The sequence below is a fragment of the Ancylobacter sp. WKF20 genome (assembly GCF_029760895.1).
GTDB lineage: Bacteria > Pseudomonadota > Alphaproteobacteria > Rhizobiales > Xanthobacteraceae > Ancylobacter.
In genome coordinates, this window is the sequence record NZ_CP121679.1 from 2,680,001 (window position 1) to 2,737,098 (window position 57,098).

50 protein-coding genes (2 of these 50 running past the window's edge) are annotated in these 57,098 nt (G+C 66.9%); 31 read left to right on the forward strand and 19 right to left on the reverse strand.

What is annotated here, in order from left to right:
- Nucleotides 1–157, reverse strand: the beginning of a protein-coding gene (locus AncyloWKF20_RS12435; protein ID WP_279314366.1) for a threonine ammonia-lyase. The gene continues 1,061 nt to the left of window position 1, outside the view; 157 of the gene's 1,218 nt are visible here — the first part of the coding sequence; it begins with the start codon at nt 155–157; the stop codon falls past the left edge of the window.
- A 223-nt stretch (nt 158–380) separates the two neighbouring features.
- Between AncyloWKF20_RS12435 and AncyloWKF20_RS12440 the strand changes: the two genes are divergently transcribed.
- Nucleotides 381–1,829, forward strand: a complete 1,449-nt coding sequence (locus AncyloWKF20_RS12440; RefSeq protein ID WP_279314367.1) for a DUF1254 domain-containing protein — start codon at nt 381–383, stop codon at nt 1,827–1,829.
- Between the two features lie 136 nt (nt 1,830–1,965).
- Nucleotides 1,966–3,180 (forward strand): zinc metallochaperone GTPase ZigA, encoded by a 1,215-nt coding sequence (gene zigA / locus AncyloWKF20_RS12445; protein WP_279314368.1) that lies wholly within the window; start codon nt 1,966–1,968, stop codon nt 3,178–3,180.
- A 6-nt stretch (nt 3,181–3,186) separates the two neighbouring features.
- Here zigA and radC read toward each other — a convergent pair whose 3' ends face one another.
- The 3 genes from radC to AncyloWKF20_RS12460 form a co-directional block, all read right to left on the reverse strand.
- Complete coding sequence (gene radC, locus AncyloWKF20_RS12450; protein ID WP_267585122.1) at nt 3,187–3,936, reverse strand: DNA repair protein RadC; 750 nt, start codon at nt 3,934–3,936, stop codon at nt 3,187–3,189.
- Nucleotides 3,937–3,953: 17 nt separating this feature from the next.
- Nucleotides 3,954–4,781: a type I methionyl aminopeptidase gene (map, locus tag AncyloWKF20_RS12455; RefSeq protein ID WP_279314369.1), complete on the reverse strand. Its 828-nt coding sequence runs from the start codon at nt 4,779–4,781 to the stop codon at nt 3,954–3,956.
- A gap of 122 nt (nt 4,782–4,903) precedes the next feature.
- Complete coding sequence (locus tag AncyloWKF20_RS12460; protein WP_279314370.1) at nt 4,904–6,076, reverse strand: GNAT family N-acetyltransferase; 1,173 nt, start codon at nt 6,074–6,076, stop codon at nt 4,904–4,906.
- Between the two features lie 163 nt (nt 6,077–6,239).
- Here AncyloWKF20_RS12460 and AncyloWKF20_RS12465 point away from each other — a divergent pair, with 163 nt between their 5' ends.
- From AncyloWKF20_RS12465 to AncyloWKF20_RS12485, 5 genes are all read left to right on the forward strand, one after another.
- A complete protein-coding gene (locus tag AncyloWKF20_RS12465; protein ID WP_279314371.1) occupies nt 6,240–7,445 on the forward strand; it encodes a pyridoxal phosphate-dependent aminotransferase in 1,206 nt (401 codons plus the stop codon).
- Nucleotides 7,442–8,086: a lysozyme inhibitor LprI family protein gene (locus AncyloWKF20_RS12470; protein WP_279314372.1), complete on the forward strand. Its 645-nt coding sequence runs from the start codon at nt 7,442–7,444 to the stop codon at nt 8,084–8,086. Before AncyloWKF20_RS12465 ends, AncyloWKF20_RS12470 begins: the two co-directional genes overlap by 4 nt.
- A 124-nt stretch (nt 8,087–8,210) precedes the next feature.
- A complete protein-coding gene (locus tag AncyloWKF20_RS12475; protein WP_279314373.1) occupies nt 8,211–8,972 on the forward strand; it encodes an SDR family NAD(P)-dependent oxidoreductase in 762 nt (253 codons plus the stop codon).
- A 96-nt stretch (nt 8,973–9,068) separates the two neighbouring features.
- The gene (locus tag AncyloWKF20_RS12480; protein WP_267585116.1) at nt 9,069–10,007 is read left to right on the forward strand and encodes a sugar kinase; all 939 of its coding nucleotides are present in this window, start codon (nt 9,069–9,071) and stop codon (nt 10,005–10,007) included.
- Nucleotides 10,008–10,197: 190 nt separating this feature from the next.
- Nucleotides 10,198–11,085, forward strand: a complete 888-nt coding sequence (locus AncyloWKF20_RS12485; protein ID WP_279314374.1) for a cation diffusion facilitator family transporter — start codon at nt 10,198–10,200, stop codon at nt 11,083–11,085.
- A gap of 239 nt (nt 11,086–11,324) precedes the next feature.
- On the opposite strand, the gene AncyloWKF20_RS12490 is transcribed toward AncyloWKF20_RS12485, so the two are convergent.
- The gene (locus AncyloWKF20_RS12490) at nt 11,325–12,578 is read right to left on the reverse strand and encodes a lytic murein transglycosylase (RefSeq protein WP_279314375.1); all 1,254 of its coding nucleotides are present in this window, start codon (nt 12,576–12,578) and stop codon (nt 11,325–11,327) included.
- A gap of 135 nt (nt 12,579–12,713) precedes the next feature.
- On the opposite strand from AncyloWKF20_RS12490, the gene AncyloWKF20_RS12495 reads away from it, so the two are divergent.
- Both AncyloWKF20_RS12495 and AncyloWKF20_RS12500 read left to right on the forward strand, forming a co-directional pair.
- Nucleotides 12,714–13,412 carry a DJ-1/PfpI family protein gene (locus AncyloWKF20_RS12495; RefSeq protein ID WP_279314376.1) on the forward strand — a complete coding sequence of 233 codons (699 nt, stop codon included), beginning with the start codon at nt 12,714–12,716 and terminating at the stop codon, nt 13,410–13,412.
- Entirely contained in the window at nt 13,409–13,852 is a 444-nt protein-coding gene (locus AncyloWKF20_RS12500) for an NUDIX hydrolase (protein WP_279314377.1), read from the forward strand. Before AncyloWKF20_RS12495 ends, AncyloWKF20_RS12500 begins: the two co-directional genes overlap by 4 nt.
- Nucleotides 13,853–13,961: 109 nt before the next feature.
- Here the strand turns inward: AncyloWKF20_RS12500 and oxlT (AncyloWKF20_RS12505) are convergent, their stop codons facing one another.
- Together oxlT (AncyloWKF20_RS12505) and oxlT (AncyloWKF20_RS12510) are read right to left on the reverse strand one after the other, a co-directional pair.
- Complete coding sequence (gene oxlT / locus AncyloWKF20_RS12505) at nt 13,962–15,293, reverse strand: oxalate/formate MFS antiporter (RefSeq protein ID WP_279314378.1); 1,332 nt, start codon at nt 15,291–15,293, stop codon at nt 13,962–13,964.
- A gap of 778 nt (nt 15,294–16,071) precedes the next feature.
- Entirely contained in the window at nt 16,072–17,376 is a 1,305-nt protein-coding gene (oxlT, locus tag AncyloWKF20_RS12510; protein ID WP_279314379.1) for an oxalate/formate MFS antiporter, read from the reverse strand.
- 757 nt (nt 17,377–18,133) lie between these two features.
- Here oxlT (AncyloWKF20_RS12510) and AncyloWKF20_RS12515 point away from each other — a divergent pair.
- From AncyloWKF20_RS12515 to frc (AncyloWKF20_RS12535), 5 genes are all read left to right on the forward strand, one after another.
- Nucleotides 18,134–18,835, forward strand: a complete 702-nt coding sequence (locus tag AncyloWKF20_RS12515; protein WP_279314380.1) for a GntR family transcriptional regulator — start codon at nt 18,134–18,136, stop codon at nt 18,833–18,835.
- A 1,122-nt stretch (nt 18,836–19,957) separates the two neighbouring features.
- Nucleotides 19,958–20,683 (forward strand): GntR family transcriptional regulator, encoded by a 726-nt coding sequence (locus AncyloWKF20_RS12520; protein ID WP_267585108.1) that lies wholly within the window; start codon nt 19,958–19,960, stop codon nt 20,681–20,683.
- Nucleotides 20,684–20,755: 72 nt separating this feature from the next.
- A complete protein-coding gene (oxc, locus tag AncyloWKF20_RS12525) occupies nt 20,756–22,495 on the forward strand; it encodes an oxalyl-CoA decarboxylase (protein WP_279314381.1) in 1,740 nt (579 codons plus the stop codon).
- A 108-nt stretch (nt 22,496–22,603) separates the two neighbouring features.
- A complete protein-coding gene (frc, locus tag AncyloWKF20_RS12530; protein WP_279314382.1) occupies nt 22,604–23,881 on the forward strand; it encodes a formyl-CoA transferase in 1,278 nt (425 codons plus the stop codon).
- A gap of 286 nt (nt 23,882–24,167) precedes the next feature.
- Nucleotides 24,168–25,418, forward strand: coding sequence for a formyl-CoA transferase (gene frc / locus AncyloWKF20_RS12535; protein WP_267585105.1), 1,251 nt, complete (start codon nt 24,168–24,170; stop codon nt 25,416–25,418).
- 589 nt (nt 25,419–26,007) lie between these two features.
- Here frc (AncyloWKF20_RS12535) and AncyloWKF20_RS12540 read toward each other — a convergent pair.
- Nucleotides 26,008–26,817 carry an IclR family transcriptional regulator gene (locus AncyloWKF20_RS12540; RefSeq protein ID WP_279314384.1) on the reverse strand — a complete coding sequence of 270 codons (810 nt, stop codon included), beginning with the start codon at nt 26,815–26,817 and terminating at the stop codon, nt 26,008–26,010.
- A 358-nt stretch (nt 26,818–27,175) separates the two neighbouring features.
- On the opposite strand from AncyloWKF20_RS12540, the gene gcl reads away from it, so the two are divergent.
- The 7 genes from gcl to sucD all read left to right on the forward strand — a co-directional run bounded on the left by gcl (nt 27,176) and on the right by sucD (nt 35,167).
- A complete protein-coding gene (gene gcl / locus AncyloWKF20_RS12545) occupies nt 27,176–28,942 on the forward strand; it encodes a glyoxylate carboligase (protein ID WP_279314385.1) in 1,767 nt (588 codons plus the stop codon).
- Between the two features lie 177 nt (nt 28,943–29,119).
- Nucleotides 29,120–29,905, forward strand: a complete 786-nt coding sequence (hyi, locus tag AncyloWKF20_RS12550; RefSeq protein ID WP_279314386.1) for a hydroxypyruvate isomerase — start codon at nt 29,120–29,122, stop codon at nt 29,903–29,905.
- Nucleotides 29,906–29,949: 44 nt separating this feature from the next.
- Nucleotides 29,950–30,840 (forward strand): 2-hydroxy-3-oxopropionate reductase, encoded by an 891-nt coding sequence (gene glxR, locus AncyloWKF20_RS12555; protein WP_279314387.1) that lies wholly within the window; start codon nt 29,950–29,952, stop codon nt 30,838–30,840.
- A gap of 369 nt (nt 30,841–31,209) precedes the next feature.
- On the forward strand, nt 31,210–32,187 hold the full coding sequence (locus AncyloWKF20_RS12560; RefSeq protein ID WP_279314388.1) for a 2-dehydropantoate 2-reductase: 978 nt from the start codon (nt 31,210–31,212) through the stop codon (nt 32,185–32,187).
- Nucleotides 32,188–32,199: 12 nt separating this feature from the next.
- Nucleotides 32,200–32,973, forward strand: coding sequence for a fumarylacetoacetate hydrolase family protein (locus AncyloWKF20_RS12565; RefSeq protein ID WP_279314389.1), 774 nt, complete (start codon nt 32,200–32,202; stop codon nt 32,971–32,973).
- Between the two features lie 98 nt (nt 32,974–33,071).
- A complete protein-coding gene (gene sucC, locus AncyloWKF20_RS12570; protein WP_279314390.1) occupies nt 33,072–34,271 on the forward strand; it encodes an ADP-forming succinate--CoA ligase subunit beta in 1,200 nt (399 codons plus the stop codon).
- On the forward strand, nt 34,271–35,167 hold the full coding sequence (gene sucD, locus AncyloWKF20_RS12575) for a succinate--CoA ligase subunit alpha (RefSeq protein ID WP_279314391.1): 897 nt from the start codon (nt 34,271–34,273) through the stop codon (nt 35,165–35,167). Before sucC ends, sucD begins: the two co-directional genes overlap by 1 nt.
- 122 nt (nt 35,168–35,289) lie before the next feature.
- On the opposite strand, the gene AncyloWKF20_RS12580 is transcribed toward sucD, so the two are convergent.
- From AncyloWKF20_RS12580 to AncyloWKF20_RS12590, 3 genes are all read right to left on the reverse strand, one after another.
- Nucleotides 35,290–35,418 (reverse strand): hypothetical protein, encoded by a 129-nt coding sequence (locus AncyloWKF20_RS12580; RefSeq protein WP_267585097.1) that lies wholly within the window; start codon nt 35,416–35,418, stop codon nt 35,290–35,292.
- 185 nt (nt 35,419–35,603) lie between these two features.
- On the reverse strand, nt 35,604–37,016 hold the full coding sequence (locus AncyloWKF20_RS12585; protein ID WP_279314392.1) for a hypothetical protein: 1,413 nt from the start codon (nt 37,014–37,016) through the stop codon (nt 35,604–35,606).
- Nucleotides 37,017–37,039: 23 nt separating this feature from the next.
- The gene (locus AncyloWKF20_RS12590) at nt 37,040–38,335 is read right to left on the reverse strand and encodes an adenylosuccinate synthase (RefSeq protein WP_279314393.1); all 1,296 of its coding nucleotides are present in this window, start codon (nt 38,333–38,335) and stop codon (nt 37,040–37,042) included.
- 276 nt (nt 38,336–38,611) lie between these two features.
- Here AncyloWKF20_RS12590 and AncyloWKF20_RS12595 point away from each other — a divergent pair, with 276 nt between their 5' ends.
- Nucleotides 38,612–39,490 carry a VOC family protein gene (locus AncyloWKF20_RS12595; RefSeq protein ID WP_279314394.1) on the forward strand — a complete coding sequence of 293 codons (879 nt, stop codon included), beginning with the start codon at nt 38,612–38,614 and terminating at the stop codon, nt 39,488–39,490.
- 118 nt (nt 39,491–39,608) lie between these two features.
- Nucleotides 39,609–40,523, forward strand: a complete 915-nt coding sequence (locus tag AncyloWKF20_RS12600; RefSeq protein ID WP_279314395.1) for a DMT family transporter — start codon at nt 39,609–39,611, stop codon at nt 40,521–40,523.
- On the opposite strand, the gene AncyloWKF20_RS12605 is transcribed toward AncyloWKF20_RS12600, so the two are convergent.
- Nucleotides 40,520–41,362: a GNAT family N-acetyltransferase gene (locus AncyloWKF20_RS12605; RefSeq protein WP_279314396.1), complete on the reverse strand. Its 843-nt coding sequence runs from the start codon at nt 41,360–41,362 to the stop codon at nt 40,520–40,522. The genes AncyloWKF20_RS12600 and AncyloWKF20_RS12605 overlap by 4 nt on opposite strands.
- 35 nt (nt 41,363–41,397) lie before the next feature.
- On the opposite strand from AncyloWKF20_RS12605, the gene AncyloWKF20_RS12610 reads away from it, so the two are divergent.
- Nucleotides 41,398–41,838 (forward strand): ion channel, encoded by a 441-nt coding sequence (locus AncyloWKF20_RS12610; RefSeq protein WP_279314397.1) that lies wholly within the window; start codon nt 41,398–41,400, stop codon nt 41,836–41,838.
- Between the two features lie 6 nt (nt 41,839–41,844).
- On the opposite strand, the gene AncyloWKF20_RS12615 is transcribed toward AncyloWKF20_RS12610, so the two are convergent.
- Entirely contained in the window at nt 41,845–42,201 is a 357-nt protein-coding gene (locus AncyloWKF20_RS12615) for an MliC family protein (RefSeq protein WP_279314398.1), read from the reverse strand.
- Nucleotides 42,202–42,205: 4 nt separating this feature from the next.
- Nucleotides 42,206–43,138 (reverse strand): allantoinase PuuE, encoded by a 933-nt coding sequence (gene puuE, locus AncyloWKF20_RS12620; RefSeq protein WP_279314399.1) that lies wholly within the window; start codon nt 43,136–43,138, stop codon nt 42,206–42,208.
- A gap of 189 nt (nt 43,139–43,327) precedes the next feature.
- Between puuE and eda the strand changes: the two genes are divergently transcribed.
- Entirely contained in the window at nt 43,328–43,975 is a 648-nt protein-coding gene (gene eda / locus AncyloWKF20_RS12625) for a bifunctional 4-hydroxy-2-oxoglutarate aldolase/2-dehydro-3-deoxy-phosphogluconate aldolase (RefSeq protein WP_267585088.1), read from the forward strand.
- A 65-nt stretch (nt 43,976–44,040) separates the two neighbouring features.
- On the opposite strand, the gene serA is transcribed toward eda, so the two are convergent.
- The 4 genes from serA to AncyloWKF20_RS12645 form a co-directional block, all read right to left on the reverse strand.
- Nucleotides 44,041–45,627, reverse strand: coding sequence for a phosphoglycerate dehydrogenase (gene serA / locus AncyloWKF20_RS12630; protein ID WP_267585087.1), 1,587 nt, complete (start codon nt 45,625–45,627; stop codon nt 44,041–44,043).
- 217 nt (nt 45,628–45,844) lie between these two features.
- On the reverse strand, nt 45,845–47,020 hold the full coding sequence (locus tag AncyloWKF20_RS12635) for a phosphoserine transaminase (protein ID WP_279314400.1): 1,176 nt from the start codon (nt 47,018–47,020) through the stop codon (nt 45,845–45,847).
- Between the two features lie 186 nt (nt 47,021–47,206).
- On the reverse strand, nt 47,207–47,863 hold the full coding sequence (locus tag AncyloWKF20_RS12640; protein WP_279314401.1) for a porin family protein: 657 nt from the start codon (nt 47,861–47,863) through the stop codon (nt 47,207–47,209).
- 143 nt (nt 47,864–48,006) lie between these two features.
- Nucleotides 48,007–48,831 (reverse strand): tellurite resistance TerB family protein, encoded by an 825-nt coding sequence (locus AncyloWKF20_RS12645; protein WP_279314402.1) that lies wholly within the window; start codon nt 48,829–48,831, stop codon nt 48,007–48,009.
- A 239-nt stretch (nt 48,832–49,070) separates the two neighbouring features.
- Here AncyloWKF20_RS12645 and AncyloWKF20_RS12650 point away from each other — a divergent pair, with 239 nt between their 5' ends.
- The 6 genes from AncyloWKF20_RS12650 (at nt 49,071) to AncyloWKF20_RS12675 (ending at nt 56,835) form a co-directional block, all read left to right on the forward strand.
- Nucleotides 49,071–50,321 carry a sarcosine oxidase subunit beta family protein gene (locus tag AncyloWKF20_RS12650; protein ID WP_279317961.1) on the forward strand — a complete coding sequence of 417 codons (1,251 nt, stop codon included), beginning with the start codon at nt 49,071–49,073 and terminating at the stop codon, nt 50,319–50,321.
- 11 nt (nt 50,322–50,332) lie between these two features.
- Complete coding sequence (locus tag AncyloWKF20_RS12655; RefSeq protein ID WP_279314403.1) at nt 50,333–50,626, forward strand: sarcosine oxidase subunit delta; 294 nt, start codon at nt 50,333–50,335, stop codon at nt 50,624–50,626.
- Nucleotides 50,623–53,658, forward strand: coding sequence for a sarcosine oxidase subunit alpha (locus tag AncyloWKF20_RS12660; RefSeq protein ID WP_279314404.1), 3,036 nt, complete (start codon nt 50,623–50,625; stop codon nt 53,656–53,658). Before AncyloWKF20_RS12655 ends, AncyloWKF20_RS12660 begins: the two co-directional genes overlap by 4 nt.
- A 28-nt stretch (nt 53,659–53,686) precedes the next feature.
- A complete protein-coding gene (gene soxG, locus AncyloWKF20_RS12665; RefSeq protein WP_279314405.1) occupies nt 53,687–54,244 on the forward strand; it encodes a sarcosine oxidase subunit gamma family protein in 558 nt (185 codons plus the stop codon).
- A gap of 81 nt (nt 54,245–54,325) precedes the next feature.
- Nucleotides 54,326–55,693, forward strand: coding sequence for an L-serine ammonia-lyase (locus AncyloWKF20_RS12670; protein WP_279314406.1), 1,368 nt, complete (start codon nt 54,326–54,328; stop codon nt 55,691–55,693).
- Nucleotides 55,694–55,776: 83 nt separating this feature from the next.
- Nucleotides 55,777–56,835 (forward strand): GlxA family transcriptional regulator, encoded by a 1,059-nt coding sequence (locus tag AncyloWKF20_RS12675; protein ID WP_279314407.1) that lies wholly within the window; start codon nt 55,777–55,779, stop codon nt 56,833–56,835.
- A gap of 8 nt (nt 56,836–56,843) precedes the next feature.
- On the opposite strand, the gene AncyloWKF20_RS12680 is transcribed toward AncyloWKF20_RS12675, so the two are convergent.
- A protein-coding gene (locus AncyloWKF20_RS12680) for an anti-sigma factor (protein ID WP_279314408.1) crosses the window boundary here: on the reverse strand, nt 56,844–57,098 show its 3' portion. Its footprint extends 495 nt past the window's final position; the window shows 255 of its 750 coding nt (coding positions 496–750); its start codon lies beyond the right edge, outside the window; the stop codon is at nt 56,844–56,846.

The following is a 57,098-nucleotide window of genomic DNA, read 5'->3' on the forward strand; positions in this document are numbered from 1 at the left end:
AGGAAGCGGTGAATTGCAAGTTCTCGAATTTGAGCCAGACCTCGGCGCCGAGCTTCTGCGACAGCGTCTCGGAGTGGACGAAGGGCGTCTGCGGCACCGCGCCGGCGATCCGCGCCGCCGCTGCTTCCACATCGCTCAAGGTAACGTCAAAGGGCATGATGGCCTGGGCACCTGTGTTTGGCGCGCAGCCTAGCGGTCTCAGTGCTCCGGTCCTAGTGCCCCAATGCGGGGCAGCCTTGCACCGGCCACCCGTGGCACGCCGACACGGCGCGCCGCCCTCAGATACCGCAGGGCATCTGCTGTAATTCTTCAACAATACGCCGTAATCCTGCGCACGGTAGCTTTCCCTCTCTGTCCGATCCGGCGCCAAGGAGTTCCCCGTGCTCAACCGTCGCGACCTGCTTCGCACCACCGCCGCCACCGCCCTCGTCCCGACGCTTGCCGCGGCCGGCCTTTCCGGCCCAGCTCTGGCCGAGACCGCGCCGGGCGCGACGCAGCCGAGCCTGCGGCAGATCGCGGCCGCCGGCTTCATCTACGGCCTGCCGCTGGTGATGAATTACGGCGTCATGTTCGACTATGTGCTGGACCCCAAGTCCGGTCAGTGGAAGGCGCCGTTCAACACGATCAGCAACGAGGCGCGGGTCTTCACCTATCGCGACACCTCGATTGTCACGCCGAACAGCGACACGCCCTATTCCATGGCGTGGCTGGATCTGCGGGCGGAACCGATGGTGGTCACCGTGCCGCCGGTCGATCCCAAGCGCTATGTCTCCGTGCAGTTCGTCGACGGGAATACTTACAATTACGGTTATGCCGGCAGCCGGACGACGGGCAATGGCGGCGGCACCTACATGGTGGTGGGCCCGCGCTGGTTCGGCCGCACCCCGCCCGGCATTGATGGGGTGTTCCGGTCGTCGACCTTCTTCTCGCTGGTGATCTTCCGCACCCAGCTGTTCGACGCGGGCGATCTGGACAATGTGAAGAAGGTGCAGGCCGGCTATCAGCTGCGCCCGCTCAGCACCTTCCTCGGCACGGGCGAGCCCAAGCCTGCCCAGCATTTCCGCTACCCGGCCTTCTCCAAGGACCGGCTCGACCAGGAATTCTTCGCCTATCTCGACTTCGCCCTGCGCGCCGCCCCGGCCCGGCCGGAGGAACGCTGGATCCGCGAGCAGCTGAAGCGCATCGGCGTCGGGCCGGAGCGTGGCTTCCGCGTGCATGAAATGGCCGAGGCGGATCAGGCAGAGATCGTCGCCGGGCTGAAGGACGGGCAGGCGCGTCTGGAAGAGGCCCTCGCCAAGATCGGCACGGATGTGAATGGCTGGCGCATCGGTTCGGAATTCGGCGATGCCGAGTTCTTCCATGGCGACTGGCTGCTGCGCGCCGCCGCCGCCAAGCTCGGCATTTACGGCAATGACGCCGCCGAGGCGGTCTACCCGGCCGCCCGCACCGACAAGGACGGCCAGCCGCTCGACGGCTCCAAGCACCGCTACACGCTGACCTTCCCGAAGGACGGTCTGCCGCCGGTCAACGCCTTCTGGTCGGTGACCATGTATGACGGCAACACCCAGCTTCTCATCAAGAACCCGATCGACCGCTACCTCATCAATTCGCCGATGCTGCCGTCGCTGAAGACCAATGCGGACGGCTCGGTGACGCTCTACATCCAGAAGGACTCCCCTGGCGCGGACAAGCAGGCCAACTGGCTGCCGGCGCCGGACGGGCCGATCTATCTGGTCATGCGCCTCTACTGGCCGAAGACCGGCAACCCCTCCATCCTGCCGGCCGGCAAGGGCACCTGGCAGCCGCCGGGCATCGTCCGCGTCGCCTGATCCTCAGGCCTATCGACCCGTTCAAACGGCGCCGGAGACGGCGCCGTTCTCGTTGGTGGCGCGCGCGGGGCTTGCCCGACCGGCCCATCCATGAGAAATGATACATTGTATCAGTTACTCTCTGGAGCGCGCATCCATGTCCGACCAACGCCTTCCGGTCACCGTGCTGTCCGGCTTCCTCGGCGCGGGCAAGACCACCCTGCTGAACCATGTTCTCGCCAATCGCGAGGGGATGCGGGTCGCCGTCATCGTCAACGACATGTCCGAAGTGAACATCGACGCCGAGCTGGTGCGCTCGGGCGGGGCGAACCTGTCGCAGACCGAGGAAAAGCTGGTCGAAATGACCAATGGCTGCATCTGCTGCACCCTGCGCGACGATCTTCTCGCCGAGGTACGGCGCCTCGCCGGCGAGGGACGGTTCGATTATCTGCTGATCGAATCCACCGGCATCGCCGAGCCGCTTCCCGTCGCCGCCACCTTCGAGTTCCGCGACGAGGAGGGCTTCTCGCTCTCCGACCTCGCCCGGCTTGACACCATGGTGACGGTGGTCGACGCGGCGAGCCTACTGCGCGATTTCGGCTCGCGCGACTTCCTGCGCGACCGCGGCGAGACGGCGGGCGAGGAGGATCACCGCACGCTGGTCGATCTCATCACCGACCAGATCGAGTTCGCCGACGTCATCGTGCTCAACAAGATCTCGGAAGTCCCCGCCGCCCGCCGGCATGAGGTGCGCGGCGTGGTGAAGGCGCTGAACCCGGATGCGCGGATCATCGAGACCGATTTCGCCCATGTTCCGCTCAAGGATATTCTTGGCACCGGGCGCTTCGACTTCGAGAAGGCCCATGAGCACCCGACCTGGTACAAGGAGCTGAACGGCTTCCGCGACCATGTGCCGGAGAGCGAGGAATACGGCGTCTCCAGCTTCGTCTACCGCGCGCGCCGGCCGTTCCACCCCGAGAAGTTCAACGCCTTCCTCGCCCAGACATGGCCCGGCCTCGTGCGCGCCAAGGGGCTGTTCTGGCTCGCCACCCGCCCGCGCCGCGTCGGTGAGATGTCGCTCGCCGGCGCCATCTGCCGCACCGGCTCCATCGGCCAGTGGTGGGCGGCGATCCCGACCGAGCACTGGCCGACGCAGCCCGACTGGCGCTCCTGGCTGCGCCAGCACTGGACGCCCGGCTATGGCGACCGGCGGCAGGAACTCGTCTTCATCGGGGTCAATCTCGACGAGGGCGCCATCCGCGCGGCGCTGGACGAGTGCCTCGTCGGCCCGCGCTCACCGCGCGATTTCGATGCGACCGCCTTCACCCATTTGCCGGACCCGTTCCCGAGCTGGGAGCGCGTGCCGGCCTGACCAAGGCTAGATCAGCCGCATGCCGCGTAGGCTGGCATGGCCGTCCTTGCCGACAATGATGTGGTCATGCACCTCGATGCCGAGGGGCTTGGCCACATCAATGATCGTCTTGGTCATCTGGATGTCGGCATTGGAGGGGGTCGGGTCGCCGCTCGGGTGGTTGTGGACGAGGATCACCGCGCTCGCCGCCAGTTCCAGCGCGCGCTTAACCACCTCGCGCGGATAGACCGGCGTGTGGTCCACGGTGCCGCGCTGCTGCACCTCGTCGAGAATGAGCTGATTGCGCTTGTCGAGGAACAGGATGCGGAACTGCTCCTTCTCGGCGAAGGCCATCGACGCCCGGCAATGCGCCAGCACCGCGCTCCAGGAGGACAGAACCGGGCGCCCGCGCATGCCCTCGCGCGTGACGCGCTCGACCGAGGCGGCGACGATCTTGAACTCGGTGATGATCGCCTCGCCCACGCCCTTCACCTCGCGCAGGCGCTGGGGCGTCGCGGTGATGACCTCGGCGAAGGAGCCGAAGCGCTCGATCAGCCGCTTGGCGAGCGGCTTCACATCGGCGCGCGGGACGGCGCGGAACAGCACCAGTTCCAGCATCTCGTAATCGGCCAGCGCCTCCGCCCCCGCCTGGCGGAAGCGTTCGCGCAGCCTTTCGCGATGGCCGACGAAATGAGGCGACGTGTCGGAGAGCGCCGAATCCGCGAAGCCGTCACCGGCCGCAGCCGTGAGCGCCTCCTCATCCAGCCGCTTCCCCATCCAGCCCCCCGACCGGCTTACCCGTTGCTGAAAATCGGCTTGTGATACCCCTTGGGCGAGAGCGTGAAGATCTCGCACCCGGTCTGCGTCACCCCCACCGCATGCTCGAACTGCGCCGAGAGCGAGCGGTCGCGCGTCACCGCCGTCCAGCCATCGGACAGCACTTTCACATGCGGTCGGCCGAGATTGATCATCGGCTCGATGGTGAAGATCATGCCCGGCAGCAATTCCGGCCCCTCGCCGCGCCGGCCGACATGCACGATGTTCGGCTCGTCATGGAAGAGCTGGCCGACGCCATGGCCGCAGAAGTCGCGCACCACGCTCATATGCAGCGGCTCGACGAAATCCTGGATCGCCGCGCCGATGTCGCCGACATGATTGCCCGGCCGCACCTCGGCGATGCCGCGCATCATGGCCTCATAGGTCACGTCCAGCAGCCGTTCGGCCCGGCGCGGAATCTCGCCCACCGGGAACATGCGGCTCGAATCGCCGTACCAGCCATCGACGATCAGCGTCACGTCGACATTGACGATGTCGCCCTCGCGCAGAGGCTTGTCGTTGGGAATGCCGTGGCAGACCACGTGATTAATCGAGGTGCAGGTGGACTTGCGGTAGCCGCGATACATCAGCGTCGCCGGCAGCGCGTTGTTGTCCATGGCGAATTCGAAGACGGCGGCGTCGATGGCATCGGTCGAGATGCCCGGCTGCACCATCTCGTGCACGAGGTCGAGCGCCTCGGCGGCCAGTTGGCCGGCCTTGCGCATTCCGGCGAAGCCCTCAGGCCCGTGCAGCTTGATATGGCCGGTCTTGCGCAGCGGCGCGCCCGCGGCCTCCACATAACTCATGATCGAACGTCCAGTCCTGAAGCTTTTCCGAATGTAAGCGATCCGCGCCCGCACGCAAGGAAAGGGCGCGTGAGCGAGGCCCCGTCGGGCTGGGCTCCGCGGCGGCGGGTCGCCTTTGGCGCCTAGCCAAGCACCTTCGCCATATGCACCAGCCGGCGATCGGGGAGCTGCTCCACCCGCTCGATGACGAAGCCCTTGCGCCGATACCACTGAATATTGACCGAGAGCGGCTCGCCGGTATAAAGTCGCGCCGTGGTGCGCCCGAGCGCCCGCGCCCGCGCCTCGCCGGCGGTAAGCAGCGCATTGCCGAGCCCGCTGCCCTGCGCCGTCGGCGCGGTGGCCACGCTGTCGATCAGCAGATCATCCGGCCGGGCGTGCAGGATCAGCACGCCGTCGAGCCCCGCCCGGCCCTCCGCCGCGCCGTCGGCCACCCACACCTCGCGGGTGCGCAGCACGTCCTTATAGTCCCAGAGCAGCGGCACCGGCTCGACGCCGAGCAGGATGCGGTTGCGGGCATAGGCCGCCTGCTGCACCGCTTCGATGGCGGGAAGATCGTCGGTCGTCGCGCGCCTCAGCGTGCGGCCCTCGGCCTCCAGCCGGTCGGCATTGAACACGCCGAGCGCCACGCGCTGGGTGCCGGCCGCGTCGAAATTCTCCGCCGCCAGCCAGCTCTCGAAGCCGATCGCGACCTGCGGCCATTCCTCGGCCAGCATGGAGAACCAGGCCGTGTCACGGTTGCGGCCCTTGACGATCATGTGGTGGCGAAAGAGCCCCTCGAAGCGGAAGCCATAGCGTTCCGCCGCGCGCCGCGAGGGGGCGTTGAGCGCGTTGCACTTCCACTCATAACGGCGATAGCCCAGCGTCTCCAGCGCATGGCGGGCCATCAGATACATCGTCTCGGTGCCGGCCGGGGTCTTCATCAGCGCGGGCGTGTAGAGAATGTGCCCGACCTCGATGGAGCGGTTGGGCGGGTCGATGCGCAGATAGGTCGCGTGGCCGACCGCCCGGCCGCTCGCCTTGTCGACGATGGCGAAGAGCAGCGGATCGTCCTTGGCGGCCGCCGCCGCGTAATAGCTCTCGAAGGCGGCGTAGTCGGGATAGGGCCCGTTGGGCAGATAGGCCCAGATCGCCGCCGATTCCGGCCCGTGCGTCGCCGGGAAAAGCTCGGGCGCGTGGGTCGCCACCTCGAACGGCACGAGGTCGACAAGCGTGCCGGGGATCACCGCGCGCGCCGGGCGCGGGGCCGGCACCGTGTCCACCACTGCGCCCAAAGGCAGGCTCATCTCATCCGCCACGCGCCGACCTCCACCTCTCCCGGGAAGCCCAACCGGGGCCGTCGGGCCGCCAGTGCGGCCTTGAAGCCGCGTTCTGTCCGTGGGACAGCTTGGCCAAAATCACAAGTGAATTCTGCCGGTAGCATTGCCCGAGGGCATTCGACGAAAGTTACAAGGAGCGAGGATGACGTCCGCCAGCCCCCTTTCACCTCATCCCATCGCCGCCTTTTCGCGCATCGGCGAGGAGAACGCCTTTGCCGTGCTGGCCCGCGCGGCGGCCCTCTCCGCGCAGGGGCGCGACATCATCAATCTCGGCATCGGCCAACCGGATTTCGCCACGCCCGCGCACATCGTCGAGGCGGCGGTGAAGGCGCTGCGCGACGGCCATCACGGCTACACGCCCTCCACCGGCATCCAGCCGCTGCGCGAGGCGGTCGCCGCCGACATTCACCGCCGCTTCAACGAGACCATCGACCCCGCCCGCGTGGTCATCGTGCCCGGCGGCAAGGTAACGATGTTCGCCGCCATCCTCATGCTGGGCGAGGCGGGCGCAGAAATCCTCTATCCCGACCCCGGCTTTCCCATCTACCGCTCGATGATCGAGTTCACCGGCGCGACGCCCATTCCGGTGCCGATCCGCGAGGCGAACGGCTTCGCCTTCTCGGCGGAGGAAACGCTCGCCCTCATCACCCCGAAGACGCGCCTTCTCATCCTCAACTCGCCCGCCAACCCGACCGGCGGCGTGACGCCGAAGGCGGAGATCGACAAGCTGGTGGCCGGCCTTGCCGCTCACCCGCAGGTGGCGATCCTGTCAGACGAGATCTACGACCAGTTCCTGTTCGACGGGCAGGCCCACACCACCCTGCTCGCCTACCCGGAAATCCGCGACCGGCTGATCCTGCTCAATGGCTGGTCGAAGACCTATGCGATGACCGGCTGGCGGCTCGGCTGGTCCTATTGGCCGGAGGGGCTGTTCGAGGCGATGCGCAAGCTCGCGGTGAACGCCTGGTCCTGCGTCAACGCACCCGCGCAATTCGCCGCGCTCGCCGCGCTTACCGGTCCGCAGGACTGCGTCGGCGCCATGCTCGCCGAGTTCGACCGGCGGCGCCATCTTGTCGTGGAAGGGCTGAACGCTCTGCCTGGCGTGTCCTGCGCCATCCCGAAGGGCGCCTTCTACGCCTTCCCGAACATATCCGGCACCGGCTGGTCCTCGGCCAAGAGACTCGCCGGCGCGCTGCTGGACGAGGCCGGCGTCGCCACCATTGGCGGGCCGGATTTCGGCGTGCATGGCGAGGGCTATATCCGCCTCTCCTACGCCAATTCGGCGGAGAACATCGCCCGCGCGCTGGAGCGCATGGGCCATTTCCTCGCCAAGGCCCGCGCGGCATGAGGGGCGCGCTGTTTCTCGGCTTGACCCTTCTCATCTCCCTTCCCGCCCTCGCGCAGGACAGCGAACCGGCGGCCTGCGTGCGCGGGGAGGGTTCGCCGCGCGTCTATCTCGACTGCCTCAACCGGCGGCAGGATGTGAGCGAGGCGCGGCTTCAGGCGGCACTCAGCGGCGCCCGCGCTGCCATCGCCGCGCGCGAGGATCTTCAGCCGCCGCAGCGGGCGCGCTGGACCAGCTTGTTCAATGAATCGCAGGAGCGCTTCACCCATTGGCGCAATTTCGAGTGCCAGAGCATCGCCCCTTATGAGGGCGGCGCCGGGCAAAAGACGGTGGGCGGACGCCTCGGCGGCATCGGCGTGATCGAGCAGCGGCTCATCTGCTTGGCCACGCTGAATGATAGCCGCGCCGGCGACGTGGAGGCGCGCTACGCCCTGCCCGCCTTCGTGCCGCCCTCGCCCGGACCTGCCGCCGCGCCCACTGAACCGGTGCCCGTCGCCCCCGCCTCAGGCGCAACGCCCTCCGGCGCGATGCCGCCCGCCAGCGTGCCCAGCATCATGGCGCCGCCGGTGCCCGACAGCCCGGCGGAGGCACCGCCGCCTTCCGGTCCCGTCCGCATCATCGGCATCCCGCCCACGCAGCCGTGAGGGGACGGCGCACGGCCCGCCTCTTGCCGCTCTTGACGGTTCACCCTGCACGTCTCTTGCATGGGCGCGCCGCCGCGCCGGGCGCTATCGCGCGCCCTGCGGCAGAGGAATGTGGGAGAACGTCATGGATCTCGGACTGAAGGGACTGCGCGCCATCGTCACCGGCGGCACCAAGGGCATCGGCCTTGCCATCGCGGAAACGCTGGCGGGCGAAGGCTGCCATGTCGCGCTGTGCAGCCGCAACGCGGGCGACGCGGAAGCGACCGCCGCGCGCCTCGCGGAAAAGGGCGTCACCACCTTCGGCGCCGGCGTCGATGTGGCCGATGGCGCGGCGCTCGCCGCCTTCGCGGAAGAGGCGGCGGCCAAGTTTGGCGGGCTCGACATCGTCGTCGCCAATGTCAGCGCGCTCTCCATCGCCAATGACGAGGAAAGCTGGAAGAAGTGCTTCGACACCGACCTCATGGGCACGGTGCGCCTCGTCAACGCCGCCCTCCCCTTCCTTGAGAAGAGCAGCGCCGCCTCGATCGTCACCATCTCCTCGGTGTCCGGCCGCGAGATCGACTTCGCCGCCGGGCCCTACGGCACCTTCAAGGCGGCGCTGATCCATTACACGCAGGGCCTCGCCTACCAGCTCGCGCCGAAGAAGATCCGCGCCAACACGGTCTCGCCCGGCAACACCTATTTCAAGGGCGGCGTGTGGGAGATGATCGAGAACGGCAACCCGGCGCTGTTCAAGGAAGCGCTGGCGCTCAACCCGACGGGCCGCATGGCGACGCCGCAGGAAATCGCCAATGGCGTTGCCTTCCTCGCGAGCCCGGCCGCCAGCTTCGTCTACGGCACCAATCTCGTCATCGACGGCGCGCTGACGCGCGGCGTGCAGTTCTGACGCATTCCCCCGGCGGGCGGCCGCCGGGGGAACTTGCTCCCCACGGCGAATGGGGCGAGTCTGCCGGCGAATCGAAACGCAAGGCAGGAGGGCGCGATGGCCCCGAATGGTTCGAGCCCGACCGGCGCGCCGCAGGTCATTTCCATCGGCGAAGTCATGGCGGAATTCTCCCGCGGCGCCGATGGGCGCTACGGCGCGGCCTATGGCGGCGACACTTTCAACACCGCCGTCTATCTCGCCCGTGCCGGCATCACGACCAGCTATGTCACCGCGCTGGGCGACGACACCTATTCGGACGCCATCCGCGCCGCCGCCGAGGCGGAGGGCATCGCCACCCGGCTGATGCTGCGCGTGCCCGGCCGCACGGTGGGCCTCTATGTCATCGACACCGATGCCCGCGGCGAGCGCACCTTCTCTTACTGGCGCGACAACTCGCCCGCGCGCGACCTGTTCGAGCTGCCGGGCTGGGAAGTGGTGGCGGAAGCGCTGATCGAGGCGAGCGTCATCTATCTCTCCGGCATCACCCTCTCGCTCTATTCCAATAACGGCCTCGGCCGTCTGCTGGCGACGCTGGAATTCGCCCGCGAGCGTGGCGCCCGCATCGTCTTCGACACCAATTTCCGCCCGCGCGCCTGGGGCGGCGACATTGCCCGCGCCCGCGCCGTCTATGCGCAGGCGCTGAAGCGCAGTTCCATCGCCCTGCCGACCTTCGAGGATGAGGTGATGCTGTGGGGCGATGGCTCGCCCGCCGCCACCGCCGAACGGCTCGCCACCTTCGGCGTGCCGGAAGTCGTGGTGAAGAACGGCGCTGAGGGCGCGCTGGTAATGGCGGGTGGCGCCTCGCACTTCGTGCCGATCCCCGCCCCGGTCCAGCCTGTGGATACGACAGCCGCCGGGGACAGCTTCAACGCCGCCTATCTCGCCGCGCGCCTCACGGGCGCCACACCGGTGGCGGCGGCGGAAGCCGGCCATGCGCTGGCTGGGCGTGTCATCCGCCATCGCGGCGCGATCATGCCGCGCCCGGCCAACGCCTGATCCACAGGGGCGCGATCCGCCAACACCCGGAAATCGCCCGGCTTTTGTCCCCTGAGAGCCCCCGCCGGCTTGCAACCGCTTCTGCGAACCAGTTGCAAGTGCTTGACGCTGTTGATTTTTTGACGCGCAGGCCCTAAGCGCATCGTCCCAGGGCGCCGGGCGCCGTGAGCAGCCTCAAGGAACAGGGCGCATGGCAGTCTCCGCGCGGATCGCGATGATCAATGTCGGCATCAGTCTTCTGGTGCTGGCGCTGAAATATGTGGCCTTCCTGCTCACCGGCTCGGTCGCGCTCTATTCGGACGCGCTGGAAAGCATCGTCAATGTCGCCACCGCCATCGCCGCCGTGGTGGCGCTGCGCGTCAGCGCCCGCCCGGCCGATGCCGCCCATCCCTATGGCTATGCCAAGGCCGAATATTTCTCCGCCGTCATCGTCGGCGTGCTCATCGTCGTCGCGGCGATCTCGATCATGCGCGAGGTCTATCTCGGCTGGCTGGAGCCCCATGTCTTCACTGCCGCGCCGGTGGGCCTCGCCATCAACGCGGCGGCGGGCGTCATCAACGCCGTCTGGTGCGCGACGCTGATCCGCACCGGCCGGCGCGTGCGCTCCCCGGCGCTGATCGCCGACGGCCAGCACCTGCTCACCGACGTCATCTCCTCCGCCGGCGTGCTGATCGGCGTCGTCGTCGCGGCCTTTTCGGGCTGGGAGCGGCTCGACCTCATCCTCGCCGGCCTCGTCGCGCTCAACATCCTGTGGTCGGGCTACAAGGTGCTGAAGGAAAGCGTCGGCGGGCTGATGGACCAGGCCGTGCCGGCCGAGACGCTGACCCAGATCCGCAAGGTCATCGCCGCGCAGGCGATCGGCGCCATCGAGGCGCATGACCTGCGCACCCGGCAGGCCGGGCGGATGATCTTCGTCGATTTCCACCTCGTCGTGCCCCGCGACATGCCGGTCTGCGAAGCGCACGCCATCTGCGACCGCATCGAGGACGCGCTGGAGGCGGAAGTGGCGGATGTGCTCGTCAACATCCATGTCGAGCCGGACGAAAAGGCCAAGCAGCAAGGCGTGCCGGTGCTGTAAGGTCGGGGTGGCTAAGCGACCCACGCCTCCCGTTATCTGACAGCGCGAAGCCTTCATCCTCGAAACACCGTCATCCCGGACGGCCGCAGGCCGATCCGGGATCGCAAGCCGCATCGGACCCGGCACGCGATCCCGGCTCTTCGCTACGCTACGGCCGGGATGACGTGGTTCGGAAGGATGATCGCGGCCGGGTCGAGATTATCTCGTCCCCCCGCGCTCCCCCGCCAAAAGGCAAGCCCTCACCGCCCCGCGCGCAGGGCCGCCAGCAATTCCGGCGTCGGGTAGGAATCGGCGGGCAGGCCTAGGCGCATCTGCTCGACCTTCACCGCCTGCCGCGTCGCCGCGCCGGTGATGCCGTCGACCCGGCCGACATGGTGACCGCGCGCATTGAGCAGGCGCTGCAGCTCCACCACCTGCGCCTGCGACAGCACCGGAATGGCCTTGCCCGCCCCGCGATTATAGGCCGGCGCGCCGGCGACGCGGGCGGCGAGATAGGCGGCCGAGGTCGCGTAGACCAGCGAGTTGTTCCACTCGGTGAAGATGTCGAAATTCGCATAGACGAGGAAAGCCGGGCCGGTGCGACCGACCGGCAGCAGCACCGAGGCCGGCAGATTGTCCGCCGGCAGCGGCTGGCCGCTCGCCCGCGTGACGCCGAAGCGCGCCCATTGGGAGCGCGGCAGCTTGATCGCGAGGTCCGCCTGATCCCAGGGCAGGTTCGCCGGCACGCGGATCTCTTCCAGCCAGGGCTGGCCGCGCTGCCAGCCGAGCGCCTTGATGTAGTTGGCGGCGGAGGCGAGCGCGTCAGGCGCCGAGCGCAGGAGGTCGATATGGCCGTCGCCGTCGAAATCGATGCCGTAATTCAGATAATGGTCGGGCAGGAACTGGAACTGGCCGAGTTCCCCGGCCCAGGGCCCGCGCATGGTCTGCGGGGTCAGGTCGCCGCGGTCGATGATCTTCAGCGCCGCCATGAGCTGGGTGCGGAACATCTCCGCCCGCCGGCAGTCCCAGGCGAGGCTGGCGACCGAGCGGATGGTGTTCTTGTCGCCCATGAAGGCGCCGAAATCGGTCTCCAGCCCCCAGAAGGCGACGAGCACCGCGCCGGGCACGCCGAATTGCTGCTCGATCCGGTCGAACAGCGCCTGATTCTTCTGGATCAGCTGGCGGCCCTGCTGGATGCGGTAATTGGCGACCATACGGTCGGAGAACTCGAAGAAACTCTGCGCGAACACCTTCTGCCCGCGATCGGTGCCGACCACCTGCGCGTCATAGGTCACGCCGTTCAGCGCCGCCGCCACGGTGCGGGCCGAGACGCCCTGCGCCACCGCCTGCCGCTTGAAGCCCTCGAGCCATTCATTGAACCCGGCGCCGGAATTGCCGCAGGCGGCGGCCGGCGCGCCTTGCGCGCTCGCGGGACCCGCCCCGGCCAGGGCCAGTAGGGCGAGAAGCGGCGCGGCGGCCAGCGTGGTGGAAAGGCGCGAGATGGACGGCGGCATGGGCATCCCCGTTGGCGGGTGAATGTTTCCTCGTGATTCGGACTGTACAGGAAATGAACCGCGCGCACGCGCGCGCGACGATTGACGCTCCCGGCGCGATGGCGATGATCGCGGGCCTCATCGCGGAGACCGCCCATGCATGTCGTCATGCTGCTCTACCCGAACCTCACCCAGCTCGACCTCACCGGTCCCTATGAGGTGTTCGGCCGCTTTCCCGAGCTCACGCTGGACCTGGTGTGGAAGACCCGCGCGCCGGTCGCCGACTGCCGGGGACTGACCATCCTGCCGACGCATGATTTCGCCGATTGCCCGCAGGCCGACATCCTCTTCGTGCCGGGCGGCCCCGGCCAGCTCGCGCTGATGGAGGATGAGGAGGTGCTGGGCTTCCTGCGCCGGCAGGCGGCGGGGGCGCGCTATGTCACCTCGGTCTGCACGGGATCGCTGGTTCTCGCCGCCGCCGGGCTGCTCAAGGGGCGCCGGGCCACCTGCCATTGGCTGTCGCTCGACCAGCTCGCCCTGCTCGGCGCGGTGCCAGTGGCCGAGCGCGTGGTGGTGGACGGCGCGGTCGTCACCGGCGCTGGCGTCACCTCCGGCATCGACTTCGCCCTCGCTCTGACCGCCCACATTTTCGGCGAGGCGCGGGCGCGGCACGCCCAGCTCTTCATGGAATACGACCCCGCCCCGCCCTTCCCCGGCGGCTCGCCGGCGAGCAGCGATCCGGCACTGGTGGCGCAGATCCGCGCGGAGACCGCCTCGTTCCAGACCCGGCGGGCGGAGACGGCGCGGCGGGTGGCGGCGACGCTCGATCAGGCGGCGGCGGGAGCGGGCGCATGAGCGCCGCCGCACCGACCCGTCCCGTCCCCGCCGTACTGGCGGTCGTCCTGCGCGACGGCGAGGTGCTGCTGGTGCGCCGCGCCAACCCACCCGATCAGGGGCGCTGGGGCTTTCCCGGCGGACGGATGGAAATGGGCGAGACGCATCTGGAGGCGGCGCTGCGCGAGCTTAATGAGGAGACCGGCATCGTCGCCGATTCCCCCCGGCTGCTCACCGTGCTGGATTTCATCGAGCATGATGAGGCCGGGCGCCTCGCGCATCATTTCGCGATGATCGCGGTGCTCTGCCAATGGCGCAGCGGCGACGGGATGGCGGCGGATGACGCGCTGGAGACCCGCTGGTTCGACCGGGCGGGGCTGGCCGAGCTCGGCGCCACCGCCAGTCTCAAGGTCGAGTTCCTCGCCGACCTCGCTTTGGCGGAAAGCGCGCTCGCCGGCTGAACCGCCGACGCCCCGCCTTGAGCAGCTCCCGCCCCTTTGGCAGGGCGGTTCACAAAAGGAAACGGGCCCCCGAAGGGGCCCGCTCATTGTCGTGCCGTGACCGGAAGGATCAGGCGTGCGCCGAGGCCGACCGGGTGGCCGAGGCATCCGCCGCATTGAGCGCGGTGGAGCGGGCCACGTGGTTCTTCAGCGCCTTCGGCAGGACCGTGATGGCGAGGAAGGCCGCGAACAGGTCCATGGCGGCGACGGTGTAGAGCACGGTCGACCAGGTGCCGGTCGCTTCCATCAGCAGGTTGCCGACCGGAACGAACAGGGCGCCGATGCCCTTGGCGCAGTAGAGCACGCCGTAGATCTTCGCGATGTGCTTGGTGCCGAAGGCGTCGCCCGCCAGCGCCGAGAACAGCGAGTAGACTTCACCCCAGGCGAGGAAGACGACGCCGGAGAGGATGAGGAACGCCCACGGATTGTGGCCGAAATAGCCGAGCGCGATGATGCCGATGCCTTCGAGCGAGAAGGCGATCACCATGGTCTTCTCACGGCCGATATGGTCGGAGATCCAGCCGAACAGCGGACGCGAGATGCCGTTCATGATGCGGTCGAGCATCAGGGCGAGCGGCAGGGCGGCCATGACGAAGAAGTACAGGTCGACCTTGAACTCCTTCACGCCGAGGTCCTGCGCGATGACGCCGAGCTGGGCGACCGCCATCATGCCGCCGGTCACCACGCAGGTGAACATGAGCAGCATCAGCCAGAACAGCTTGCTGTTCAGGGCTTCCGGCAGGGTGTAGTCGCGCGAGCTCTGGGTCAGCTTGGTGGACGGCTTGACCTGGCCGGGCTTCGGCGAGGCGAGGAACCACGCGGCGATGAAGGCGAGACCGCCCTGCAGCAGGCCGAAGAAGAAGAAGGTCTCCTGGAAGCCCGAGGATTCGATCATCGCGGCGATCGGCAGGATGGTGGCGGCGGAGCCGGCGCCATAACCGCCCGCGGTGAGGCCGACGGCGAGGCCGCGGCGATCCGGGAACCACTTGAGCGCGTTGTTGATGCAGGTCGCGTAGATCGAGCCCACGCCGATGCCGCCAACGGCCGCGCCGACATAGAAGCCCATCAGGGTGGTGGCCTGCGAGTTCAGCACCCAGGCGGTGCCGATCATGAGCGCGCCGAAGGCGACCATGAAGCGGGGGCCGAACTTGTCGATGAAGTAGCCTTCGATCGGCGCGAGCCAGGTCTGCACGAGAACGAAGATGGTGAACGCGATCTGGATCGACGCGCGTTCCCAGCCGAAGGTCTTCTGGATTTCCGGCACGAACAGCGTCCAGGCGTACTGGATGTTCGCGGTGGCGACCATACACACGACACCGACGACGAGCTGGAGCCAGCGGCGGCCTTCGGAGAAGTCGGCACCCGGCCCGGCGGCCGCGGTGGTCTGGTTATACGTGCTCAAGGGCGATCTCCTCTCCCAAATCAAGATGTGCCGCGGATCGGCTTATCGTTGCGGTCGCTCATGCCGTTGGGGCGCGGCGCCGGTTTTTTGGCCTCGGGCGACGTGTCCGCCGCCTCAAGGCAGCCGCATGCGCGGCGATGGTCCTACAAGGTTGTTTTGCCGTTTCCGGGCCCTGCCTCGTCCCCCTGCGGCGTGCCGCGCTCAGGTTGACGCAAGGGCCCGGTTCCGACCCGCTGAACCCTGATCTTAATCGACAATATTATGTATGCCAATTGGGATTTGTTGGCGCTCTACAGTTCCGTAAGGCGCACTATTTTCCAAGTTCTTTTGGGTCAGCAGTGCTCACTCAACGTAGATACTGACTGACAACGCTCATATTACCCTGCGTTCTCCGCCTGTTGGCAGTCAGACGTTATCAAGAAACTCTGGGGCACTTGAACTGGTCGTCGACAGAGTGACAACCTGATGACATCGCTCAACGGGGGAACGGGATGCCCGCAGGGCGCCACAATCGCGCCCGATTCGTCTTTGGAACGATGAAAAACGACCGTTGCGGGCACGCGGTAATCGCGTGCGACCGACCTCCGAACGGGCAAAGCCCCCGCCCGGCAAGGCGAAAAGCAGCCCGCCCGGGCCGCGCGACACCGCGTCTTGCGGGGACGCGCCAGGAGCCGCTCACGACAAACGGCGCCTCCGGGGACGCGCGGGGTATGGGCCAAAGAAAAAGGGCCCGCCAGTGGCGGGCCCTTGCGAAGGCGATGATGGAAGGCGTCGCGCCTCACTCGGCGGGGACGGCACTCGTGCTGGCATTGTGCGCCGTGACGCGGCGACGATGGGCGGCCGAGAGCGGCTTCAGGATCACCAGCGCCATGACGGCGGCGATGATGTTGAGCGCCGCCGCGGCGACGAACACCGCGTGCCAGCTGCCGGTCATCGTGGTGATGATGCTGGTGAACGGCACGATCAGCGCCGCGGTGCCCTTGGCGGTGTAGAGCATGCCCGCATTGGTGGTGGCGAACTTCGAGCCGAAGGCGTCGCCGCACATCGCCGGGAACAGCGAGTAGATCTCGCCCCAGGCGAAGAAGACGAGGCCGGTCAGGATCACGAACAGGACCGGGTTCGAGCCGAACACGGAGAGCGCGTAGATGCCGACGCCCTCGATGGCGAAGGCCACGAACATGGTGTTCTCACGGCCAATCTGGTCGGACACCCAGCCGAAGAACGGACGGGTGAGGCCGTTCAGCACGCGGTCGATGGCGGCGGCGAAGGTGAGCGCCGGCAGGGTGAGGCCGAGCAGCGTCACCGGAACGTCGGCGATCTGGAAGTCCTTGGCGATCGGGCCGAGCTGGGCGGTGGCCATCAGGCCGCCGGCCGCCATCATGACGAACATGGCGTACATGACCCAGAACAGCGGGGTGGTGAGCATCTCCTTGGGGGAGAAGTCACGGGCGCTCTGCTTCACGGTCTTGGCGACATTCGCGGCGAAGACGGCGATCTGCTCCTTCTTCGGCGCGACCAGGAACAGGCCGAGGAAGAGGATGATGATGCCCTGGCCGATGCCGAAGTAGAAGAACGCGGCCTCGTAGCCCTGATTCTTGATCATGTTCTGGATCGGGATGACGGTCAGCGCCGAGCCGGCGCCGAAGCCGGCGGCGGTGATGCCGGCGGCAAGGCCGCGACGATCCGGGAACCACTTCAGCGAGTTGCCCACGCAGGTGCCGTAAACCGCGCCGGCGCCGATGCCGCCAATGGCAGCCGCGACATAGAGCAGGGTCAGCGAGTCGGCGTAGGAATTGATCAGCCAGGCGATGCCGCACATGAGGCCGCCGAACAGCACGACGACGCGCGGGCCGTACTTGTCGACGAACCAGCCCTCGATCGGGACCAGCCAGGTCTCGGTGACGATGAAGATCGAGAAGGCCACCTGGATCGCCGCGCGATCCCAGCCGTGACGCTCCTGCATCGGGTTCACGAAGAACGTCCAGCCATACTGCATGTTTGCAATCATGCACATGCAGATGACGCCGAACACAAGCTGCAGCCAGCGGCTGCTATTCTGAGATGACGTTGCGGCAATAGCCATTTTTTCCTCGAACGTTTCCAAACGTAAGGTTGAGCAAGTTCTATCTTGTTCTTCTTGTTTTCGCGCCGACCGAAACGCCTCCGCAGAGGCAACCGCCAGCAGACTGTAGGGAACATACTCCGCTTTTTTTGATTATGCAAAATTTTGCATACCAGTCATGCGATATTTTTACAGGCGAAGACTGACCTATGGGAATGTGACGTAGGGGAATACTTGGCCAATTCTTCCCTTGGGGAAGCGCTCGCAAATGCCGATGAAACCACGCTGGAACGACTCCAGCCTCGCCCCGTCGCGGCGCCTTGCCGGGCGATGACGGCGCCTTCCGCGGGCGCTCCGGCGCGCAGGGCGCTCCCCGATCAGAGCTGTGGACGACGCCGGAGCCGGCACGCGGGCGCCCCATTTCGGGCCCGCCGGCCTCTTCGGCGCGGGTCGACATGGCGCCGTCACCTCGCTCGGTTACGCGCACGCGCCGGCGATCGACCGGCGACAGCGGGTCGGCTGCGGGACGCGTGGAGGTAATGAGATGCCAGCCCCTCTGTCGCGGGGGCGCCGGAACGTCATCCGGCAATGGTCGGATGGACAAGCGGTATATGATATATGATGCTCAACATGCCTGCCCAAGGGTGAGAATCGCCCACGCCAAGAAGGGCAGCAAGAAACAGATCAAGAAAACGCCGACAGACTGTTGCCGCCCGATCACCACGCAGCCGTCCGGCAAGAAACAAAAACAACAAGAGACCGAACTGAGAGGAAGCCCGTGGAAAGCGCCGATCCCAATTCACGCCTGAACATCGCGCCGCTCGCCGCGAATACCAGCCTGCGCACCCTCGCCTATGACGCCATCAAGAAGGCCATCACCGAGATGGACCTCTACGGCCAGGAGAGCGAGATCCGCCTCGACGAGCGCCAGCTCTCGCAGGATCTCGGGGTCAGCCGCACGCCGATTCGCGAGGCCCTGACGGTGCTGGAGCAGGAGGGCTTCGTGCGCTCCGTGCCGCGCCGGGGCATCTTCGTGGTGCGCAAGTCCAAGCGCGAGATCATTGACATGATCATCGTCTGGGCGGCGCTGGAGAGCATGGCCGCGCGCCTCGCCGCCAGCCGCGCCAGCGACCGCGAGCTCGCCAGCCTGCGCGACATGTTCCACGATTTCGAGGCCGAGGCCCCGACCGAGCACATGAACGAGTACTCGGACGCCAATATACGCTTCCACCAGACGGTGATCCGGCTGGGCGGCTGCGAGATGATCGGCGAGATGACCGCCAATCTGTTCATCCACATCCGCGGCATCCGCGCCGTCTCGGTCCGGCAGGAGAACCGCTCCGAGCGCTCGCTGCAGGAGCACCGCGCCATCATCGCCGCCCTCGTCGCCCGCGACGCCGACCTCGCCGAGCGCCTGGTGCGCGAGCACACGCTCGGCCTCGCCGCCCATGTCGAAAAGCACGGCCGCTTCCCATCCTGAGGGCTGAAGAGCGCCAAAGGAGGGAGAGGACCCGGCCTTCGTGTCCCGGACGCCTGAAGCGTCAGTGGAAGGCGAGCCGGGATCCAGCGAAAGAGTCTTTGGCTTGATAGATGGCCGCCTGCCGAGGGCAAGAAAGCCCTAAAGCCGCCTGCGGCGGAGCCTCCCCTGGGCCCCGGATCGGCGCCGGGCTGCGCCCGGCTTGTCCGGGGAACGGGCTGGCCCTGCGCCGCGAGAACACCGTCATGGCCGGGCTTGGCCCAGCCATCCACGACTTCCCACAGCCGCGCCCGGCCCAAGTCGGGGATCCCCGGGCCAAGCCCGGGGATGACGCGTGAGGTACGGGACGCGCGTGAACGAGGCGTCACGCGATCCCGGCTCGGCCTTGTGGCCGTCCGGGATGACGGCGTCAGGGACCGCGGCCCCGTTCCGCCCGAACACCGCCATGGCCGGGCTTGGCCGGGTCTTCGTGTCCCGGACGCCTGAAGCGCCAGCGGAAGGCGATCCGGGACCCAGCGAAAGAATCTTTGGCTTTGAAGCGTGATGACCGCTTGCCGGCACCGGGAAGACTCTAAAGCCGCCTGCGGCGGCGTTTCCCCTGGACCCCGGATCGGCGCCGGGCGGCGCCCGGCTTGTCCGGGGAACGGGGTGGCCGTGTTCCGCAGGAGCCCCGTCATGGCCGGGCTTGGCCCGGCCATCCACGACTTGGCGCGTGCGGGGATTGGCGCATGCGGGGAGAAGACGTGGATCCCCGGGTCAAGCCCGGGGAAGACGGCGTGAAGGGCTGAGAACGCCAGCGTCGCCCGGGATGACGCCCCACCCTCACACGGCCCGCTGATCGGCCGGAACACCCGCCCCACCGTCACCTCGCGAACTTTTGCATCCACTCTGGGGCAAACTGTTCAGGCGGCCTCGCCAGCGCTTTTGACCCGTGGTATACTGCATACGCAATTCGGTGATGACGGCTTGGAACACCTTGTAATTCAACGGTCGGCGCGAGGCTGACCTTTGGGAAGAAGGAGCTCCCCTACCCCGTTCTTCAGGGGGATTCCAATTGACACGTTGGTATTTGGTATGCCAAATTTCTTGAAATCCCCGGCGGAAGACCTCCGCAGAGGAGCGTCCGTGAGCAGCAAGGCAGTTCTGAACAAGCGCTGGCAAAGCGGCGATCATGGCTTGGCCATTGAGCGCCTGCCGGCCAAGGAGAGCTTCAAGAGCAAGGCCTACGCCGCTCTCAAGGAAGCCATTACCAACATGAACATCTACGGCTCCAGTGAGCCGGTGCTGCTCGACGAGCGGGACATTTCCGAGCGTCTCGGCGCAAGCCGGACGCCGATCCGCGAGGCGGTCGCGATGCTGGAGCAGGAAGGCCTGCTCCGCGCCGTGCCCCGGCGGGGAATTCTGGTGGTACGCCGTTCCAAGGCCGAGATCATCGAGATGATCGAGGCCTGGGCGGCGCTGGAAAGCATGGCGGCCCGCCTCGCCACTCAACGCGCGAGCGATGAGGCGATCGCCGAGCTGAGGACGTATTTCAAGGAGTTCGATCTGTCCGGGATCGAGCGCGACCGGTGCGACGAATATTCCTCCGCGAATATCGCGTTCCATCAGGCGCTGATCCGGTTGAGCGGCTCCTCACTGCTCGCGGCGATGACGGATAACCTGTTCTTTCATGTACGGGCCATCCGCCATCGCACGATCTTCGAGATGGACCGGGCGCAGCGTTCGGCGGCCGACCATCAGGAGATCATCATTGCTCTCGAGGCGCGGGACGCGGACCGCGCCGAGCGTCTGGTGCGAGACCATACGCTCCGCCTCGCGCGGCACGTCGAGAGCCATGTTGACCTGGACTGACGAGACGTATCGGACATTGACTTGGATTAAGGGCGGCAAAACCCGCCGAGGAAGTTTGGGAGGGAATACGGGATGTCTGCAGTTGCACAAGTGATCGACGTGAACACGGCGACCGAGGTCGAGCAGGAGCTCACGGACGGTTTCCACCTCGTCATTGATGCGCTGAAACTGAACGGTATCGAGACGATCTACGGCGTGCCCGGCATTCCGATCACCGACCTCGGCCGCATGGCCCAGGCCGAGGGCATCCGGGTCGTGTCGTTCCGCCACGAGCAGAACGCCGGCAACGCGGCCGCCATCGCCGGCTTCCTGACGAAGAAGCCGGGCGTGTGCCTCACCGTTTCGGCGCCGGGCTTCCTCAACGGCCTGACGGCCCTGGCGAACGCCACCACCAACTGTTTCCCCATGATCCTCATCTCCGGCTCCTCGGAGCGCGAGATCGTCGACCTCCAGCAGGGCGACTATGAGGAAATGGACCAGCTCGCCATCGCCAAGCCGCTCTGCAAGGCGGCCTTCCGCGTGCTGCACGCCGCCGACATCGGCATCGGCGTCGCCCGCGCGATCCGCGCGGCGGTCTCCGGCCGTCCGGGCGGCGTCTATCTCGACCTGCCGGCCAAGCTGTTCTCGCAGGTGATGAACGCCGACGCCGGCGCCAAGTCGCTGGTCAAGGTCATCGACGCCGCCCCGGCGCAGATCCCGGGCCCGGACGCGGTGAAGCGCGCGCTCGACGTCCTCAAGGGCGCCAAGAAGCCGCTCATCATCCTCGGCAAGGGCGCGGCCTACGCGCAGGCCGACGAGACCATCCGCGAATTCGTCGAGACCTCGGGCATCCCCTTCCTGCCGATGTCGATGGCCAAGGGCCTGCTGCCCGACACCCATCCGCTCTCGGCCGGCGCGGCCCGCTCGACCGTCCTCAAGGACTCCGACGTTGTCCTCCTCGTCGGCGCGCGCCTCAACTGGCTGCTGTCGCACGGCAAGGGCAAGACCTGGGGCGATGCGCCCAAGCAGTTCATCCAGGTCGACATCGAGCCCAAGGAAATGGACTCCAACGTCGAGATCGCCGCGCCGCTGGTCGGTGACATCGGCTCGGTGGTGTCCGCCCTGCTCGACGGCATCAAGTCCGGCTGGACCGCTCCCTCCAAGGAGTGGATCGACGCGATCAACTCCCGCAAGGAAGTCAACATCGCCAAGATGTCCCAGCGCCTGCTGAAGAACTCCACCCCGATGGACTTCCACTCGGCGCTGGGTGCTCTCAAGCAGGTCATCAAGGAGCGTCCCGACGCGATCCTCGTCAATGAGGGCGCCAACACGCTCGACCTCGCCCGCGGCGTCATCGACATGTACCAGCCGCGCAAGCGTCTGGACGTCGGCACCTGGGGCGTGATGGGCATCGGCATGGGCTTCGCCATCGCCGCCGCCGTCGAGACCGGCAAGCCGGTGCTCGCGGTCGAGGGCGACTCGGCCTTCGGCTTCTCCGGCATGGAGGTGGAGACGATCTGCCGCTACAACCTGCCGGTCTGCATCGTCGTCTTCAACAATAACGGCATCTATCGCGGCCTCGACACCGACCCGACCGGCCGCGATCCGGGCACCACGGTGTTCGTGAAGGACAGCCGCTACGACAAGATGATGGAAGCCTTCGGTGGCGTCGGCGTGAACGCCACCACCCCGGACGAGCTGAAGCGCGCCGTCGACGAGGCGATGAACTCCGGCAAGCCGACCCTCATCAACGCGGTGATCGACCCGGCGGCCGGCAGCGAGTCCGGCAACATCGGCAGCCTGAACCCGCAGAGCGTCGTGAAGAAGAAGTAATCCAGCCGGGCGCGGGCGGGGAAAATTCCGCCCGCGCCCACCTTCCAACCTTGCCAAGCGGCCGGCCAAAAAAACAGAGCCGCGGCAAATACTTCGAGAGGAAATGCCATGGGAAAGGCCCTGGACGGCGTCCGAATCCTTGACTTCACCCACGTTCAGTCCGGCCCCACCTGCACCCAGCTTCTGGCGTGGTTCGGGGCGGACGTCATCAAGGTCGAGCGTCCCGGCGAAGGCGACGTGACCCGCGCCCAGCTTCGTGATGTCCCCAATGCGGACAGCCTCTATTTCACGATGCTGAACTCCAACAAGCGCTCCATCACGCTCGACACCAAGAATCCCGAGGGCAAGAAGGTCCTCGAGGAGTTGGTGAAGATCTGCGACGTGATGGTCGAGAATTTCGCGCCGGGCGCGCTGGACCGCATGGGCTTCACCTGGGAGCGTATCCAGGAGCTGAACCCGCGCATCATCCTCGCCTCGGTCAAGGGCTTCGGCCCCGGCCCGTTCGAAGACTGCAAGGTGTATGAGAACGTCGCCCAGTGCACGGGCGGTTCGGCCTCCACCACCGGCTTCCGCGACGGGCTTCCCCTGGTCACCGCCGCGCAGATCGGCGATTCCGGCACCGGCCTGCACCTGGCGCTGGGCATCGTCACCGCGCTCTACCAGCGCACGCTGACCGGCCGCGGCCAGAAGGTGCTCTGCGCCATGCAGGACGCCGTGCTGAACTTCTGCCGCGTCAAGATGCGCGACCAGCAGCGCCTCGAGCGCGGCCCGCTGCGCGAATACAGCCAGTTTGGCGAAGGCATCCCCTTCGGCGACGCCGTGCCGCGCGCCGGCAATGATTCGGGCGGTGGCCAGCCGGGCCGCATCCTGCGTTGCAAGGGCTGGGAGACCGATCCCAACGCCTACATCTATTTCATCACCCAGGCCCCGGTCTGGTCGAAGATCTGCGACGTCATCCACGAGCCCGACTGGAAGACCGACCCGAACTACGCGACGCCGGCCGCGCGCCTGCCGCACCTCAACGAGATCTTCACCCGCATCGAATCGTGGACCATGGCCCACACCAAGTTCGAGGCGATGGAGATCCTCAACGAGTACGACATTCCCTGCGGCCCGGTGCTCTCCATGAAGGAGATCGCGGAGGATCGCTCGCTCTACGAGACCGGCACGCTGGTCGAGGTCGATCACCCCACGCGCGGCAAGTACCTGACCGTCGGCAACCCGATCAAGCTGTCGGACAACGACGTCGCAGTCGAGCGCTCGCCGCTGCTGGGCGAGCACACCGAGGAGATCCTCGCGAGCGTGCTCGGCCTCGATGCGGCCGAGATCGAGCGCATCAAGACCTCCGGCGCGGTCGGCGAGACGGTGCGCCTGGCGGCTGAGTGACACGAATTTCCCTGCCGCGGCCTCTCGGGGCGGTGGCGGTGAGGATACAGGCCACCGGCCGGCGCTCAGGCGCCCGGTCGGCGGTCTGATGCCAGGGTGAGCGAGAACAAGTCCGGCTCGAACCGAAGTCGATCACCACCTGGGAGTTGCCTCCGGCCAACGGGTTCGCCCGGCCGGCGGCGTAGGGAGAAGGAAGTGTCCTCATCCAAGAGGGATGGGGATCTCAATCCGGCGGCAGGGTGAGCCTCCGACCGGACTGTTAACGCTGAAAGGGAAGTCGACCACGATGTCTAAGCCGCTCGAAGGTATTAAGATCATCGATTTCACGCACGTCCAGGCTGGTCCGGCCTGCACGCAGCTTCTGGCCTGGTTCGGTGCCGACGTGATCAAGGTCGAGCGCCCCGGCGCCGGCGACGTCACCCGTTCGCAGCTGCGTCACGTCAAGGACGCCGACGCGCTGTACTTCACCATGCTGAACTCCAACAAGCGTTCGCTGACGCTCGACACCAAGACGGCGCAGGGCAAGGAAGTCCTGACCCGGCTCATCAAGGAGTCGGACGTCATGGTCGAGAATTTCGGCCCCGGCGCTCTCGACCGCATGGGCTTCACCTGGGAGCACATCCAGTCGCTCAACCCGGGCATGATCCTCGCCTCGGTGAAGGGCTTCTCCGAAGGCCACGCCTATGAAGACCTGAAGGTCTACGAGAACGTCGCGCAGTGCGCCGGCGGTGCCGCCTCCACCACCGGTTTCTGGGATGGCCCGCCGACCGTGTCGGCCGCCGCTCTCGGCGACTCCAACACCGGCATGCACCTGGCCATCGGCATCCTGACCGCGCTCCACCAGAAGGTGAAGACCGGCAAGGGCCAGAAGGTCGCCGTGTCCATGCAGGATTCGGTGCTCAACCTCTGCCGCGTCAAGCTGCGTGACCAGCAGCGCCTCGACGCGCTGGGCTATCTCGAAGAGTACCCCCAGTACCCCCATGGCGAGTTCTCGGACGTGGTTCCGCGCGGCGGCAATGCCGGCGGCGGCGGCCAGCCGGGCTGGGTGCTGAAGTGCAAGGGCTGGGAGACCGACCCGAACGCTTACATCTACTTCACCATTCAGGGCCACGCCTGGGCGCCGATCTGTAAGGCTCTCGGCAAGCCGGAGTGGATCGACGATCCGGCCTACAACACCGCCGAAGCCCGTCAGGACAAGATCTTCGACATCTTCGCCTTCATCGAGTCCTGGCTCGCCGACAAGACGAAGTTCGAGGCCATCGACATCCTGCGCAAGTTCGACATCCCCTGCGCTCCGGTGCTGTCGATGAAGGAAATCGCCAACGACCCGTCGCTGCGCAAGAGCGGCACCGTGGTCGAGGTCGATCACCCCAAGCTCGGCAAGTACCTGACCGTCGGCTCGCCGATCAAGTTCTCGGACGTCGAGGTGGAGATCACCGCCTCGCCGCTGCTCGGCCAGCACACCAACGAAGTGCTCGCCGATCTCGGCTACTCGCAGGAGGAAATCTCCGCGATGCACGACGCCAAAGCCGTCTGATTTAGGCGACCCTGTGATCGGACCTCGGGTCTGATCCAGAACCTTCGGGCGACGCCCTGGCGCCGCCCGCCCCTTCCGCGAGAGGCCTCGATCACGGGGTGGAGGCGCGGAAGCCCTATCGGCTGTCCCGTTCAAAGCTGCGCGGCAAATCGCGGCGGGCGGGATGGACCTCAGAGCCTCCCGGAGCGGAACGAAGGGTTTTCCCGACGTTCGGTTCCTCCTAGGCGACTGGTGCCGGCGCTTCCAAGCGCCGGCATTTTTTTGTCCGGTCGGGCTGTGTCCCGAGCGAGGACTGGCGGCGACACTTTCGCGACGAGGGTTGGGGAAAGGGCTCGCGGCCGAGGGTCGGCGAGGCGCTCACACCGGTCGGCCTCACTGCACTCGTCGGCCTGATCGTCCACCTGACTGCACTGACTGGCCATTGGTGACCAGTCAGGCCGGTGTGTCCGCTCATAGGCAAAAATGCAAGCAAGCCGGGCGCGTCGGCGCTCAGTAGCGGCGTGCCCAGCACCGCCACAATTCCTGTAAGCGGTGTTTTTATACCTTCACGAATGGAGCCGCCTGCGCCGTCGCGTGACCGGCCCGCCGGTCAGCTCCCAGAATAGCGGGCGGTGAGCCGGCGCGCGGCTTCCTTTACCTGTCCACCGAGATCGGCGATGCGCTCGGGGGGCATCCGCACCGTCGGGGCCGAGATCGAGATCGCCCCCACCGGCTCGCGCCATTCATCCAGCACCGCCGCCGCGACGCAGCGCATGCCCGGCGTATGTTCTTCATCGTCAATGGAAAAGCCGCGCTCGGCGATGATGGCGAGGTCCGCCTGGAGCGCGCGCCGGCTCACATGGGTGTGCTCGGTGTAGCGCGGCAGCTGGTCGCCCCCGAGCCAGGCGCGGCGGGCTTCCGGGTTCATCGCGGCCAGAATCGCCTTGCCGCCGCCCGAGGCGTGAATGGGCAGAAAACCGCCGATCCGGAAGAAGGCGCGCACCGCCGCGTGGCTCTCCACCTGCGCCACGCACACCAGATGTTCCCCGTCGATCAGGGAAAGATTCACCGTCTCGTTCACCCCGTGGGAGAGCTCACGCAGCAGCACGCGGCCGATTTCCGGCAGCTTGCGGATGCGTAAGTAAGCCGAGCCGATACGGAAAAGCCCGACGCCGACGACCCAGTGCCCGGTCGCCGCGTCATGCCCCACCAGCCCCCGCCGCTCCAGCGTGGTGAGCAGGCGATGCACCGTGGAAGTCGGCAGCTCGGCGGCGCGCGCCACTTCACTCAGCGACAATCCATCAGACAAAGCAAGCACTTCAAGCAGCGCGATGGCCCGGTCGAGCGACTGCACCTCGCCCCCGGCCTCGCCGGTGGGCGGCCGTCCGCGGCGGCGTGTGGTCGAGACGGCATCGGTCATCGCGGCGTGATCTCCTGGGCGCGGCTGGCGGGCGGGCGGCGGCTCACCGGCCTTATGCCACCGGCGCCGAACAGGCTCGCCCTATCATAAAGGCGCATCCGCCGCTTTTTCGCAAATCAGAAATATATCCCGTATTGCGGAAATGAGAGGGGCGTGGCATGTTTTGCGCGATTTCGGAAATTCATTCCGCAGCGCGGAAAGAATCCTGCCGCTCCGCAGCACGGCCCTTGCGCCGCTCGCCTGCCCTGTGGCCGCCGAAACCGGAGATTTTGAACAGTCGAGACGGCCGGCCGGGCACCGCCGGCCCTGCGCAGAGCGGGGCGATGCCGGTTGGCTGACGACGACAGGAGGAAGTGCCATGGCCAAGATGCGTGCCGTCGATGCAGCGATCCGCATTCTCGAAAAGGAAGGCGTGACGACCGCCTTCGGTGTTCCGGGTGCCGCGATCAACCCGTTCTATTCCGCCATGCGGGCGCACGGTAAGACGCGCCACATCCTCGCCCGCCACGTCGAGGCCGCCTCGCACATGGCCGAGGGCTACACCCGCGCCAAGGCGGGCAATATCGGCGTGTGCATCGGCACCTCCGGCCCCGCCGGCACCGACATGATCACCGGCCTCTATTCGGCCTCCGCCGATTCGATCCCGATCCTGTGCATCACCGGCCAGGCGCCCCGCGCCCGCCTCTACAAGGAAGACTTCCAGGCCGTCGACATCGAGTCGATCGCCAAGCCGGTCGCCAAGTGGGCCGTCATGGTCCGCGAGCCGGCGCTGGTGCCGATGGTGTTCCAGCAGGCCTTCCACGTCATGCGTTCCGGCCGTCCCGGCCCGGTGCTGATCGACCTGCCGATCGACGTCCAGCTCGCGGAAATCGAGTTCGACGAGGACACCTATTCCCCGCTCGAGGTCTACAAGCCCAAGGCGACGCGCAAGCAGGCCGAGAAGGCCATCGCCATGCTGAACGAGTCGGAGCGCCCGCTCATCGTCTCCGGCGGCGGCATCATCAACGCCGACGCTTCGGCCAAGCTCGTTGAATTCGCGGAACTTACCGGCATTCCGGTGATCCCGACCCTGATGGGCTGGGGCACCATTCCCGACGATCACGACCTGATGGCCGGCATGTGCGGCCTGCAGACCTCGCACCGCTACGGCAATGCGAACATGCTGGCCTCGGACTTCGTGTTCGGCATCGGCAACCGCTGGGCCAACCGCCACACCGGCTCGGTCGACGTCTACACCAAGGGCCGCAAGTTCATCCATGTCGACATCGAGCCGACCCAGATCGGCCGCGTCTTCGGCCCGGATCTCGGCATCGTCTCGGATGCCGGTGCGGCGCTCGACCTCTTCATCGAGGTCGCCAAGGAATACAAGGCGGCCGGCACGCTGAAGGATCGCGCGGCCTGGGCCGCCGAATGCCTCGGCCGCAAGAAGACCATGCTGCGCAAGACGCATTTCGACAACGTGCCGCTGAAGCCGCAGCGCGTCTATGAGGAGATGAACGAGGCGTTCGGCCGTCACACGCGCTACGTCTCGACCATCGGCCTCAGCCAGATTGCAGGCGCGCAAATGCTGCACGTCTACGAGCCGCGCAACTGGATCAATTGCGGCCAGGCCGGCCCCCTCGGCTGGACCCTGCCCGCCGCCCTCGGCGTCCGCGCGGCTGACCCGGACGCGGAAATCGTTGCGCTTTCAGGCGATTACGACTTCCAGTTCCTCATCGAGGAGCTCGCCGTCGGCGCCCAGCACAAGCTGCCCTACATCCATGTCGTCGTGAACAACTCCTATCTCGGCCTGATCCGTCAGGCCCAGCGCGGCTTCAACATGGACTTCGAGGTCTCGCTGGCCTTCGACAACATCAATGCCGACGAAAATGCCGGCTATGGCGTCGACCATGTCGCGGTCGCCGAGGGTCTCGGCTGCAAGGCGGTGCGCGTCTCCTCACCCAATGAGTTCAAGGATGCCTTCACCCGCGCCAAGGCGCTGATGAAGGAGCATCAGGTGCCGGTGGTCATGGAGTTCATCCTCGAGCGGGTGACCAACATCGCCATGGGCACCGAGATCGACGCGGTGAACGAGTTCGAGGAAGTCCTCGACCTGCCGCTCGAGAGCATCAAGGAAAACGCCTGACGCGTCGCGCCCCTCCCTCCCCTCCCCCCACAGGGCGGTGCGGGAGGGGCGCCGTCGTCGTCTGGCTTTCCCGCGGACGCGGTTTCATGCAAACGCTGCAGGCTGCGTCCATAGCTGTGTCAGCCGGTCCGCCCGGCCATCAGCCCCGTTTTCGTGATCCCTGCCCAGGAGCGGTTCATGCCCCGTTTTGCCGCCAATCTCACCATGCTCTTCAACGAGGTGCCCTTCCTCGACCGGTTCGAGAAGGCCGCCGCCGCCGGCTTCACCGGCGTCGAGTACCTCTTCCCCTATGACTTCCCGGTCGAGGAACTGGTCGCCAAGCTGAAGGCCAATGGCCTGCAGCAGGTGCTGCACAACCTGCCGGCCGGCAATTGGGGCGCCGGCGAGCGCGGCATTGCCATTCTGCCGGACCGGGTGGACGAGTTCCGCGCGGGTGTCGACAAGGCGATCACCTATGCGACCGCCTTGGGGTCGCCGCAGGTCAACATCCTCGCCGGCATCGCCCCGGCGGGCGTCGAGCGGGATGTCCTGCACAAGACCTTCGTGGAGAACCTGAAGTTCGCTGCGCCGAAGATCAAGGAAGCCGGCCTGAAGCTGCTGATCGAGCCGATCAACACGCGCGACATTCCCGGCTTCTTCCTGAACTACACGAAGCAGGCGAAGGCGATCATCGAAGAAGTTGGCTCGGACAACCTGTTCATCCAGTACGACATCTATCACATGCAGATCATGGAGGGCGATCTCGCCCGCACCATCGAGGCGAACCTACCGCAGATCGCGCATATCCAACTCGCCGACAATCCGGGCCGCTTCGAGCCGGGCACGGGCGAGATCAATTACGCATTCCTGTTCCGCCACCTCGACGCCATCGGCTACGCCGGATGGGTCGGGTGCGAGTACAAGCCGAAGGGCGACACCGCCGCCGGCCTCGGCTGGATCAAGGCTCTCGCCCCGACGGCGTGAGCGGCGCGGTCAACAACATAGTCTAGGAAACGAGGACATCTGAGATGGCGAAGGTTGGATTTGTCGGTCTCGGCATCATGGGCGCGCCGATGGCGGGCCACCTGATCGATGCGGGCCATGAGCTGTATCTCTACGACATCAAGCCGGTTCCGGCCGAGCTGACGGGCAAGGGCGGCATTGCCGCCGCGACCGCCACCGAGGTGGCGAAGAACGCCGACATCATCATCACCATGGTGCCGGATACCCCGCATGTGGCGGCCGCGCTGTTCGGCGAGAACGGCATCGCGGCGGGGCTGACGCCGGGCAAGATCGTGGTCGATATGAGCTCGATCGCTCCGGTCGAGACCAAGGAATTCGCCAAGAAGATCAACGAGCTCGGCTGCGACTATCTCGACGCGCCGGTCTCCGGCGGCGAGGTCGGCGCCAAGGCCGCCTCGCTCACCATCATGGTCGGCGGCCCCGAGGGCGCCTTCGAGACGGTGAAGCCGCTCTTCGAGAAGATGGGCAAGAACATCACTCTGGTCGGCGGCAATGGCGACGGCCAGACCACCAAGGTGGCGAACCAGATCATCGTCGCGCTGAACATCCTCGCCGTCGGCGAGGCGCTGCTCTTCGCCTCCAAGGCGGGCGCCGACCCGGCCAAGGTGCGCCAGGCGCTGATGGGCGGCTTCGCCAATTCGCGCATTCTGGAAGTGCATGGCGAGCGCATGATCAAGCGCACCTTCAACCCGGGCTTCCGCATCGAGCTGCACCAGAAGGACCTGAACCTGGCGCTGAACGGCGCGCGGCAGATGCAGATGTCGCTGCCCTCGACGGCGCTGGCGCAGCAGCTGTTCAGCGCCTGCGCGGCCAATGGCGGCGCGGCGTGGGACCACTCGGCCCTCGTCAAGGCGCTTGAGCTGCTGGCCAACCACCAGGTCGCCCCCGACGCGTGAGTGGCGGGCACGTCCAATCAGACATAGCCGGAGTTCGGGGGCGCATGCGCCCCCGAACCATTTTCAAAAACAGTAAGCATTGCTGTCCCGCCAGTCGAGATGAGTGCCTGACGTAGTCTTTTGCGCCATACGGAAGACAATTGTTCTGGCCTTTACACGGTGGACAAGCCGGCGCCCGGCGACGTAATCTATCGTGTGCGTCGCAAACACGCCCCGCGAAGACCGCGAAGCGGCACAACATGCGCGACGTATTATCACGCCCAACACATCGCTCTTGACTAGGGTCCAAACCTCCCTAATCATGGCATACAAAATACCAAACAAGATGCCGTGCGCCGCGGGGGCAGCACGGTCGCAGGAGGGAGTCCAATGAAGGTCTGCATCTATGGTGCTGGCGCAATCGGTGGCTATGTCGGCGTTCAGCTGAAGCGTGCCGGCGTCGATGTCAGCCTGGTGGCGCGTGGCGCGCACCTCGAGGCCATGAAGAAGAATGGCCTGAAGCTGCTCATCGACGGCGAAGAGCGCGTGGAGCACATTCCCTGCTCCGACAACCCGGCCGATCTCGGCCCGCAGGATTACGTCATCGTCGCCCTCAAGGCGCATTCGGTGCCGGGCGTCGTTGACGCCATGCAGCCGCTGCTGGGCAATGACACCGCCGTCGTCACCGCCGTCAACGGCGTGCCGTACTGGTACTATTACAAGCATGGCGCCCACCTCGAGGGTAAGACGCTCGAGAGCGTCGATCCGGGCAGCAAGCAGTGGAACGGCCTGCGCCCCGAGCGCGCCATTGGCTGCATCGTCTATCCGGCGACGGAAGTGGTCGAGCCGGGCGTGATCAAGCACGTCTATGGCGACAAGTTCCCGCTGGGCGAGCCCTCGGGCGAGATCACCGAGCGCGCGACCAAGCTCTCCGAGGCCTTCGCCGCCGGCGGCATGCGCGCCCCGGTGCTGCCGAACATCCGCGACGAGCTGTGGCTGAAGCTGTGGGGCAATCTCTGCTTCAACCCGATCAGCGCGCTGACCCACGCGACCCTCGACGTGATCGCCTCCGACCCCGGCACCCGCGCTGTCGCCAAGGCGATGATGCTGGAAGCGCAGGAGATCGCGGTGCAGTCCGGCGTGAACTTCCGCGTCGGCGTCGAGCGCCGCATTGATGGCGCGGGCGCCGTCGGTGCCCACAAGACCTCGATGCTGCAGGATCTCGAGCGCTCGCGCGCCATGGAGATCGACGCGCTGGTGACCGTGGTCCAGGAAATGGGCCGTCTCGCGGGCATCCCGACCCCGACCATCGACATCGTGCTCGCCCTGGTTCGCCAGCGCGCGCAGATCGCCGGCTGCTACAACTGAGTTTCCTGCACGATGGCACATTGGGTTCGTTACAGCCGCGCGGGCGTGACCGGTTTCGGCACGCTCGACGGCGACACCATCTCCGTTCACTCCGGCAACATGTTCAACGGGGCCCAGCCGACCGGGGAGCGCATCGCGCTCTCCGAGGTCGCGCTGCTGGCGCCGACCGAGCCGACCAAGATCCTGGCGCTGTGGAACAATTTCCACGCGCTGGCGGCCAAGCTGAATTCGCCGGTGCCGCAGGATCCGCTCTATCTGCTCAAGGCCGGCTCCAGCCTCACCACCCCCGGCGCCACGGTGAAGCGGCCCGGCTCCTATGATGGCAAGATCGTCTATGAGGGCGAGCTCGGCATCATCATCGGCAAGACGGCGACCGCCATCTCCGAGGACGAAGCCGGCGACCATATCTTCGGCTACACCTGCGTGAACGACATCACGGCGGCCGACATCATCAACAAGGACGCGACCTTCGCCCAGTGGGTGCGGGCCAAGAGCTTCGACGGTTTCGGCCCCTTCGGCCCGGTCGTGGCGACCGGTGTCGAACCGTCCAGCCTCGTCGTGCGCACCGTGCTGAACGGCCAGGAGCGCCAGAACTACCCGATCAGCGACATGATCTTCTCGGCCCGCCAGCTGGTGAGCCGGATCTCCCACGACATGACGCTGAACCCCGGCGACCTCATCTGCTGCGGCACGTCGATCGGGGTGGGAACGATGAAAGAACCCTCCAACGCGGTGGACATCGTGATCGAGGGCATCGGGACGCTCAGCAACACTTTCGTGCAGTAGCGTCTCGGCGCATCAGCGCCTATAGGGAAATAGGATACGCCAATCGACGGGAGCGCCCGGCGCGCTCCCGGCCGCGCGGTTGTGGAGGAGCGGGACTAATGAACATCCATGAGTATCAGGCCAAGGGAGTGCTCCGCGAATACGGAGTCCCGGTGCCCAACGGAGTCGCCATTCTGAACGCGGCCGAGGCGGATGCCGCGGCGACGCAGATTCCCGGCCCGGTCTGGGTGGTGAAGAGCCAGATTCACGCGGGCGGCCGCGGCAAGGGCAAGTTCGTCGAGGCCGATGCCGGCGAGAAGGGCGGCGTGCGCGTCGTCAAGTCGGCGGCGGACGCGGCGGCCAACGCCAAGCAGATCCTCGGCAAGACCCTCGTGACCCTGCAGACCGGCGCGGCCGGCAAGCAGGTGAACCGCGTCTATATCGAGGAAGGTTCGGAGATCGAGAAGGAGTTCTACCTCTCCGCCCTCGTCGACCGCGCCACCTCGCGCGTTGCCTTCGTCGTCTCGACCGAAGGCGGCATGGACATTGAGGAAGTCGCGCACTCGACTCCCGAGAAGATCCACACCTTCTCCATCGACCCCGCCACCGGTGTGATGCCCCATCACGGCCGCACCGTGGCGCAGGCGCTTGGCCTCACCGGCGACCTCGCCAAGCAGGCCGGCGATCTCGTCGCCAAGCTCTATGCCGCCTTTGTCGGCAAGGACATGGCGATGCTCGAGATCAACCCGCTCGTCGTCACCAAGGACGGCAAGCTGAAGTGCCTCGACGCCAAGATCTCCTTCGATTCGAACTCGCTCTACCGCCACCCGGACGTGATGGCGCTGCGTGACGAGACCGAGGAAGACGCCAAGGAAATCGAGGCCTCCAAGTACGACCTCGCCTATATCGCGCTCGACGGCACGATCGGCTGCATGGTGAACGGCGCGGGCCTAGCCATGGCGACGCTCGACATCATCCAGCTCTATGGCGAGAGCCCGGCCAACTTCCTCGACGTCGGCGGCGGCGCCACGGAAGAGAAGGTGACGGCGGCGTTCAAGATCATCACCGCCGACCCGAAGGTGAAGGGCATCCTCGTCAACATCTTCGGCGGCATCATGAAGTGCGACGTCATCGCGCGCGGCGTGATCGCGGCGGTCAAGGCGGTCGGCCTGTCCGTGCCGCTGGTGGTGCGCCTCGAAGGCACCAATGTCGAGGAAGGCAAGCAGATCATCCGCGACAGCGGACTGAACGTGATCCCGGCGGACGACCTCGACGACGCCGCCCAGAAGATCGTCAAGGCTGTGCAGGGAGCCGCCTGATGTCCATTCTCATCAACAAAGACACCAAGCTGATCACCCAGGGCTTCACCGGCAAGAATGGCACGTTCCATTCCGAGCAGGCGCTGGCCTATGGCACCAAGGTCGTCGGCGGCACCTCGCCGGGCAAGGGTGGCTCCACCCATCTCGGCCTGCCGGTGTTCGACACCGTCGCCGAAGCGCGTGAGAAGACCGGTGCCGATGCGTCGGTCATCTATGTGCCGCCGCCGGGCGCCGCTGATGCGATCTGCGAGGCCATCGCGGCCGAGATCCCGCTCATCGTCTGCATCACCGAGGGCATTCCGGTGCTCGACATGGTGAAGGTGCGCCGCGCGCTGGATGGTTCCAAGTCCCGCCTCGTCGGCCCGAACTGCCCCGGCATCGTCACCGCCGGCGAGTCGAAAATCGGCATCATGCCGGCCAACATCTTCAAGAAGGGCAATGTCGGCGTCGTCTCGCGCTCCGGCACGCTGACCTATGAGGCCGTGTTCCAGACCTCGCAGGAAGGCCTCGGCCAGACCACGGCGGTCGGCATCGGCGGCGACCCGGTGAAGGGCACCGAGTTCATCGACGTGCTCGAGCTGTTCCTGGCCGATGACGCGACCGAGTCGATCATCATGATCGGCGAGATCGGCGGCTCGGCGGAGGAAGAAGCGGCGCAGTTCCTCAAGGACGAAGCCAAGCGCGGCCGCAAGAAGCCGATGGTTGGCTTCATCGCCGGCCGCACCGCCCCTCCCGGCCGCCGCATGGGCCATGCCGGCGCCATCATCTCCGGTGGCAAGGGCGGCGCCGAGGACAAGATCGCGGCGATGGAAGAGGCCGGCATCGTGGTCTCCCCCTCCCCGGCGCGCCTCGGCAAGACGCTGGTCGATGTGCTGAACAAGCGCGTCGCCGCCTGACGCAGCGCAACATAAGCTGACGGAAAACCCCGCGTCGGATGCCCGGCGCGGGGTTTTTTCATGTCGACAGGGTCCGAAGTGTTAGGTCGCTCGCGGCCATCAGGCGCGTGGCGCCGCCCGCCTCAGACCGGGAAGCACTCGGGCGCAAGCACCGCAACATCTTCGCTATCAAGGGTTTGGACGAGCATGATGGTCATCCAGGCATGACACGCGATGAGCAGCGGCAGCACGGGAAAGACTGACTCAAACATGTGCGGCTCCGATCCTCGATCCTATTGCAGTGCAACGTAATCGAAGTCGAATGTTTCTGGTATACCTAATACCACGGAGCCGCTTTGCGCTGAACGCATGGCAAGGCTACGCCTAGGCAGGGCGATGTCCCTACCGAGGCGCATGATGTCGATGTCGTTAAAGGTCGATGAGAGAGGCGGTTAGCTCAGTTAGCCGTCGCGGCGGGGACCGGCAGGCCCCACTTCGAGAAGGCCTCGCGGAACGCCTGATCGCCCGGCACGCCCTTTTCCAGCACCAGAATCGCCCGCCGGCCGTTCTCGAACACCACCGGCAGATCGAGGAAGTTGCGGGTGATGAGCAGGCCAAGATTGCGCTGGCGGTCGGTCTCGATGGCCGAGAGGCCGATGAGGAAGAAGCCCGGCGCCACGCGAACCGGCAGGCCGATCAGCGGAACGCCCTGCGCGCCTTCCGAGGCCTTGGCGCGCATGCCCGGCACGGTGCCGGCATTGCCGAGGTCGAAATTCGGCGGCAGCTCGAACTGCACCTCGATGATGTGTGAGGCGGGAATGCCCGGATCCTGATTGCGGCGCAGCCGCAGGGTCACCTTTACATTGCGATCGGGAATGGTGACCACGGCGCGGATACCGATATCCGGCCCCGTACCGTTCTGTCCCTGGAACGTCTCGGTGCTCCAGACGACATTGCCGACATATTGCTGCAGGCTCTGCTCGCCGCCGCCGGCGCTTTCCTCGAACATCACGGCGCGCTGGGCAACGCCCACGCCCGCGCCCTGCGGGGCGACGACGGGCGCCGCCGCCGGGGCGGTGCGCGTGCTGTCCGGAGCCGCTTGGGCAATGCGATCGTTGGACTTCGTGACCTCGGGGCCGGACGGCGCCGCCGTGTCGGTCTCCGCCACAGGCGCGGGCGCCGAGGCGCCGCCACCATTGACGAGGGCGAGGATGGTATCGCGCTGCGTGAAGCCGACCACGCCCGCGCCAATCAGCAGAAGGGCGGCGACGGCAAGGGCGATGAGACGACCACGCCCACCCTTGGCCGGCGTGTCGTCCTCGACAGCAGCATGACGCTCGCCGGTGAGACGGGCATTGAAGCCGTCGCCCGCCTCCTCATCCGGCCGAAGACCGGAAAAATCCTGCGTCGCCGAGAGGGCCGGATCATCGGCCCACGAATCGCGCCCGGCCCGACCCGCGGCAAGGGCCGTCAGTTCGTCATCGTCGCTTTCGGGAGCCGGCGCTGCCGGACGGCGGGGCGCCGAGAAGGCGTCGCGCGCGGCCTGCGGCACACGGGGCGCCGCGACCGGTGCCGGCTCAGCTGGTGCGGGGGCGGCGGCGGGAGCGGGAGCGGCAACCGGCGCCGGCGGCACCACGGCCTCCGCCACCGGCTCGTCCGCTCCGGCATAATCCTGCTCCAGACGCCGGATGGCCTCTTCGAGCGAGAGCTGCTCCCGCTCGATATCCTGATCACGCAGCGGCGGATCAGCATTGCGCAGCTGCGCCAGCAGCGCCCGGCGCGCCCGATCATAGACAGTCCGGCGACCCGCCTCGGAACGATCCGGGAGGCCGCCAATGGCACGCGCGAGGAGCGGATAGTAATCGGCCATTACGCTACGATGTCACTTCGCGTTCACGACTCGAAGGGATTCTGCACCAGGATCGTATCATCCCGCTGCGGGCTGGTAGACAGCAACGCAACAGGGCAGCCGATCAGTTCCTCGATGCGGCGCACATATTTCACCGCCTCGGCCGGAAGATCGGCCCAGGAGCGGGCGCCAGCGGTCGAACCGCTCCAGCCCTCGATGGTCTCATAGACCGGCTCGAGATTGGCCTGCGCGTCCTGCCCGGCCGGGAGATAATCGATCTCCTGCCCGTTGAGGCGGTAGCGCACGCACACCTTCAGCTCCTCGAAACCGTCAAGCACGTCGAGCTTGGTCAGCGCGATGCCGGTGATGCCGGAGGTGCGCACGGTCTGGCGCACGATCGCCGCGTCGAACCAGCCGCAGCGGCGGGGACGGCCGGTGACGGTGCCGAATTCGCGCCCGCGCTCGCCGATCCTGCGGCCGATCTCGTCATGCAGCTCCGACGGGAACGGGCCCTCGCCGACGCGGGTGGTATAGGCCTTGGTGATGCCCAGCACATAGCCGATGGCGTTCGGGCCGAGGCCGGAGCCGGTCGCCGCCTGCGCCGCCACCGTGTTGGACGAGGTCACGAAGGGATAGGTGCCGTGATCGACATCGAGCAGCGCGCCCTGCGCGCCCTCGAACAGGATCTTCGAGCCATGGCGGCGCTCATCGTCGAGCAGCGACCAGACGCGGTCCATATAGGGCAGAACCTTCGGGGCGATCTCGATCAGCTCGGCGCGCAGCTTGGCAGCATCGACTTCCTCGATGCCGAGGCCGCGGCGCAGCGGGTTGTGATGCGCCAGCAGGCGCTCGATCTTGGCGTCGAGCGTCGCCTCATAGGCGAGGTCCATCAGGCGGATCGCCCGGCGGCCCACCTTGTCCTCATAAGCCGGGCCGATGCCCCGCTTGGTGGTGCCGATCTTGGTGCCGGAGGCCGCGGCATTCTCGCGGATGGCATCGAGCTCGCGGTGCAGCGGCAGGATGAGCGCGACATTCTCGGCAACGCGCAGACGCTCGGGCGTGACCGTGACGCCCTGGCCGGTAATGCGGCCGATCTCGTCCACCAGCGCCCACGGATCCAGCACCACACCATTACCGATCACCGACAGGCGCGCGCCGCGCACCAGCCCGGAGGGCAGCAGGGAGAGCTTATAGGTGTTGTTGCCGACGACCAGCGTATGGCCCGCATTGTGACCGCCCTGGAAGCGGACGACGACGTCGGCCTGCTCACTGAGCCAATCGACGATCTTACCCTTACCCTCGTCGCCCCATTGGGATCCGACGACGACCACATTCGCCACGAGCCGCGCTCCTGATTGCGAGGTGCGGGCCGGCAAAAGCGCCAGTGCCCGCACAGACAAAACCCCGGCGAAGCGGTCCGTCCGGGGCTGCCCCGTCTTAAGGGATGAGGCCGGGGGAGGCAAGGAGATGTCCGCCCCGCCCCCGGCACAAACGCCGCATGCCCCCCCTTCGGCGCGCGCGACAGCCCATCATTGCATCAGCGCAAGCGCAACCCCTTGCAAATCCCCCGCCCCGGGCCGAGCAATACACACATCATCCACATCGCCGAGCCCCCCATGTCCCCCACCGCCACGACCACCGCGCCTCAGGCGCTCCCCTCCGAGCTGGTCCTGGGCGCGGTGCGCCTGCGTGTACGCGAGGCGGCCCGCTCTGTGGAATTCTACACCCGCACGGTGGGCCTGAGCGTTCTCGGTGAGGAGAACGGCCTGATCCAGCTCGGCGCCGGCGAACGGACGCTGATCGAGCTCGAGGTGGCGCCCGATGCTCCGGTAAGGCCGCGCGGCACCACCGGCCTGTTCCATGTGGCCATCCTCGTGCCGGATCGCCCGGCGCTCGCGGTGGTTCTGCGACGGCTGATCGCCCAGCAGATCCAGATCGGCGCCTCCGATCATCTCGTCAGCGAGGCCCTTTATCTCGACGATCCGGACGGCAACGGCATTGAGATCTACCGCGACCGGCAGCCGAATGAATGGCGCTGGCAGGGTAAGACCATCGAGATGGCGACGCATCCGCTGGACATGCGCGCGGTGCTCGCCGAATTGCCGGCCGACGCGGCCGTTGAGGCACCGATGCCCGCCGGCACCCGCATTGGCCATGTTCACCTCCAGGTCGGTGCCCTCGAAGCTGCCCGTCGCTTCTATGTGGAAACGCTCGGCTTCGACCTCACCACCGACCGTTATCCCGGCGCTCTGTTCGTGAGCGCCGGTGGCTATCATCATCATCTCGGCCTCAACATCTGGCACAGCCGGGGCGGCAGCGCCGCGCCCGCCGGCAGTACGGGCCTTGTTCACTACGAGATCGTTCTGCCGAGCGTCGACGCAGTCAACGCGGCCGCCGACCGGCTCGCCCATGCTGGGGCAGAAGTGCAGCGGAGCGCCGACGGCTTCAGCGTCGCCGACCCTTGGGGCACCGTGGCGCGGGTCAAGGTCGCCTAAGCTTGCCAGAATCCGGCGCGCCTTCGCGTCGGGCATCAGCGAAATTCATCAGACCTGACGGTTCATCAGCGGCGAAAATGCTCTAGAGAGTCCAGCAGTCCCTCGGTTGTGGCGTGCCATGTTCCGTCGCCTGCTCGACGCCCCCTATCTGCTGCTCTCGCTCGTCTCGCTGTTCTGGGCTGGAAACATCGTGCTTGGTCGCCATGCCGCCGGGCATGTGCCGCCAGTGACGCTCGCCTGGCTGCGCTGGGTGCTCGCCTTCCTGATCCTGCTGCCCTTCGCCTGGCGGGCGATCCGCAACGACTGGCCAGTGGCGCTCCGGCACTGGAAGGTGCTGGCGGTGCTCGCCTTCACCGGCATCACCTTGTTCAACACCATGGCCTATCACGCCGTGCAGTTCACGCCGGCGCTGAACGCCCTGTTGATCCAGTCCATCGGACCGCTGCTGATCGCCTTCTGGTCCTTCGTGCTGAATGGCGACCGGCTGTCGGCCGGGCAGGCCGGTGGCATCGCGCTCTCCCTTATGGGCGTGCTCACCATCATCTCGCGCGGCGACCCCGATGTACTCCTGCGCATAGAGTTCAACCGGGGCGACCTGTGGATGATCGCCGCCATGGTGGTCTACGGCATCTATTCATCGATGCTGGCGCGCCGGCCGGCCATGTCACAGCTCGGCTTTCTCGGCTTCACCCTTGGACCCGGTGCCCTCTTGCTCACGCCGCTTTTCATCGCCGAGCGGGCCGTCGGCGCGCCGATCATCTTCGATCTGCGCTCTCTGGCGGTGATCGCCTATGTGGCGATCTTCCCGTCAGTGCTGGCCTATCTGTTCTTCAACCGCGGCGTCCAGCTCGTGGGGCCGAATAGGGCGGCGCCGTTCTTCCACCTGATGCCGGTATTCGGATCGGCGCTCGCGATCCTGTTCCTGGGTGAGACGCCGCACCTTTACCATGCGGCGGGCTATGCGCTTGTTCTCTCGGGCGTGTTCATCGCGACCATCTTCGCCCCGCGCAAACCCCTGCCGACGCAAGCCTAGCCCAGCTCGAAGCTGGTGACGCCAAAGAGCCGATCCAGCGCCACCTCGCGGATGAGCCCGGTATACATGCGCGCCGTCTCGAAGACCGGCTGCAGCCCATATCGACGAGCAAGAGTGAGCGCAGCGGAATTCGGCTCCGGCACGTCGAGGATGATGTCCGCCGGCCCCACAGCGGAAGCGAGCGCGCCGAAGAGCGTCTCGGCGGTTGCGGCATCGTCGGCGATCAGAGGGCCGATCTTGAAGCCCTGCCGCGCCGGCCGGATCATGCCCCAGCCCGCCAGGCGGCCGTCGCGCAGCACGGCACGCCCGATATGGCCGGGCGATGCAAGCCAGGCGCGCAGGAAGGCGGGGCGAGGCGCCGGAAAAACCGCCGCATCGCTGGCCTCCACGCTCGCAAAGGGCACCTGCGCGAGATCGACAGTTCCCTCCCCGGTGCCGCCGCCCACCACCCGCCCGGAGAAACGGATGTTGCGATAGGCGAAGCGAAATCCCTGCGACGCGTAGTTCTCCTGCTGCGCCAGCACGCCATCAAGACCGATGGTCCGCTCTCCCGCATGGGCGCGACCCGCCTTCCACAGGGCCCAGCCAATGCCCTGCCCGCGCAGTTCAGGGCGCACGATATAGAAGCCGAGAAAGGCGAAGCGCGCGTCGTAATTGACCACGGAGATGACCGCCGCAGGCGCTCCGTCCTGCTCTGCAACGAGGAAGCCCTCGGGATCGACGGAGCCGAAGCCGGCGGCGTCCGACAGGCCGGGGTTCCAGCCTTCCGCGGCGGCCCAATCCACCGCCATCTGGATTTCATCGGAGCGCAGGGAGCGAATATGAAGGGTACCCGTCATGGTAGCCACGGCTGATTCGGGGAGCGTCGCCCATCATGGTCCGTGAACTCCTTCTCGGCATAGCCATGAACATCGCCGTCATGCTGGTGCATCTGGGCGCGACCTTCCTGCTGATTGCCGTCGTCCGACCCTTCGAGAGTCGGCTGTGGGGCACGCCTTATGTGCGACTGACGCTGGCCCTGCTGGCCACGAATGTGGTGCTGCTGACGGCCCATCTCCTCGAGGTCGGCTTGTGGAGCATGCTCTATGCCGCCCTCGGCTTGGTCGCCGATCCCGCCGACGCCTACTACTCCGCCTTCGTGAACTACACGACGCTTGGCTATGGCGACGTGCTGCAGGCCACACGCACGCGCCTGCTCGGCCCCATGGCCGCAGGCAGCGGCATCCTCATGTTCGGCTGGTCGACCGCCTTGCTGATCTATGTCCTTCAGGGACACCTGCCCCACCTGACCGGCCGCAGCCGACTGAGGGACTAAGCTTCGTCAATCCTGCGTGCAGGTGGCGATCGGCGGGGCGTTCTCGCCCTTGGTGAGATCATAGAGGCTGCCGGAATTGCCCTTGGTCCACCAGATGAAACGGTCGCCAGCATAGCGCGCGCCGGAGCCAGCCAGCACATTGGCCATGACCACGAACTCGTCCTTGAAGGCGACGGTCGCGAGCGAGGTGGGCGGGGCGTTGATATAGGTCGCCGTCAGCGCCTTCAGCGTGTCGCAGGTGTAGGTGACCTTGGTGGTGATGACCGAACTGCCCTTGGGGATCGGGATCACGATGTGGTCGGCCGCCTGCGCGGTGCCGATGCCCAACAGCAGGCCGGCGAGGACGGCGTTCAAACGGCGCATGGGACTACTCCGGCGGATGGCGGGCGGGCGTGTGGTGCTCATGCCAATGGCGGGCGATGTCGATCCGGCGTGGCACCCAAACCCGATCATGCCGGGCAATATGGTCGAGAAAGCGCTGCAAGGCGAGGATACGCCCGGGTCGCCCGACCAGCCGGCAGTGGAGGCCGACACTGAGCATCTTCGGCGCCTCCGCTCCTTCGGCGTAGAGCGCGTCAAAGCTGTCCCGGAGATAGGCAAAGAACGGGTCGCCATGGCTGAAGCCGGCGGGAATGGCGAAGCGCATGTCGTTGGTATCGAGTGTGTAGGGGATGCTCAGATGCGGCCCCTTCGGCCCCTCGACCCAGAACGGCAGATCGTCGGAATAGATGTCGGAATCATAGAGGAAGCCGCCCTCCTCCATCACGATCCGGCGTGAATGCTCCGATGTGCGGCCGGTGTACCACCCGAGCGGGCGCTCCCCGACCACGCGTGTGTGCACTTCCATCGCCGCGTCGAAATCCGCCTTCTCCGCCTCATAACTATGGTCTCGGTAGTCGATCCATTTGAGCCCGTGGCTGGCGATCTCCCAGTCGGCCTCCTTCATCGCCGCTACCGCGTCGGGGTTGCGGGCCAGCGCCGTGGCCACGCCATAGACGGTGACGGGAAGGTTGCGCGCGGTGAACAGCCGCCACAGCCGCCAGAAGCCGGCGCGGGCGCCATACTCGTAGATCGACTCCATGTTCATGTGGCGCTTGCCCGGCCAGGGTTGCGCACCGACGATCTCCGACAGGAAGGCTTCGGACGCGGCATCGCCATGCAGGATGCAGTTCTCCCCGCCCTCTTCGTAATTGATGACGAACTGGACAGCGATGCGCGCGCCGCCCGGCCATTTCGGGTCCGGCGGGTTGCGGCCATAGCCGATGAGGTCGCGGGGATAGGCGGAATCGAAATTGAACATGGCGAACGACTCGGCTGCGGCAACGGCCCGGAGATGACTCACGCTACCGCCTCGCACCGCCCGGCGAAACTCCATCACTGGGCGTCTTGTGCACCGCCGCTTCGCAGATGCGGCAGAATTCGCGTGGCAGGGTCTCGACAAGCCGGCGCCCGCCGGTCTTGATGGGCGCAAACAGCCTGAAGGTGTCCGATGTCGCTTCCTGATCCCAGCTTCCTCCTCGCCCGCGCCCCTGTCGTGCCCGTCGTGACGGTGCCGAGCGTTGCCGCCGGCGTGAAGCTCGCCCGCGCGCTCGTCGAGGGCGGCCTGCCGCTCATCGAGGTGACGCTGCGCACGCCCGTAGCGCTGGAAGCCATCGCCGCGATTGCCGCCGAGGTGCCGGACGCGATCGTCGGCGCCGGCACGGTGACGCGGCCCGATCTCGTGCAGAAGTCGATCGACGCCGGCGCCCGCTTCCTCGTCAGCCCCGGCTGCCCGCCCGCGCTCGCCGAGGCGCTGGCCGAAGCTCCCGTGCCGGTCATGCCCGGCTGCGCCACCGCCACCGAGGCAATGGCGCTGCACGCCATGGGCTTCCCGGTGCTGAAGCTGTTCCCGGCCGAATCGGTCGGCGGCGCCAATCTCATCAAGTCGCTGGCCGGCCCGCTGCCGGATCTGCGCTTCTGCCCCACCGGCGGCATCGGCCCGGACAATGTCGGCAAGTACCTGTCGCAGCCGAACATTCTTGCGGTCGGCGGCTCCTGGGTCTGCCCCAACGAGGCGGTGAATCTGGGCGATTGGGAGCAGATCGTCGCGCTGTCCAAGGCCGCCGCTAAGCTGCACCGCGCCGCTTTCCCGGGCTGATACCTCGCCAAAAAACAAAGCCCGCCGGGACGGCGTCCCGGCGGGCTTTTTCATGGGTATGGCGATCAGAAGTGCAGCGGGCGGGCCTGCTTCACGGAAGGAAGCTGCTGCACCTTGGCGAGTAGTTCCGCCGGGACCGGCCCGTCCACCTCGACCAGCGCGATGGCATCGCCGCCCTGGTGGTCGCGACCAAGGGCGAAGGTGGCGATGTTGATGCCCGCGTCGCCCAGAAGGCTGGCGAACCGGCCAACGAAGCCCGGCTTATCCTCGTTGGTCACATAGAGCATCGACGGCGCGAATTCGGCGTCCACCTTGATGCCCTTGATGTCGATGATGCGCGGGCGACCATCGGCGAACACGGTGCCGGCAATCGAACGCTCCATCTCATCGGTCACCACAGTGAGCGTGACAAGGCTCTCATAGTCCCCGGCGACGTCGCGCGTGGTCTCCTCGATGACGATACCGCGCTCTTTGGCGACGCTCGGGGCGGAGACGACGTTGATGTCGGCAAGCGCCGGGCGCAGCAGACCGGCCACGGCGGCCGAAGTCAGCGCCTTGATCTTGAGGCCCGCCACCGCGCCATCATAGGTGATGCGGATGGTCTTGATATCGGTCTCGGTGAGCTGGCCGGCGAAGGAACCGAGCTTCTCGGCGAGTTCGATGAAGGGCTTGAGCTTGGGCGCTTCCTCGGCGGTGATCGAGGGGAAGTTCACCGCGTTGGAGATGGCGCCGCGCAGCAGGTAATCGCTCATCTGCTCGGCAACCTGCAGGGCCACATTCTCCTGCGCTTCGGAGGTCGAGGCGCCGAGGTGCGGGGTGCAGATGACGTTGGGCAGGCCGAACAGCGGATTCTCGGTCGCCGGCTCGGTGATGAACACGTCGAAGGCCGCGCCCGCGACATGGCCGGACTTCAGCGCCTCGGCCAGCGCCGCCTCGTCGACAAGTCCACCGCGGGCGCAGTTGACGATGCGCACACCCTTCTTGGTCTTGGCGATCGCCTCGGCGGAGAGGACGTTCTTGGTCTTCTCGGTCAGAGGCGTGTGGAGGGTGATGACGTCGGCGCGGGCAAGGAGATCGTCGAGCTCCACCTTCTCCACGCCGATGTCGAGCGCGCGCTCCGGCGAGAGGAAGGGATCATAGGCGACAACCTTCATCTTCAGGCCGAGAGCGCGGTCGGCGACGATGGAGCCGATATTGCCGCAGCCGATGATGCCGAGCGTCTTGGCGGTGAGCTCGACGCCCATGAAGCGGTTCTTTTCCCACTTGCCGGCCTGGGTCGAGGCATCGGCGGCGGGAATCTCGCGAGCCAGCGCGAACATCATGGCGATGGCGTGCTCGGCGGTGGTGATCGAGTTGCCGAACGGCGTGTTCATCACGATCACGCCCTTGGCCGTGGCGGCCGGGATGTCGACATTGTCGACGCCGATGCCGGCGCGGCCGACGACCTTCAGTTTCTTGGCATTGGCCAGGATCTTCGGGGTCACCTTGCTGGCGGAGCGGATCGCGAGGCCGTCATAGTCGCCAATGATCTCGGCGAGCTTGTCCTTGTCCTTGCCGAGGTTCGGCTGGAAATCGACCTCGATGCCGCGATCCTTGAAGATCTGCACGGCGGCCGGGGAGAGGGCGTCGGAAATGAGAACGCGGGGAGCCATGGTTGGGGTCCATCCGATGGAATGAGGTCGCCCGCCAAGCGGGCTGGAAAGGGTCAACCCGCCGCTGGCGGGAGAGGACGACGAAGCGTTCGTCGGGCATGGCGCGACGGTCGCCGACGGCGGAACGGCCGGGAGAGAAAAGCCGTGTCGCCGCCGGGCTCGCGCCCTGTCCCTTCGCCGTCCCCTCGCGTCAGCGGCGGGAACGCGCGATGAGGGATCAGGCGGCCTTTTTCAGGCCAACCTTGGCTTCGGCATAGGCCCAATCGAGCCAGGGCAGCAGCGCCGCAAGATCGGACGCCTCGACGGTCGCACCGGCCCAAATGCGCAGGCCAGCGGGTGCATCGCGATACGCGCCGATGTCATAGGCCACACCCGCCTTCTCCAGCGCGGCGGCGAGCGCCTTGGCGAAAGCCTCCTGCGCATCGGCGGGGAGCGCCTTCACCTCAGGATCGGCCACGACGAGGCAGACAGAGGTGTTGGAGCGCGTCGCCGGCTCCTTGGCGAGGAAGTCGACCCAGTCGGTCTTCGCGACCCAGTCGGCCAGCACCTTGAAATTGGCGTTGGAGCGGGCAACGAGGCCCTCGAGCCCGCCTACCGACTTGGCCCAGTTCAGCGCGTCGACATAGTCCTCGACGCAGAGCATGGACGGGGTGTTGATCGTCTCGCCCTGAAAGATGCCTTCGATCAGCTTGCCGCCCGACGTCAGGCGGAAAATCTTCGGCAGCGGCCAGGCCGGCACATAGCTCTGAAGACGCTCGACCGCACGCGGCGAGAGAATGAGCATGCCATGCGCGGCCTCACCGCCCAGCACCTTCTGCCAGGAATAGGTGACGACATCGAGCTTGGCCCAGTCGAGTTCCTGCGCGAAGGCGGCCGAGGTCGCGTCGCAAATGGTCAGGCCCTGACGGTCGGCGGCGATCCAGTCGCCATTCGGCACACGCACGCCGGAGGTGGTGCCGTTCCAGGTGAAGACCACGTCATGGTCGAAATTCACCTCGGCAAGGTTCGGCAGATCGCCATAGCCGGCCTTGAGGACGCGGGCATCCTTCAGCTTGAGCTGCTTGACGACATCCGTCACCCAGCCCTCGCCGAAGCTTTCCCAGGCGAGCAGGTCGACCGGACGGGCGCCGAGCAGCGACCACAGCGCCATCTCGACCGCGCCAGTATCGGACGCCGGGACGATGCCGATGCGATAGTCGGCAGGGATCTGAAGAACGTCACGGGTGAGGTCGATCGCAAGCTTGAGCTTGGTCTTGCCGACCTTGGCGCGGTGCGAGCGGCCGAGCGGAGCATCGCTCAAGGCCTCCAGCGTCCAACCGGGACGCTTGGCGCAGGGACCAGACGAAAAATTGGGATTGGCCGGCTTCGCCGCCGGCAGAGCGTTCATCGTCATTTTAGCCATCCTTCCAGATGGGTGCCCTTCGGTGGGGAAGGGTAGCCCGAGCGGGGATGTACTCCCGCCCCCCTCATCGCGCAAGTGGATTTTCAGCTTTGCCAGCATCCGCATTCAGCGGTCAAACCGGCACCGCCCGGGGGAACGGTTCGGCCAGAGGAAGTCGCTCGACCGTGCGCCGCTCCGTCAGTCCAGCATGTAGCGGGCGCCGAGCCTGATCTCATGGGCGCTTTGCTGCATGTCCGAGACGGCGTCGCCGAGGTCGACATTCTCGAGGCTCAGATAGCGGTAGCCGACATCGACCTGCCAACGCGGCGCCACCTCGACCGCGACACCCGCCATCAGCGCCCAAGCGAGCCCCCAGCCATCCCGGTCGCCAATATCGGCGCCAAGCCACTCGATGTCGGCAAGCGAAACATAGCCGGCACCGACACCGGCGCCGACATAGGGGGTGATGCCCTTCCACGTGCCGAGGTCGATATAGACATTGGCCAGCGCCGTTGCGGCGCTGAAATCGGCGCTCAGATCGCCGGTGCTTGTCGCCGCCTGGCCCCGATAATCCGCGGTAAGATCGACACGGAGCCAGTCGCTCAGCCGCGCGCCGATACCAAGGCCGATCAGCCAGGAATCGTCGATGTGGGGCGCCGTCGCGGGTGCGAAATCGAGCTGCGACCCGTCTGGCACCTCGTTGATGACATAGCCGATGTCGCCGCGCAGATACCAGCCGCTCTCATCGTCGATCACCGGCGCCTTCGCCAGTAAATCGTCAGCCTCCGTGCCAAGATCAGCCGCATAAACGCCCGTACTCATCAGCAACAGGATGCCGACGGCTCGGGCGGTCACCCTCGCTGCTGCGCACAGAGCCCCGACATTACGCATACACCCACTCCCGCGGTGCCGGAGATATCTCCGGCAGACGTCGTTGGGCGGCAGAATCGCAGCGAAACTTTAAGGAGCGCTTAACCTTAACGCTTCGCGAACGCGCCTCAGCCCTGCTTGGCCGAGCGGGCCGCGGCCTCAAGATGCGGCGTCAAGGCAGGATCGAGCTTCAGCGCCATGGCCAGCCGGGCGAGGAAGGCGCGCTCCGAGCTGGTATCCGCCTCGATGGCGAGCAGCGCGGTGAGATAGACCTCGGCGGCCTCTTCCGGCGTGGTGACCTCGCGCGCAAGCGTCTCAACCGTCGCAGGATTGGCCAGTTCGGCGGTGAGAAACCGCTCGGCTTCGTCGAGCTGGGCGCCGTGATCGTTCAGCTTGGCGGTGATGGCCACCCGCTCCTGCTCGTCAATATGCCCGTCGGCGAGCGACGCGGCGATCATCGTGCGCAGCAGGGTCAGCGGGAGTTGGGTACGGTCGGCCTGCGCCGGGTTGAAGGGCGAATCCGGCGGCGGCAGGCTGGCGCCATGGGTGGGAAGCGGTGTCGCCGCCTGCTGCGGCTGACCGCCCTGCTGATAGTTCTGATAGGCCTTGTAGGCGAGGGTTCCGACGAGGGCGAGGCCACCGAGAGCCACGGCATTCTTCGCCACCTTGCGGCCCGACTTGTTGCCGAGCACCAGCGAGACCAGCGCACCGGCCGCCGCGCCCGAGGCGAGCGAGCCGCCATTATTCGACAAATAGCCCTTGGCCTGGCTCAGCAAATCGCCGCCGGTGCCACCCTTCTGGCCCAGCGCGCCGGCAACGCCGGACAGGCTGCCAAGGAACCCTCCGGTTGGCGCGGTGCCACCGGTGGGGGCGGGTACGCCGCCGGCGCCGGTTTGCGGCGAGAGGAACTGGTCGAGAAGGCGCTTGGCGTCGAAGCTGCCGCTGTTGAACATTGGGGATCCTGTTCTCAAAGAGTCGCTTCGGAGGTAGGCACGCATCATGGCTTCCGCAAGGAAAAGCCGGTGCCGCCGATAACCTCCGCGTGATCAGCTTTACACGCCCTCGCGGCATCGGCTGTCGCATCTCGTGTCGCATCCGTTCAACGACTGCGCCGAAACAATGCTCGCCTGTTTCGAGCCAGCGCGCGACCATGGAACATCATCGGTCAGACGACGTCATGTCGGAGGCAAATTTGCAGAAATTCTCCGGCCTCGAACTCTTCCGCCGCGCCCTCGGCGGCCACAAGAGCTGGCAGCCCCAATGGCGTAATCCCGAGCCCAAGCCGGAATACGACGTCATCATCATCGGCGCCGGCGGCCATGGCCTCGCGGCAGCCTATTACCTCGCGAAGGAGCACGGCATCACCCGCGTCGCGGTGCTGGAGCGCGGCTGGCTCGGCGGCGGCAATACAGGCCGCAACACCACGATCGTGCGCTCCAACTACCTGTTCGATGAGAGCGCCGCGCTCTATGAGCATTCGGTGAAGCTGTGGGAAGGTCTGTCGCAGGATCTGAACTATAACGTCATGTATTCGGCGCGCGGCGTGCTCATGCTCGCCCACAACATCCATGACGTGCAGAGCTTCAAGCGCCATGTTCACGCCAACCGGCTGAACGGGGTCGACAATGAGTGGCTCACCGCCGAGCAGTGCAAGGAATTCTGCCCGCCGCTGAACATCTCTTCGATGCGTTACCCGATCCTCGGCGGCGCGTTGCAGCGGCGCGGCGGCACGGCGCGGCATGACGCGGTGGCCTGGGGCTTCGCCCGCGCGGCGGATTCGCGCGGCGTCGACATCATCCAGAACTGCGAGGTCACCGGTATCCGGCGCGGCGTCGATGGCGCGGTGGAAGGCGTCGAGACCTCGCGCGGCTTCATCAAGGCGAAGAAGATCGGCGTCTCCGCGGCCGGCCACACCAGCGTGGTGATGGCGATGGCCGGCCTGCGCATGCCGCTGGAGAGCTACCCGCTGCAGGCGCTGGTGTCGGAACCGGTCAAGCCGGCCTTCCCGACGGTGGTCATGAGCAACACCATCCACGCCTATATCTCGCAGTCGGACAAGGGCGAGATGGTGATCGGCGCCGGTACGGATGCCTACACCTCCTATTCCCAGCGCGGCGCGCTGCACATCACCACCCACACGCTCGACGCCATCTGCGAGCTCGTTCCGCAGTTCCGTCGCCTGCGCATGCTGCGCAACTGGGGCGGCATCGTCGATGTGACGCCGGACCGCTCGCCCATCATCGCCAAGACGCCGGTGCCGGGCCTTTATGTGAATTGCGGCTGGGGCACGGGCGGCTTCAAGGCGACGCCGGGGTCCGGCAATGTCTTCGCCCACACCATCGCGAAAGACGCGCCGCACCCGATCAATGCCCCCTTCACGCTGGAGCGGTTCCGCGACGGCTTCCTGATCGACGAGGCGGCCGCGGCCGCCGTTGCGCACTGAGCGAGGACGCGATGCTCATCATCACCTGTCCCTGGTGCGGCGCCCGGCCCGAGCTGGAATTCCGCTATGGCGGCGAGGCGCACATCGCCCGCCCGGCCGACCCGTCCACCCTCACGGACGAGGAATGGGCCGACTTCCTCTACAACCGCACCAACCCCAAGGGCCTGCACGCCGAGCGCTGGCGGCACGTCCATGGCTGCGGCCGCTTCTTCAACGCGGTGCGCGACACGGTGAGTGACTTCTTCGTCGTCACCTACAAGGCCGGCGAAACGCGCCCGGATATCGCGGGAGAACAGGCGAAATGACCAACCGCTTCCGCACCCCGTCCGGCGGGCGCATCGACCGCTCGGCGCCTGTTTCCTTCCGTTTCGACGGCAAGACCTATAGCGGCTACAAGGGCGATACGCTCGCCTCGGCGCTGATCGCCAATGGCGTTCATCTCGTCGGCCGTTCGTTCAAATATCACCGCCCGCGCGGCATCATCTCGGCCGGGTCGGACGAGCCGAACGCGCTGGTCGACGTCGCCCGCGACAGCGCCCGCGCCGCACCGAACCTGCGCGCGACGCAGGTGGAAATCTATGAGGGGCTGAAGGCGGAGAGCCAGAACCGCTGGCCGACGCTCGCCTTCGATGCCGGCGCGATCAACGATCTTGCGGCTCCCTTCCTGCCGGCCGGCTTCTACTACAAGACCTTCATGTGGCCGGCGGGGGCGTGGAAGCGCTTCTACGAGCCGAAGATCCGCGCCATGGCGGGCCTCGGCAAGGCACCCACCCTGCCCGACCCCGATCGCTACACCCAGAACTATGCGTTCTGCGACGTGCTGGTCGTCGGCGCCGGCCCGGCCGGCCTCGCGGCGGCGCTGGCAGCCGCGGAGAGCGGCGCGCGGGTGATCCTGTGCGACGAGCAGGCGGAACTCGGCGGCTCGCTGCTGGCGGAAGTCGGCGCGACCATCGAGGGCAAGCCGGGGCAAGCCTGGCTGGCCGACACGCTGGCGAGCCTGTCGAAGCATGAGAACGTTACGCTTCTGCCGCGCACCACCGCCTTCGGCTACTTCCCGCACAACATGATCGCGCTGGCCGAGAGGGTCACAGAGCACCTCGCCGCGCCCGATCGCGATCTGCCGCGCGAACGGCTCTGGCAGGTGCGCGCGACCGAAGTGGTGATCGCCTCAGGTGCGCATGAGCGCCCGCTGGTGTTCCCCGACAATGACCGGCCCGGCGTGATGCTGGCCGATTCCGGCCGTACCTATGTCAGCCGCTATGGCGCCAAGCCCGGCGAGCGGGCGGTTATCTTCACCGCCTGCGATTCCGGCTATCGCACCGCGCTGGAGCTCAAGGCTGCAGGCGTCACGATCGCTGCCGTCGCGGATCTGCGCCGGGAGCTTCATGGCGAGTTCCCCAGCCGCGCCCTTGCCGCCGGCATCGATGTGCGGCCGGGCACCGTCGTCACCGGCACGTCCGGTCGTCTGCGTGTCTCGTCCGCCGATCTTGCCAAGGTATCCGGCGGCGAGGTCGGTCGCTCCGAGACCATCGCCTGCGACACGGTGCTGATGTCGGGCGGCTACACCCCCAGCCTGCACCTGTTCTCCCAGTCGCGCGGCAAGTTGGTCTGGGACGCCGCGTCGGGGTCCTATCTGCCGGGCACCTCGGTCGAGCGCGAGCGCTCTGCCGGCGCCTGCCGGGGCGTCTATGGGCTCAACGCCGTGCTGGAAGACGGCTATGCCGCTGGCGAGGCCGCCACCAAGGCGGCGCGTGACACCGCCTCGCCGCAGCGCGGTGTGACGCCGGTCAACGGCGCCTCGTCCCGTTCCTTCAAGGCCGAAGCGCCGGACCTCGGCAATGACGGCTTCATCGGCGCCACCCCGCACAACCGAAACCCGGCTTTCGCCAAGGCTTTCGTTGACTGGCAGAACGATGTCACCTCCAAGGACATCAAGCTCGCCACCCGCGAGGGCATGCGCTCCATCGAGCATGTGAAGCGCTACACCACGACCGGTATGGCGACCGATCAGGGCAAGACGTCCAACATGAACGCGCTCGGCATCGTGTCCGAGGCGCTCGGGACGCCCGTGCCGCAGATCGGGCTGACCACCTTCCGCCCGCCCTTCACCCCCACCACCTTCGGCATCTTCGCCGGCGAGGCGCGGGGCGACCTGTTCGATCCGGTGCGCAAGACGCCGATCCATGACTGGGCGGCCGAGCACGGCGCCGCCTTCGAGGATGTCGGGCTATGGAAACGCGCCTGGTACTTCCCCAAGGCCGGCGAGGATCTCCACGCCGCCGTCGCCCGCGAGTGCAAGGCGGTGCGCGCTTCGGTCGGCATGTTCGACGCCTCGACGCTCGGCAAGATCGAAATCGTCGGCCCGGACGCCGCCGAATTCATGAACCGCATGTACACCAACGCCTGGGCGAAGCTTGAGCCGGGCCGGCTGCGCTACGGCGTGATGCTGCGCGAGGATGGCTTCGTGATGGATGACGGCGTGGTCGGCCGCATGGCGCCGGACCGCTTCCATGTCACCACCACGACCGGCGGCGCGCCGCGCGTGCTCGCCCATATGGAGGATTATCTCCAGACCGAGTGGCCCGACCTCGACGTGTGGCTGACCTCCACCACCGAGCAATGGGCGGTGATCGCCGTGCAGGGCCCGAATGCCCGCGCCGTGCTGGAACCGCTGGTTGAGGGGATCGACCTGTCGAAGGACGCGTTCCCGCATATGAGCGTGCGGGAGGGGCATATCTGCGGCGTGCCGACCCGGCTGTTCAGCGTCTCCTTCACCGGTGAGCTCGGCTTCGAGGTGAACGTGCCGGCGGAATATGGCCGCTTCATCTGGGAGGCCATCTATGCCTCCGGCGAGCGCTTCGGCATCACGCCCTATGGCACGGAAACCATGCACGTCCTGCGCGCCGAGAAGGGCTACATCATCGTCGGCCAGGAAACCGACGGCACGGCCACGCCGGACGACGTCAATCTCGGCTGGGCGGTCGGCAAGGCGAAGAAGGACTTCGTCGGCAAGCGCTCGCTCGCCCGCAGCTCGATGTCCGCGCCGGACCGCAAGCAGCTTGTCGGCCTGCTGACCACCAATCCGGCCACCGTGCTGGAGGAAGGCGCGCAGATCGTCGCTGACGCCAGCGCACCGGTGCCAGTCCCGATGCTCGGCCATGTGACGTCGGCTTATCACAGCGCGGTGCTCGGGCGGTCCATCGCCCTCGCCGTCATCAAGGGCGGACGCGGACGCATCGGCCAGAAGCTCGCCGTGCCCATGCCCGGCAGCGTGATCGAGGTCGAGGTGGTCGAGCCTATGTTCTACGACCCCAAGGGAGAGCGCCTGAATGCCTGAGACCTCTTCCCCCACCGGGATCCGGACCATGCCCGTCTCCGCCGATCCGCTCGCGGCGCTTGCCGCCCGATCACCCCGTCGCGCCACGGCCTCGCTCAAGGCCCTGCCGGCAGCTGCACGCCTCGCCTTCCGGGGGCGCGAGGGCGCCATCGGCCCGGCGGGGGACGCCTTTGGCGTGCCCTTGCCGCGCGAGGCCTGCCGCTTCACCACCAATGAGCACCGCTCGGCGCTGTGGCTGGGGCCGGACGAGTGGATTCTGCTCGCGCCGGGCGCCGACGCCGCGCCGATAGCGGCCGCCATCGAAGCCGCCACCGCCGGCGTCCCGCATTCGCTCGTGGATGTGTCCTCGCGCAGCGTCGGACTGGAACTGACCGGCCCTAAGGCGGCCTTTGTGCTCAACCAAGGCTGCCCGCTGCCGCTCGATCTCGCGCGGTTCCCGGTTGGCATGTGCACCCGCACCCTGTTCCACAAGGCGGAAATCGTGCTCTCGCGCACCGGGTCGGAAACCTTCCGCATCGACGTCTGGCGCTCCTTCGCGCCCTATGTCTGGAACCTGCTGGAAGAGGGCCGGCGCGAGCTGGACTGACGCCGGCCGGCAACGATCCGGTCCTGAGGGCGTGATACCAAGAACAGACCGCGACAGCGGCAGGCGGGGGCGGCAGCGTCGATGATCAGTGCGTTCGAGCTCTTCAAGGTCGGCATCGGGCCCTCCTCGTCGCACACGGTGGGGCCGATGGTCGCCGCCGCGACCTTTGCCGATGGCCTGGCCTCGGCCGGGCTTCTTGAGCGTGTCACCCGCGTCGAAACCGCCCTGTTCGGCTCCCTGGCCTGGACGGGCAAGGGGCATGGCACCGACAAGGCCGTCGTGCTGGGCCTCGCTGGCGAGCGCCCGCAGACCATCGACCCCGACCGCGCCGACGCCCTCGTCGCCGAGGTCATGGACGCACGGCGCCTCACTCTCGCCGGCACGCAAATCATTGCATTCGAGGCCGGGGCCGACATCCTGTTCGACGGGCACGCGGCCGCGCCCAAGCATCCCAACACGCTGGCCTTCCGCGCGTTCGACGCCTCGGGGGCGCTGCTCGTCGAGGAGCGCTGGTGCTCCATCGGCGGCGGATTCGTGGTGCCGGAAGCGGAAGTCGGTGCGCCCGCTGCCACCACAGGCGACATACCCAATCCCTACCCGTTCCGTAACGCGCGCGATCTTCTGGTGCAGGGCGAGCGTTCTGGCCTCTCCATTGCCGAGATGATGAGCGCAAATGAGCAGGCGCGCCGCCCGGCAGCGGAGGTCGAGCGCCATCTCGATCTCGTCATCGACACCATGATGGCTTGCATCGACCGAGGCATCTCGACCTCCGGCGAACTACCGGGCGGGCTGAAGGTCAAGCGCCGCGCCAAGGCGATCCGCGACACGCTCATCGCCCGGAACTCCAAAACGCCGCATGAGGTGATGGACTGGGTGAGCCTCTACGCCATCGCGGTGAATGAGGAGAACGCCGCCGGCGGGCGCGTGGTGACAGCGCCGACCAATGGCGCGGCCGGCGTCGTGCCGGCGACGCTGCGCTATTACCGCGATCACTGTCCGGGTGCGAACCGCGCTGGGATGCATCAGTTCCTGCTCACCGCCACCGCCATCGGCGCGCTGTTCAAGATGAACGCCTCGATCTCCGGCGCCGAGGTCGGCTGCCAAGGCGAGGTGGGCGTCGCCTGCTCCATGGCGGCGGCGGGCCTTGCCGCCGCGCTCGGCGGTAGCAATGCGCAGGTCGAGAATGCCGCCGAGATCGGCATGGAGCATCACCTCGGCATGACGTGTGATCCCATTGGCGGGCTGGTGCAGGTGCCTTGCATCGAGCGCAACGCCTTTGGTGCCATCAGCGCGGTGAATGCCGCCTCGCTGGCGCTGCATGGCGACGGCACGCATATCGTCTCGCTCGACAAGGTCATCGTCACCATGCGCGAGACCGGGCGCGACATGGCCTCGAAATACAAGGAAACCTCGCTCGGCGGCCTCGCGGTGAACCTCCCGGAATGCTGAAGAAACCGAAGCGCACCGCCGGGACGGCACCGGTCTTGCTAAGACATGCAGCAAATTTGCTATGCTGTGATCCGGAGCAAGCCATGACCCAGCAGCGACCCACCCCTTTCGGCACCATGGCGGCCACCAGCACGGCGGCCGCGCCCGCCTTGAATGTCGGCTTCATCCTCACCGACAACTTCACCCTGTCCGCCTTCTCGCTGATGGTGGACCAGTTCCGCCTCGCCGCTGATGATGGCGACCGCTCGCGCCCCATCCTCGCGCGCTGGCAGGTGATGGCATCACGGCCGGAACCGATCCGCGCCAGCTGCGGTGTCACCGTCTCGCCGTCGGGGCCGCTCGCGGACCCGTCGAGCTTCCACTACATCATCGTCGTCGGCGGGCTTCTGCATGGCGGCAGCCAGCTTGACGAGGAGAGCATCGCCTATCTCAAGCGCGCCGCGCGGGCCGGTGTCTCTCTGGTCGGCGTGTGCACGGGCAGCTTCGTGCTGGCCCGCGCCGGGTTGATGACCGGACGCCGCTGCTGCGTGTCCTGGTACCATTATCAGGATTTCCTCGACGAGTTCCCCCACCACACGCCGGTCGCCGACCGCCTGTTCGTGATCGACGGTGACCGCATCACCTGCGCCGGCGGCGGCGGGGCGGCGGACCTCGCGACCGCCCTGGTGGAGAAATTCCTCGGCCGCTCCGTGGCGCAGAAGAGCCGCCACGTTCTGCTGCTCGACCGCCAGCGGCCCGGCACCGAATCTCAGCCGCACCCACCCATTGCCGATCTCGTGGCGGATGACCGCGTGCGCCGGGCGCTGCTGCTGATGGAGCAGCACCTCGCCGATCCCCTGCCCATCGCCGACATCGCCCGCCGGCTGCATCTGTCGACGCGCCAGCTCGAGCGCCTGTTCCAGACCATCATGGGCCAACGCCCGGCGGAGTTCTACCGGCGGCTGCGGCTGCGCTATGCGCGCTTCCTGCTCGACACCACCGGCCGCTCGGTGACCGACATCGCGCTCGAAGCCGGATTCTCGGACTGCGCGCATTTCTCCCGCCAGTTCAAGGCGCAGCACGGCTTCACGCCCTCCGACGCCCGCGCCCGCGCGCCGGGTCCGGCGACGCAGAGCATCGCGGCGAGCCGGCTGTTCGACTGATCGGGCCGTCAAATCCCCGCGCCCGTCGGGCTCGCATTGCCCTTCATCAGGATCGGCCCCGTGGGCCGTCCTGTCGGCGATCCACCGGCCGGCTCCAGCGTCACTTCATAGAGCTGATCGGCCGCCGGCTGCGGCAGGCCATCCACGTTGAGCGGGATGGTTTGTAGGGCATTGAGCAACCCGACCGAAACCGGGCCGCGCGTGCGGTCCCACAGGGTCCAGACCTGCAGCGACTTGCCTTCCGGCGCCCTGAGCTCGCTCAG

Bases quoted from the DNA above. Each gene is read 5' to 3' on its own strand.
- AncyloWKF20_RS12490 (WP_279314375.1), bottom strand. From the start codon at position 12,578: ATGCCGCCGTCCATCTCGCGCCTTTCCACCACGCTGGCCGCCGCGCCG.
- AncyloWKF20_RS12480 (WP_267585116.1), top strand. From the start codon at position 9,069: ATGGCCCCGAATGGTTCGAGCCCGACCGGCGCGCCGCAGGTCATTTCC.
- AncyloWKF20_RS12470 (WP_279314372.1), top strand. From the start codon at position 7,442: ATGAGGGGCGCGCTGTTTCTCGGCTTGACCCTTCTCATCTCCCTTCCC.
- hyi (WP_279314386.1), top strand. From the start codon at position 29,120: ATGCCCCGTTTTGCCGCCAATCTCACCATGCTCTTCAACGAGGTGCCC.
- soxG (WP_279314405.1), top strand. From the start codon at position 53,687: ATGCCCGTCTCCGCCGATCCGCTCGCGGCGCTTGCCGCCCGATCACCC.
- AncyloWKF20_RS12580 (WP_267585097.1), bottom strand. From the start codon at position 35,418: ATGTTTGAGTCAGTCTTTCCCGTGCTGCCGCTGCTCATCGCGTGTCAT.
- AncyloWKF20_RS12600 (WP_279314395.1), top strand. From the start codon at position 39,609: ATGTTCCGTCGCCTGCTCGACGCCCCCTATCTGCTGCTCTCGCTCGTC.
- AncyloWKF20_RS12605 (WP_279314396.1), bottom strand. From the start codon at position 41,362: ATGACGGGTACCCTTCATATTCGCTCCCTGCGCTCCGATGAAATCCAG.
- AncyloWKF20_RS12610 (WP_279314397.1), top strand. From the start codon at position 41,398: ATGGTCCGTGAACTCCTTCTCGGCATAGCCATGAACATCGCCGTCATG.
- sucC (WP_279314390.1), top strand. From the start codon at position 33,072: ATGAACATCCATGAGTATCAGGCCAAGGGAGTGCTCCGCGAATACGGA.
- AncyloWKF20_RS12595 (WP_279314394.1), top strand. From the start codon at position 38,612: ATGTCCCCCACCGCCACGACCACCGCGCCTCAGGCGCTCCCCTCCGAG.
- AncyloWKF20_RS12475 (WP_279314373.1), top strand. From the start codon at position 8,211: ATGGATCTCGGACTGAAGGGACTGCGCGCCATCGTCACCGGCGGCACC.
- oxc (WP_279314381.1), top strand. From the start codon at position 20,756: ATGTCTGCAGTTGCACAAGTGATCGACGTGAACACGGCGACCGAGGTC.
- AncyloWKF20_RS12495 (WP_279314376.1), top strand. From the start codon at position 12,714: ATGCATGTCGTCATGCTGCTCTACCCGAACCTCACCCAGCTCGACCTC.
- AncyloWKF20_RS12660 (WP_279314404.1), top strand. From the start codon at position 50,623: ATGACCAACCGCTTCCGCACCCCGTCCGGCGGGCGCATCGACCGCTCG.
- AncyloWKF20_RS12655 (WP_279314403.1), top strand. From the start codon at position 50,333: ATGCTCATCATCACCTGTCCCTGGTGCGGCGCCCGGCCCGAGCTGGAA.
- AncyloWKF20_RS12645 (WP_279314402.1), bottom strand. From the start codon at position 48,831: ATGTTCAACAGCGGCAGCTTCGACGCCAAGCGCCTTCTCGACCAGTTC.
- AncyloWKF20_RS12485 (WP_279314374.1), top strand. From the start codon at position 10,198: ATGGCAGTCTCCGCGCGGATCGCGATGATCAATGTCGGCATCAGTCTT.
- AncyloWKF20_RS12615 (WP_279314398.1), bottom strand. From the start codon at position 42,201: ATGCGCCGTTTGAACGCCGTCCTCGCCGGCCTGCTGTTGGGCATCGGC.
- glxR (WP_279314387.1), top strand. From the start codon at position 29,950: ATGGCGAAGGTTGGATTTGTCGGTCTCGGCATCATGGGCGCGCCGATG.
- radC (WP_267585122.1), bottom strand. From the start codon at position 3,936: ATGGGGAAGCGGCTGGATGAGGAGGCGCTCACGGCTGCGGCCGGTGAC.
- serA (WP_267585087.1), bottom strand. From the start codon at position 45,627: ATGGCTCCCCGCGTTCTCATTTCCGACGCCCTCTCCCCGGCCGCCGTG.
- AncyloWKF20_RS12540 (WP_279314384.1), bottom strand. From the start codon at position 26,817: ATGACCGATGCCGTCTCGACCACACGCCGCCGCGGACGGCCGCCCACC.
- sucD (WP_279314391.1), top strand. From the start codon at position 34,271: ATGTCCATTCTCATCAACAAAGACACCAAGCTGATCACCCAGGGCTTC.
- eda (WP_267585088.1), top strand. From the start codon at position 43,328: ATGTCGCTTCCTGATCCCAGCTTCCTCCTCGCCCGCGCCCCTGTCGTG.
- puuE (WP_279314399.1), bottom strand. From the start codon at position 43,138: ATGTTCAATTTCGATTCCGCCTATCCCCGCGACCTCATCGGCTATGGC.
- AncyloWKF20_RS12635 (WP_279314400.1), bottom strand. From the start codon at position 47,020: ATGACGATGAACGCTCTGCCGGCGGCGAAGCCGGCCAATCCCAATTTT.
- map (WP_279314369.1), bottom strand. From the start codon at position 4,781: ATGAGTTATGTGGAGGCCGCGGGCGCGCCGCTGCGCAAGACCGGCCAT.
- AncyloWKF20_RS12560 (WP_279314388.1), top strand. From the start codon at position 31,210: ATGAAGGTCTGCATCTATGGTGCTGGCGCAATCGGTGGCTATGTCGGC.
- AncyloWKF20_RS12465 (WP_279314371.1), top strand. From the start codon at position 6,240: ATGACGTCCGCCAGCCCCCTTTCACCTCATCCCATCGCCGCCTTTTCG.
- AncyloWKF20_RS12565 (WP_279314389.1), top strand. From the start codon at position 32,200: ATGGCACATTGGGTTCGTTACAGCCGCGCGGGCGTGACCGGTTTCGGC.
- frc (WP_267585105.1), top strand. From the start codon at position 24,168: ATGTCTAAGCCGCTCGAAGGTATTAAGATCATCGATTTCACGCACGTC.
- frc (WP_279314382.1), top strand. From the start codon at position 22,604: ATGGGAAAGGCCCTGGACGGCGTCCGAATCCTTGACTTCACCCACGTT.
- AncyloWKF20_RS12675 (WP_279314407.1), top strand. From the start codon at position 55,777: ATGACCCAGCAGCGACCCACCCCTTTCGGCACCATGGCGGCCACCAGC.
- oxlT (WP_279314379.1), bottom strand. From the start codon at position 17,376: ATGGCTATTGCCGCAACGTCATCTCAGAATAGCAGCCGCTGGCTGCAG.
- AncyloWKF20_RS12585 (WP_279314392.1), bottom strand. From the start codon at position 37,016: ATGGCCGATTACTATCCGCTCCTCGCGCGTGCCATTGGCGGCCTCCCG.
- AncyloWKF20_RS12500 (WP_279314377.1), top strand. From the start codon at position 13,409: ATGAGCGCCGCCGCACCGACCCGTCCCGTCCCCGCCGTACTGGCGGTC.
- gcl (WP_279314385.1), top strand. From the start codon at position 27,176: ATGGCCAAGATGCGTGCCGTCGATGCAGCGATCCGCATTCTCGAAAAG.
- zigA (WP_279314368.1), top strand. From the start codon at position 1,966: ATGTCCGACCAACGCCTTCCGGTCACCGTGCTGTCCGGCTTCCTCGGC.
- AncyloWKF20_RS12670 (WP_279314406.1), top strand. From the start codon at position 54,326: ATGATCAGTGCGTTCGAGCTCTTCAAGGTCGGCATCGGGCCCTCCTCG.